Source organism: Acidimicrobiia bacterium, from assembly GCA_041394025.1.
Lineage (GTDB): Bacteria > Actinomycetota > Acidimicrobiia > IMCC26256 > JAOSJL01 > JAOSJL01.
Genome location: JAWKJA010000002.1, coordinates 1497401 through 1553957, shown reverse-complemented (window position 1 = coordinate 1553957; position 56557 = coordinate 1497401). Strand labels below are relative to the sequence as shown.

General features: G+C 69.0%; 57 protein-coding genes and 1 pseudogene (2 of these 58 cut by a window edge). 23 read left to right on the top strand and 35 right to left on the bottom strand.

The annotated features are described in order from the left end of the window. Positions 1-520: the start of an NAD(P)/FAD-dependent oxidoreductase gene (locus R3A49_07200; protein MEZ5170518.1), read on the bottom strand. It extends 1436 nt beyond the left edge of the window; the window shows 520 of its 1956 coding nt (coding positions 1-520); it begins with the start codon at positions 518-520; its stop codon lies off the left edge, out of view. 119 nt (positions 521-639) lie between these two features. Here R3A49_07200 and R3A49_07195 point away from each other — a divergent pair, with 119 nt between their 5' ends. Genes R3A49_07195 through R3A49_07185 form a run of 3 tightly spaced genes read left to right on the top strand, consistent with a single transcriptional unit; the run spans position 640 to position 3412 of the window. After that, complete coding sequence (locus R3A49_07195) at positions 640-1686, top strand: ABC transporter permease (GenBank protein ID MEZ5170517.1); 1047 nt, start codon at positions 640-642, stop codon at positions 1684-1686. Further along, positions 1683-2534, top strand: a complete 852-nt coding sequence (locus R3A49_07190) for an ABC transporter ATP-binding protein (GenBank protein ID MEZ5170516.1) — start codon at positions 1683-1685, stop codon at positions 2532-2534. The genes R3A49_07195 and R3A49_07190 overlap by 4 nt, the downstream gene beginning before the upstream one ends. Further along, positions 2534-3412 carry an ABC transporter ATP-binding protein gene (locus R3A49_07185; GenBank protein MEZ5170515.1) on the top strand — a complete coding sequence of 293 codons (879 nt, stop codon included), beginning with the start codon at positions 2534-2536 and terminating at the stop codon, positions 3410-3412. Before R3A49_07190 ends, R3A49_07185 begins: the two co-directional genes overlap by 1 nt. On the opposite strand, the gene R3A49_07180 is transcribed toward R3A49_07185, so the two are convergent. Together R3A49_07180 and R3A49_07175 are read right to left on the bottom strand one after the other, a co-directional pair. Continuing rightward, positions 3409-4425, bottom strand: a complete 1017-nt coding sequence (locus tag R3A49_07180) for a methyltransferase domain-containing protein (protein MEZ5170514.1) — start codon at positions 4423-4425, stop codon at positions 3409-3411. The genes R3A49_07185 and R3A49_07180 overlap by 4 nt on opposite strands. A 30-nt stretch (positions 4426-4455) precedes the next feature. Beyond that, positions 4456-5217 carry an SDR family NAD(P)-dependent oxidoreductase gene (locus tag R3A49_07175; GenBank protein MEZ5170513.1) on the bottom strand — a complete coding sequence of 254 codons (762 nt, stop codon included), beginning with the start codon at positions 5215-5217 and terminating at the stop codon, positions 4456-4458. A 101-nt stretch (positions 5218-5318) separates the two neighbouring features. Here R3A49_07175 and R3A49_07170 point away from each other — a divergent pair, with 101 nt between their 5' ends. Together R3A49_07170 and R3A49_07165 are read left to right on the top strand one after the other, a co-directional pair. Next, positions 5319-5705 carry a VOC family protein gene (locus R3A49_07170; GenBank protein ID MEZ5170512.1) on the top strand — a complete coding sequence of 129 codons (387 nt, stop codon included), beginning with the start codon at positions 5319-5321 and terminating at the stop codon, positions 5703-5705. A 56-nt stretch (positions 5706-5761) separates the two neighbouring features. Next, positions 5762-6184 (top strand): PPOX class F420-dependent oxidoreductase, encoded by a 423-nt coding sequence (locus R3A49_07165; GenBank protein MEZ5170511.1) that lies wholly within the window; start codon positions 5762-5764, stop codon positions 6182-6184. A 22-nt stretch (positions 6185-6206) separates the two neighbouring features. Here R3A49_07165 and R3A49_07160 read toward each other — a convergent pair whose 3' ends face one another. The 3 genes from R3A49_07160 to R3A49_07150 all read right to left on the bottom strand — a co-directional run bounded on the left by R3A49_07160 (position 6207) and on the right by R3A49_07150 (position 8819). Beyond that, entirely contained in the window at positions 6207-6704 is a 498-nt protein-coding gene (locus tag R3A49_07160; protein ID MEZ5170510.1) for a DUF2269 family protein, read from the bottom strand. A 230-nt stretch (positions 6705-6934) separates the two neighbouring features. After that, positions 6935-7330 (bottom strand): PPOX class F420-dependent oxidoreductase, encoded by a 396-nt coding sequence (locus R3A49_07155; protein ID MEZ5170509.1) that lies wholly within the window; start codon positions 7328-7330, stop codon positions 6935-6937. Positions 7331-7409: 79 nt separating this feature from the next. Further along, entirely contained in the window at positions 7410-8819 is a 1410-nt protein-coding gene (locus R3A49_07150) for an NADH-ubiquinone oxidoreductase-F iron-sulfur binding region domain-containing protein (GenBank protein MEZ5170508.1), read from the bottom strand. Positions 8820-8878: 59 nt separating this feature from the next. On the opposite strand from R3A49_07150, the gene R3A49_07145 reads away from it, so the two are divergent. Then, entirely contained in the window at positions 8879-9127 is a 249-nt protein-coding gene (locus tag R3A49_07145) for a hypothetical protein (GenBank protein MEZ5170507.1), read from the top strand. Between the two features lie 9 nt (positions 9128-9136). Next, positions 9137-10993 carry a DUF2207 domain-containing protein gene (locus R3A49_07140; protein ID MEZ5170506.1) on the top strand — a complete coding sequence of 619 codons (1857 nt, stop codon included), beginning with the start codon at positions 9137-9139 and terminating at the stop codon, positions 10991-10993. A gap of 12 nt (positions 10994-11005) precedes the next feature. Here R3A49_07140 and R3A49_07135 read toward each other — a convergent pair whose 3' ends face one another. The 5 genes from R3A49_07135 to R3A49_07115 are packed head-to-tail and all read right to left on the bottom strand — an operon-like array spanning position 11006 to position 18563. Next, a complete protein-coding gene (locus R3A49_07135) occupies positions 11006-12232 on the bottom strand; it encodes an MFS transporter (GenBank protein MEZ5170505.1) in 1227 nt (408 codons plus the stop codon). A 12-nt stretch (positions 12233-12244) separates the two neighbouring features. Beyond that, on the bottom strand, positions 12245-14056 hold the full coding sequence (locus tag R3A49_07130) for a glycoside hydrolase family 3 C-terminal domain-containing protein (GenBank protein MEZ5170504.1): 1812 nt from the start codon (positions 14054-14056) through the stop codon (positions 12245-12247). Positions 14057-14098: 42 nt separating this feature from the next. Continuing rightward, entirely contained in the window at positions 14099-15508 is a 1410-nt protein-coding gene (locus R3A49_07125) for an aminotransferase class V-fold PLP-dependent enzyme (protein MEZ5170503.1), read from the bottom strand. 42 nt (positions 15509-15550) lie between these two features. Beyond that, the gene (locus R3A49_07120) at positions 15551-17122 is read right to left on the bottom strand and encodes an FGGY-family carbohydrate kinase (protein MEZ5170502.1); all 1572 of its coding nucleotides are present in this window, start codon (positions 17120-17122) and stop codon (positions 15551-15553) included. Positions 17123-17141: 19 nt separating this feature from the next. Continuing rightward, entirely contained in the window at positions 17142-18563 is a 1422-nt protein-coding gene (locus tag R3A49_07115) for a wax ester/triacylglycerol synthase family O-acyltransferase (protein MEZ5170501.1), read from the bottom strand. Positions 18564-18863: 300 nt separating this feature from the next. On the opposite strand from R3A49_07115, the gene R3A49_07110 reads away from it, so the two are divergent. After that, positions 18864-19712 carry a 5'/3'-nucleotidase SurE gene (locus R3A49_07110; protein ID MEZ5170500.1) on the top strand — a complete coding sequence of 283 codons (849 nt, stop codon included), beginning with the start codon at positions 18864-18866 and terminating at the stop codon, positions 19710-19712. Positions 19713-19724: 12 nt separating this feature from the next. Here the strand turns inward: R3A49_07110 and R3A49_07105 are convergent, their stop codons facing one another. After that, positions 19725-20702, bottom strand: a complete 978-nt coding sequence (locus R3A49_07105; protein MEZ5170499.1) for a hypothetical protein — start codon at positions 20700-20702, stop codon at positions 19725-19727. 133 nt (positions 20703-20835) lie between these two features. Between R3A49_07105 and R3A49_07100 the strand changes: the two genes are divergently transcribed. After that, positions 20836-21510, top strand: coding sequence for a response regulator transcription factor (locus R3A49_07100; protein MEZ5170498.1), 675 nt, complete (start codon positions 20836-20838; stop codon positions 21508-21510). A 1-nt stretch (position 21511) separates the two neighbouring features. Continuing rightward, positions 21512-22876, top strand: a complete 1365-nt coding sequence (locus tag R3A49_07095; protein ID MEZ5170497.1) for a HAMP domain-containing sensor histidine kinase — start codon at positions 21512-21514, stop codon at positions 22874-22876. Here the strand turns inward: R3A49_07095 and R3A49_07090 are convergent. Then, entirely contained in the window at positions 22837-24039 is a 1203-nt protein-coding gene (locus R3A49_07090; protein MEZ5170496.1) for a cytochrome P450, read from the bottom strand. The two genes, R3A49_07095 and R3A49_07090, sit on opposite strands and share 40 nt — an antisense overlap. A 77-nt stretch (positions 24040-24116) precedes the next feature. On the opposite strand from R3A49_07090, the gene R3A49_07085 reads away from it, so the two are divergent. Next, positions 24117-26522: a lysylphosphatidylglycerol synthase transmembrane domain-containing protein gene (locus R3A49_07085; protein ID MEZ5170495.1), complete on the top strand. Its 2406-nt coding sequence runs from the start codon at positions 24117-24119 to the stop codon at positions 26520-26522. 6 nt (positions 26523-26528) lie between these two features. Here R3A49_07085 and R3A49_07080 read toward each other — a convergent pair whose 3' ends face one another. Further along, a complete protein-coding gene (locus R3A49_07080) occupies positions 26529-26927 on the bottom strand; it encodes a TraR/DksA C4-type zinc finger protein (GenBank protein MEZ5170494.1) in 399 nt (132 codons plus the stop codon). A gap of 218 nt (positions 26928-27145) precedes the next feature. Between R3A49_07080 and gdhA the strand changes: the two are divergent. Beyond that, positions 27146-28488, top strand: a pseudogene (gene gdhA / locus R3A49_07075) (NADP-specific glutamate dehydrogenase). Positions 28489-28551: 63 nt separating this feature from the next. Further along, the gene (locus R3A49_07070; protein MEZ5170493.1) at positions 28552-28809 is read left to right on the top strand and encodes a hypothetical protein; all 258 of its coding nucleotides are present in this window, start codon (positions 28552-28554) and stop codon (positions 28807-28809) included. A 48-nt stretch (positions 28810-28857) separates the two neighbouring features. Here the strand turns inward: R3A49_07070 and tal are convergent, their stop codons facing one another. Next, positions 28858-29952 (bottom strand): transaldolase, encoded by a 1095-nt coding sequence (tal, locus tag R3A49_07065; protein ID MEZ5170492.1) that lies wholly within the window; start codon positions 29950-29952, stop codon positions 28858-28860. Between the two features lie 2 nt (positions 29953-29954). Further along, positions 29955-30569 carry a DUF2231 domain-containing protein gene (locus tag R3A49_07060; protein ID MEZ5170491.1) on the bottom strand — a complete coding sequence of 205 codons (615 nt, stop codon included), beginning with the start codon at positions 30567-30569 and terminating at the stop codon, positions 29955-29957. A gap of 112 nt (positions 30570-30681) precedes the next feature. Here R3A49_07060 and R3A49_07055 point away from each other — a divergent pair, with 112 nt between their 5' ends. The 5 genes from R3A49_07055 to R3A49_07035 all read left to right on the top strand — a co-directional run bounded on the left by R3A49_07055 (position 30682) and on the right by R3A49_07035 (position 37444). After that, a complete protein-coding gene (locus R3A49_07055; protein ID MEZ5170490.1) occupies positions 30682-31053 on the top strand; it encodes a DUF488 family protein in 372 nt (123 codons plus the stop codon). A 159-nt stretch (positions 31054-31212) separates the two neighbouring features. Beyond that, positions 31213-32745: a carboxyl transferase domain-containing protein gene (locus tag R3A49_07050; protein MEZ5170489.1), complete on the top strand. Its 1533-nt coding sequence runs from the start codon at positions 31213-31215 to the stop codon at positions 32743-32745. Then, on the top strand, positions 32745-34751 hold the full coding sequence (locus tag R3A49_07045; protein ID MEZ5170488.1) for a biotin carboxylase N-terminal domain-containing protein: 2007 nt from the start codon (positions 32745-32747) through the stop codon (positions 34749-34751). The genes R3A49_07050 and R3A49_07045 overlap by 1 nt, the downstream gene beginning before the upstream one ends. 126 nt (positions 34752-34877) lie before the next feature. Next, positions 34878-36113, top strand: coding sequence for a cytochrome P450 (locus R3A49_07040; protein MEZ5170487.1), 1236 nt, complete (start codon positions 34878-34880; stop codon positions 36111-36113). 32 nt (positions 36114-36145) lie between these two features. Next, positions 36146-37444, top strand: coding sequence for an inositol-3-phosphate synthase (locus tag R3A49_07035; GenBank protein ID MEZ5170486.1), 1299 nt, complete (start codon positions 36146-36148; stop codon positions 37442-37444). Between the two features lie 35 nt (positions 37445-37479). Here R3A49_07035 and R3A49_07030 read toward each other — a convergent pair whose 3' ends face one another. The 4 genes from R3A49_07030 to R3A49_07015 form a co-directional block, all read right to left on the bottom strand. Next, entirely contained in the window at positions 37480-37758 is a 279-nt protein-coding gene (locus R3A49_07030; protein MEZ5170485.1) for a hypothetical protein, read from the bottom strand. A 41-nt stretch (positions 37759-37799) separates the two neighbouring features. Next, positions 37800-39020, bottom strand: coding sequence for a cytochrome P450 (locus R3A49_07025; protein ID MEZ5170484.1), 1221 nt, complete (start codon positions 39018-39020; stop codon positions 37800-37802). Between the two features lie 9 nt (positions 39021-39029). Continuing rightward, positions 39030-40121: a phosphotransferase family protein gene (locus R3A49_07020; protein MEZ5170483.1), complete on the bottom strand. Its 1092-nt coding sequence runs from the start codon at positions 40119-40121 to the stop codon at positions 39030-39032. An 81-nt stretch (positions 40122-40202) separates the two neighbouring features. Continuing rightward, positions 40203-40991 (bottom strand): glucose 1-dehydrogenase, encoded by a 789-nt coding sequence (locus tag R3A49_07015; GenBank protein ID MEZ5170482.1) that lies wholly within the window; start codon positions 40989-40991, stop codon positions 40203-40205. A gap of 141 nt (positions 40992-41132) precedes the next feature. On the opposite strand from R3A49_07015, the gene R3A49_07010 reads away from it, so the two are divergent. Continuing rightward, on the top strand, positions 41133-41975 hold the full coding sequence (locus tag R3A49_07010) for a DMT family transporter (GenBank protein ID MEZ5170481.1): 843 nt from the start codon (positions 41133-41135) through the stop codon (positions 41973-41975). A 114-nt stretch (positions 41976-42089) separates the two neighbouring features. Here R3A49_07010 and R3A49_07005 read toward each other — a convergent pair whose 3' ends face one another. Further along, a complete protein-coding gene (locus R3A49_07005; protein MEZ5170480.1) occupies positions 42090-43331 on the bottom strand; it encodes a CoA transferase in 1242 nt (413 codons plus the stop codon). 90 nt (positions 43332-43421) lie between these two features. On the opposite strand from R3A49_07005, the gene R3A49_07000 reads away from it, so the two are divergent. Continuing rightward, a complete protein-coding gene (locus R3A49_07000; GenBank protein ID MEZ5170479.1) occupies positions 43422-44483 on the top strand; it encodes a diacylglycerol kinase in 1062 nt (353 codons plus the stop codon). Between the two features lie 35 nt (positions 44484-44518). Here the strand turns inward: R3A49_07000 and R3A49_06995 are convergent, their stop codons facing one another. After that, the gene (locus tag R3A49_06995; GenBank protein MEZ5170478.1) at positions 44519-45058 is read right to left on the bottom strand and encodes a hypothetical protein; all 540 of its coding nucleotides are present in this window, start codon (positions 45056-45058) and stop codon (positions 44519-44521) included. A 28-nt stretch (positions 45059-45086) separates the two neighbouring features. On the opposite strand from R3A49_06995, the gene R3A49_06990 reads away from it, so the two are divergent. Continuing rightward, the gene (locus R3A49_06990; GenBank protein MEZ5170477.1) at positions 45087-45293 is read left to right on the top strand and encodes a hypothetical protein; all 207 of its coding nucleotides are present in this window, start codon (positions 45087-45089) and stop codon (positions 45291-45293) included. Here R3A49_06990 and R3A49_06985 read toward each other — a convergent pair. The 9 genes from R3A49_06985 to R3A49_06945 form a co-directional block, all read right to left on the bottom strand. Further along, entirely contained in the window at positions 45272-45421 is a 150-nt protein-coding gene (locus R3A49_06985) for a hypothetical protein (GenBank protein ID MEZ5170476.1), read from the bottom strand. The two genes, R3A49_06990 and R3A49_06985, sit on opposite strands and share 22 nt — an antisense overlap. A gap of 63 nt (positions 45422-45484) precedes the next feature. Next, positions 45485-46231: a glycosyltransferase family 2 protein gene (locus R3A49_06980; protein MEZ5170475.1), complete on the bottom strand. Its 747-nt coding sequence runs from the start codon at positions 46229-46231 to the stop codon at positions 45485-45487. Between the two features lie 32 nt (positions 46232-46263). Further along, entirely contained in the window at positions 46264-46695 is a 432-nt protein-coding gene (locus R3A49_06975; GenBank protein MEZ5170474.1) for an OB-fold domain-containing protein, read from the bottom strand. Then, on the bottom strand, positions 46695-47873 hold the full coding sequence (locus tag R3A49_06970) for a transporter (GenBank protein ID MEZ5170473.1): 1179 nt from the start codon (positions 47871-47873) through the stop codon (positions 46695-46697). The genes R3A49_06975 and R3A49_06970 overlap by 1 nt, the downstream gene beginning before the upstream one ends. A 69-nt stretch (positions 47874-47942) precedes the next feature. Beyond that, a complete protein-coding gene (locus R3A49_06965) occupies positions 47943-48710 on the bottom strand; it encodes a UDP-galactose-lipid carrier transferase (protein ID MEZ5170472.1) in 768 nt (255 codons plus the stop codon). A 31-nt stretch (positions 48711-48741) separates the two neighbouring features. Continuing rightward, the gene (locus R3A49_06960; protein ID MEZ5170471.1) at positions 48742-49524 is read right to left on the bottom strand and encodes an ATP-binding cassette domain-containing protein; all 783 of its coding nucleotides are present in this window, start codon (positions 49522-49524) and stop codon (positions 48742-48744) included. Continuing rightward, positions 49521-50369 carry an ABC transporter permease gene (locus tag R3A49_06955; GenBank protein MEZ5170470.1) on the bottom strand — a complete coding sequence of 283 codons (849 nt, stop codon included), beginning with the start codon at positions 50367-50369 and terminating at the stop codon, positions 49521-49523. Before R3A49_06955 ends, R3A49_06960 begins: the two co-directional genes overlap by 4 nt. Further along, complete coding sequence (gene modA / locus R3A49_06950) at positions 50366-51118, bottom strand: molybdate ABC transporter substrate-binding protein (GenBank protein ID MEZ5170469.1); 753 nt, start codon at positions 51116-51118, stop codon at positions 50366-50368. Before modA ends, R3A49_06955 begins: the two co-directional genes overlap by 4 nt. A gap of 29 nt (positions 51119-51147) precedes the next feature. Beyond that, a complete protein-coding gene (locus R3A49_06945) occupies positions 51148-51543 on the bottom strand; it encodes a TOBE domain-containing protein (protein ID MEZ5170468.1) in 396 nt (131 codons plus the stop codon). 198 nt (positions 51544-51741) lie between these two features. On the opposite strand from R3A49_06945, the gene R3A49_06940 reads away from it, so the two are divergent. Together R3A49_06940 and R3A49_06935 are read left to right on the top strand one after the other, a co-directional pair. Beyond that, positions 51742-52950 (top strand): acyl-CoA dehydrogenase family protein, encoded by a 1209-nt coding sequence (locus R3A49_06940; GenBank protein MEZ5170467.1) that lies wholly within the window; start codon positions 51742-51744, stop codon positions 52948-52950. A gap of 45 nt (positions 52951-52995) precedes the next feature. After that, complete coding sequence (locus tag R3A49_06935; protein MEZ5170466.1) at positions 52996-53592, top strand: TetR/AcrR family transcriptional regulator; 597 nt, start codon at positions 52996-52998, stop codon at positions 53590-53592. Here the strand turns inward: R3A49_06935 and R3A49_06930 are convergent. The 4 genes from R3A49_06930 to R3A49_06915 form a co-directional block, all read right to left on the bottom strand. Continuing rightward, a complete protein-coding gene (locus R3A49_06930; GenBank protein ID MEZ5170465.1) occupies positions 53582-54589 on the bottom strand; it encodes an aldo/keto reductase in 1008 nt (335 codons plus the stop codon). The two genes, R3A49_06935 and R3A49_06930, sit on opposite strands and share 11 nt — an antisense overlap. A 58-nt stretch (positions 54590-54647) precedes the next feature. Beyond that, complete coding sequence (locus R3A49_06925) at positions 54648-55754, bottom strand: Zn-dependent alcohol dehydrogenase (protein ID MEZ5170464.1); 1107 nt, start codon at positions 55752-55754, stop codon at positions 54648-54650. A gap of 116 nt (positions 55755-55870) precedes the next feature. Continuing rightward, the gene (locus R3A49_06920) at positions 55871-56155 is read right to left on the bottom strand and encodes a hypothetical protein (GenBank protein ID MEZ5170463.1); all 285 of its coding nucleotides are present in this window, start codon (positions 56153-56155) and stop codon (positions 55871-55873) included. Between the two features lie 41 nt (positions 56156-56196). Further along, on the bottom strand, positions 56197-56557 hold the 3' end of the coding sequence (locus R3A49_06915; GenBank protein MEZ5170462.1) for a glycosyltransferase. 713 nt of this gene lie beyond the right edge of the window; the window shows 361 of its 1074 coding nt (coding positions 714-1074); the start codon falls outside the window, past its right edge — the gene reads right to left on this strand; the stop codon is at positions 56197-56199.

Genomic DNA, 56557 nt, shown 5'->3' with positions numbered 1-56557 from the left:
CGATCACGGTGAAAGGCACGCCGGCCTGGCCGAGCCGAATCCCAGCAAGGATCCCCGACATCCCGCCTCCGATCACGACGACCGGGAAGTCCTGACGCGCCGCCGTGTCGATTGCCTCGAGGCGTCGCGGGGCTCGCGCGTCGACGCCGTCGAGCTCCAGCTCCTCGAGCATCAGGGGTACGTAGTCGGCCGGGATCTCCTCGGCGACGAGGAACTCCATCATGCGGTGGACCGTCCCGTGGTCGGGTGGCGGCACCGGTGCGCAGCCACCGTCGCGGTACTCGCGGATCACCTGGAGCGCCGCCTCGCGGACCTCGGCCTGGTCTTCCGGGCTCATGAAGCCCTGGATCTCGTTGATGAAGGAGCCCTGCGGCCGGAGGTCGCCGTCGAGGAGGCCGTAGTCGCCGCTCATGTGCATCATCGACATCATGAGTGTGGGGATGCTCACGTCCTCGAGCATCGCGGCGATCGTGGCGTCGTCGTCGGAGAACGGTTCCCCCGCGAAGCGGCTCCTGCCCATCGCACGAAACCTAGCCGGAGGGTGCTGAATCCGTCTGCAGTCATGGGCTGCGACAGGGCACGGAGCCGGAGTGACGACCGGTCCGCGACCTTCCGCGGCACTCACTCTACGGTGGCCGTGTGCTGGCGATGATCCGCAAGGAGTTCCGTGAACTGCGGCGCGACCGGCGCACGATGGGGATGCTCATCGCCTTCCCGCTGCTGCTGCTGGTTATCTTCGGCTACGCGGCGAACTTCAGCGTCTCCAGTGTGACGACCGTGGTGGTCGGACCGTCCGCCGAGCCGGTCGCGGAGGCCCTGCCGTCGTTCTTCGACGTCACGCGCGTCGACCAGAACGGCGACGAGCGGTCCGCCACGAACGACCTCGTCGACAATGAAGCCAACACCGCCGTCGTCACCTCCGACTCCGCGGCGCCGGTCGTGCTCATCGACGGCTCCTCGCTGTTCACGGCCCAGGCGACCGTGGGGGCCACCAAGCAGGCGGGCGACGACGTGACGACGGAAGTTCTGTTCAATCCCGATCTGAAGACTTCCTGGGTGATGGTCCCCGCGCTCATCGGCCTCATCATGACGTTCATCGGAACGATCGTGACGAGCCTCGGTCTGGTGCGCGAGCGCCAGGACGGAACCCTGGAACAGCTCGCCGTGATGCCGTTGCGCCCGAGCGACGTGATCCTCGGCAAGGTTGTTCCCTACTTCGCCCTGGCCTACGTCGACATGATCGCGGTGACGGTTCTCGGGGCGCTCCTGTTCGGCGTGCCGTTCGTCGGCTCTGTGATCCTGTTCGGCGTCGGTGCCGCGGTGTTCCTCTTCGTGGTCCTGGGTCTCGGCGTTCTCATCTCGACCGTTTCGCAGAACCAGGGGCAGGCCATCCAGACCGCCATGTTCGTCGTGATGCCGCAGATCCTCCTGTCGGGGATGATCTTCCCGCTCAGCTCTATGCCGTGGAGTGTGCGCTGGATCGGGTACGTGCTCCCCCTGACGTACTTCATCGACATCGCCCAGGGGATCCTGCTGCGCGGTGCCGGGCTGTCCTCGCTGTGGATCTCCTACGTCGCGCTGGCCGTCATGGCCGCGGTGGTCTTCGGTGGTGCAGTCCTGCGGTTCCGACGCGACCTCGCGCCGAAGCTCTCCGGGCACGCGGCTGTGGGCTCCACCGAGGCATGAGCTTCGGGGTCCGTGGCCTCGACATGGACTTCGGCGACGTCGCGGCGCTGCGCGGGGTCCACCTCGACGTTCCTCGTGGTTCGATCGTGGCGGTCGTCGGCGGAGACGGTGCCGGCAAGACCACGCTCCTCCGCTGTCTCGTCGGTCGACTCGCCCCGACGGCAGGTGAGGTCGTGCGTCCCGAACGCAACCGGATCGGCTACATGCCGTCCACGTCGGGAACGTGGCGTGATCTGACCGTCGACGAGAACATCGACTTCGCCGTCGAGGCCTACGCCATGGATACCGCTTCCCGGCGTCGACGTCGCGGTGAGCTCCTGGAGCGCGCCGCGCTGACAGACGCCAGCCACCGCCCTGCGGGAGACCTGTCCGGTGGAATGCGCCAGAAGCTCGGGTTCGTCCTGGCCGTTCTCCACGAACCCGACCTCCTCGTTCTCGATGAGCCGTCGACAGGTGTCGATCCGGTCAGCCGCGTGGAGCTGTGGCGCCTGATCGCCGACGCCGCGGCCTCGGGGGCAGCGGTCGCGATGGCGACCACCTACCTCGACGAGGCAGAACGCGCATCTCGGATCGTCGTTCTCGACGGCGGGCTGGTCATCGCCGACGGTACGAGGGACGAGGTGATCGCATCAACTCCCGGCTACGTCACGGCACCTTCGGTCGCGACGTGCGCGGCACGTGCGTGGCGCCGAGGCGACGAGGTCCGGGAGTGGCACTCCGACGACGAGATCCCGGCGGACGATGGCGACGGACCGGTCCTGACAACCGGCGAACTCGAGTTCGAGGACGTCGTCATCGCGCGCTTGCTCGACAAGCAGGTCGCACAGCACCGCGTCGGTGGTTCGTGATGGTTGTCCACGCGCCACTCCTCGCAGCGCATCAGGTCACCCGTCAGTTCGGACGCTTCACAGCAGTTGACAACGTGTCGGTGACGGTGGGGGAGGGCGAGATCGTCGGCCTGTTGGGAGCCAACGGGGCGGGCAAGACGACGTTGATCCGCATGATGCTCGGGCTACTCGACGTGACCGAGGGTTGGGTCACGATGTTCGGCGCCACGCCGTCGCGTGGGCTCCGTCAACGCCTGGGGTACGTCCCGCAGGATCTCGGCCTCTACCGCGACATGACCGTGATCGAGAACCTCGAGTTCCATGCTGCCGCATACGGCCAGAGCCCGGATTCCATCGAACTGCCGCCCGATCTGACCGACGCGGGCGATGAACTCGTCGGATCCATCGGGCTCGGACACCAACGTCGACTGGCGTTCGCCAGTGCTCTCGGCCTCCGTCCCGACGTCCTCGTTCTCGACGAGCCGACCTCGGGGGTCGATCCTCTGTCGCGGGCCCGGCTGTGGGACGCGATCCGGGGCGAGTCCGACCGTGGTGTCGGCGTCCTCGTCACAACGCACTACATGGAGGAGGCACACCAGTGTGACCGTCTGGTGTTGATGTCGTCGGGACGGGTTGCCGCTGCCGGCACGGTGGGGAAGATCCTGGACGGTCGTACGGTCGTCGAGGTGGTCGCCGAGTCCTGGGCGGAGGCATTCTCGCTGCTCGGTGATGCCGGTTTCGACGTGATGCTCGCCGGTCGGCGAATTCGCGTTGCGGCCGACGACGAGGGCCGGATCCGCGCGGTTCTCCGTGACGCCGGGCTCCGCGCAGAACTGGCGGTCGTCCCCGCTGTCCTCGACGAGGCCATGGTGGCTCTCAGTACGGGCGACGAGGGCTAGCGGGGCTTCTCCAGCACGTAGTTCCAGTTGAGGGTGAGGAGCTCCTCCTCCTCGGCCTGGATGTAGGAGTGGCCGTTCTCGTGCATCCGCTGGATCATGGCGTCGAGCTTCCGCGGGATCACGCGGACCTTCGCCAGGGCCTTGAACACGGCTTCGTAGCGGTCGTAGAGCGCCACCTCCTTCCTGATGTTCTCCACGGCGCTGCGTCCCTCGGACGAGATCAGCTCGAAGCCGGCACCGGTGAAGGAGTCCTCCCAGTACCGGTAGTGCCAGAATCCACCGAAGACCGTGAGCTCGCGGGTGTGCTGAACGAGCGTGCGGTGGTGTCCGTTGTCCCGGTCGTAGGCGTCGAGGGCGGCCACGTCGTTGACGACGAACCGGCCTCCGGGCTTCAGGACCCGGAACACCTCCCGCGACGTCGAATCGAGGTCGGTCACGTACGTCATGGGTTGGATCGCATAGACGGCGTCGAGTGATTCGTCCGCGAACTCGAGTGGTTCGTTGAAATCGCCGACGGCGAAGTTCTCGGCGACGAGATCGGGATTGTCCCGGGCCCTCTCGATCTGTGTGGCGTCGATGTTGATGCCGTAGAGCGTGGATCCGGTCAGCTCCACCATGTGTTCGGCGATCGATCCGTTGCCGCACCCGAGATCGAGCATTTTCGTACCGGGCCCCACGTCGAGCTGGCGGGCAACCAACTCCTCGAAGAGAACCTGGTTCTTCAGAACCGACTGCTCCGGATCGAGGCAGGGCGGCATGTACATCTTCTCGACGGACCCCAGCGTGCAGAGCAGGCTGATCACCTTGTACAGATCGGCGAGCTCGGTGCTGCTGCCCTGCTCGTAGCCGCGAAGAGGAACCCCGTTCTTGTAGTCGGAGAGCGTGTTCTCCGGTGAGTCGGTGAACAGCTCGTCGTACGTACCCATGTACGCGTCGAAGTCGGCGTCGCTGATCGTGTAGAGCGCGCCGAAGGCCCGCAGCCGGTCGAAGATGCTCGTTGTCCTGTGCGGCATCCGGTCGTCCCCCGTGACGGTGTTGACGGACTACGTGAGCTGGCCGGCGTCGATGACGAGAATCTGGGCCGTGACGAGATCGGGGCCGGTGATCAACCCGAGGATCGAGGCAGCCACGTCGTCGGGGGTGCACACGCTCTTGAGCGGTGACGACTCCCTCATGGCATCGCGGATCATGTCGTGTGTCTCCTCGCCGTGACTCTCGATCCACCAGCGCCCGGTCACGAAGCCCGGCGCGACGGCGTTGACGCGCACCTCGGGGGCCAGGACACGAGCCATCGTGACGGTCAGGTTGTTGAGCGCCGCCTTGGAGGCGCAGTAGGCGAGAGACGACCCGATGCCGGCGACACCCGCCACCGACGAGACGTTGACGACCTCCCCGCCCCCGTCCCGGCGCAGAGGGCCCGCTGCGGCCCGCATCATCTGCCAGGGACCGATCGTGTTGACGTCGTAGAGGCTGTGCCAGTCGGCAGCGTCCAGGCCGTCGAGCTCGTCGTGGGCAACGTGGACCGTCGTGCCCGCATTGTTCACGAGCACGTCGAGTCGACCGAGCGACGCAACCGCCTCGTCGACCATCCGGCGGCAGTCGATGTCGCTCGCGACGTCACCCTGAACTGAGAGTGCCTCGACGTCGTGGGAGCGGACTCGGTCCACGACGTCGTGTGCTGCGTCAGCGGACCGGTTGTAGTTGACGGCGACCGAGCAGCCCGCGGCGGCCAGCAACAGTGCCGTCGACCGCCCGATGCCCGTTCCCCCACCCGTGACGAGTGCGGCCTTCCCGGCGAGGTCCATGCCGTGGACCCTACCGATGCGTCGATGGAGGGTCACATGCGGACCTCGTTGACGCACCGTAGGCCCGCAGCGGTGGGCGTCGATACGCCAGACTGGGCGACGTGGGAGTCGAGCTCAACCACACGATCGTTCCGGCGCGCGACGGGGAGGCGTCGGCGCGCTGGTTCTCGGAGGTCTTCGGTCTCCCGGAGCCCATCCGATTCGGCCACTTCTGGCAGGTACGGACGGCCAACGGCGTCGATCTCGACTTCGACACCTACGGCGAGGGCGACGACCTCTTCACGACCCAGCACTACGCCTTTCTGGTGAGCGAGAACGAGTTCGACACGATCTTCTCCCGCGTGCAGGAACGGGGTACTCCCTACTGGGCCGATCCCGGTCGGAGCCGTCCGGGCGAGATCAACCACAACGACGGAGGTCGCGGCGTCTACTTCGCCGATCGTGATGATCATCTGCTCGAGATCATCACGCGTCCCTACGGGGGCTGAGCGCAGCGCGCTCGAGGAAACGACGACGGAAGGGACGACGGAAGGATGGTGGTGGCATGGATCTGAGCGAAGCGACGGCGTGGACGGCGCAACGTAGCCACGGGACGCTGATCACGCTCCGGGCCGACGGCCGGGCGCAGTCGTCCGACATCGTGTTCGCCGTCGACGACGGGTCGTTCCTGATCTCGGTGACCGACGACCGTGCCAAGACGGTGAACATGCGGCGTGATCCGCGTGTCGTGCTGCACGTGTCGGATCCCGACCAGTGGTCATACGTGTCCTTCGACGGCACGGCGACGCTGTCGGCGGTGACGAACGAGCCCGGGGACGCCGCGAGTGACGCCCTCCTCGACTACTACAACCGCGTGTCGCCCGAGCCGCACCCCGATCCCGACGAGTACCGGCAGGCGATGGTCGACGAGAAGCGCCTGGTCGTCACGTTCACACCGACGAGTGCCGTGGGGATCGTTCGGTCCTGATCGGTCGGGCCGAACGACGCCGTCAAGGCCTCCAGACCATCAGGAAGAGGACGAGGATCATGAGGACGTTCAACGCTGCGCCCACGGCGCCGACGACCCGCCCGCTCTGCGCCATGACCGCCAGTTGGGGCGGCGGGCCGCCGGACGGCGCGGGACCCGCCACCATCTCGCGCATCGCGTCGACGATCCTGCGGACGTTGGGCTGGAGCAGTCCGTGGCTGAGCCCCATGGCGACGACGTAGAGCAGGATGGACAGCCAGACCCACGTGTCACCGAACTCGATGACCCCGTCGCTCAACAGAACGAGCAGCACCCCCGACACGAGGACCCCGTAGATGAAGTACTCGGCGACCTTGGAAACGAGCCAGTTCGCCTCTGCCACGGCGAGGCCCTCGGGTCCCCGACGCGCCTTCGCCTGCGCTCCGTAGACGCCGTTCAGGAACACGGCTCCGAACCCCACGATCGCACAGAGGATGTGGAGGACCGCCACGAGCTTGTACGGACCGGTGTTGACACCCACGGGTTTCCTCCTCGACGTCGCGCGCGAGCAGCGTAGGCGCGAACGCGATACCGGCGCGTCGACGACGGGTCAGCCGCGCAAACGAAGCTGGTACGTGTTGCGGAGCTCGTCCTGGATGACCGTGGCGACGCCATCGATGTTCTCGACGACGAGCGTCGTGCGACGGCGCATCGCCGGAGCGTATGTGCTCGGCCGGATGTGCCAGGAACGGCGTGGCCGGCGACAGGCGCCTACCCCATGTGCGTCGTCTTCGTTGGTCGGACGCGAACCACCATCCGGTGGTCGCCCGGCTGGTGCCCGGGGTAGGTGTCCTGGTCCATGTACTTCTTGGCCATGCGGTCGATGAACTCGTTCGTGGAGTCGTCGTCGACGCCCTCCACCTCGCCGCGGATCTCGAGGTAGCGGTAGGGGTCGTCGGGATCCTGGATCGAGAGCGCGACTCTGCCGTCGCGCTCCAGGTTCTTGAACTTCTGGCGTCCCGTCGTCTGGCTGAACCGGAGTGTTTCACCGTCCCAGTCGAACCACACAGGGTTGTTCTGGGGGCCGCCGTCGGGACCGATCGTCGCCACGTGGGCGAAAGCGATCTTGTCGAGGATGTCGGAATGGGAGTCGGGGACGACGCTCATCGGCTCTCTCCTGGCACGTCAATGTGTGGACCGGACTTCGCGATCAACACCTCGCGCGTTGATGCCATTCCCGCACGGCTCATCCGCCCGTGTCGGGCTCGTAGGTCCAGTCGGGCCGCTTCCGGTGGTAGTCGGGGTCGTAGGTGGCCTGCCCACCCGCGAGATCGACCAGCTTCGGCACGACACGGCTGTCGGGGTTGGGGCACGTCCCGGTCTCGATGTGTGCGGCGAACTCCTCGGGGAAGGCCCGCAGGATGCTGCTGACGACGCGCTCCTCCTCGACGGCGAGGTAGCAGCGGTTCCCGTCGCTGACGTGGCTCAACCAGTGGTTGATGCCGGTGATGTCGTCGTCGGTCCCACGGCCGAGCTCGATGTTCTCCAGGTGCTCGGTGATCGCACCCGATCCGAGCTTGCACGGCGGGCACTGCCCGCACGACTCGATGGACAGGAACCGGGAGAAGGCGTAGGCCACACCCACCATGCACGCCGTGTCGTCGTAGACGATGAACCCTGCCGCCCCCATCCCGGTTCCGATGGCGTTCATCCCCTCGTAGCTGACCGGAGCGTCGAGCTGGTTGCCGGTGACCACGGGGTTGGCGACACCGGAGAACACGGCCTTGACGGAGCGACCGGGACATGGGCCGCTGCCCACGGCGTCGATGACGACACCCAGGGGTGTGCCCAGCTCGACCTCCCCCACGTCGGGGCCCACGACGTCGCCGACGACGGTCGTGACGACTGTGCCCGGCGACTCCTCGGTTCCGAGCGTGCGGAACCAGTCGGAGCCGCGAGCGAGGATGTGGGGGACGTTCGAGAGCGTCTCCACGTTGTTGACGAGCGTCGGGTGGGAGCCCACCGCGACCTCGTCGTCGGTCGCCATGTCGAGGTCGAGGTCGTGAGACTGCCACCCGAGCTGGGGGGCCGTGGCGAACAGGCCGTGGATGTAGGGCGGCAACCACCGTGGGAGGGGGTCGTTGCCCTCGATCACCTCCAGCATCGCCTTCTCCTCACCGAAGAGGTACTCGTCGGGGCCGGCGACGACGGTGACCGAGCACCCCTCGCAGAACCCGGCGTTCTGGAAGTCGAGAACCGCGGAGGTCACCCGGTCGATCTCGCGCTCGAAGCTCGCCTTCACTCCGACGTAGGCCTCGGCGGCGTCGACCGCGAAGGCTGCGATGATGAGCCCCTCGACGAACTGGTAGGGGTTGGCGCGAAGCAGTGCGCGATCCTTGAAGGTCCCCGGCTCGCCCTCGGCACCGTTGCACACGAGATAGCGCCGCAGTCCCGTCTGGCCCGCGATTCCCTGCCATTTCCTCCCCGTCGGGAAGCCGCCCCCTCCGCGCCCGCGCAGACCGGAGCGCGTGACCTCGGCGATCGTCTCCTCGGGGCCCATTTCACGGGCGCGGGCGAGACCCAACCCGCCGGTGTCGGTGGCGAGGTATTCGTCGAGCGAGTTCACCCGTTCCGGGGGAAGCAGAAACGCCGACATCGTCGCGGTCCTCCGTTCTCGGGTCGCCGACCGGCGGCAGCCGGTACCGTGGGACTTCTGTGAACGATGCCACACCGCCCGAACCGCGCTCGGACCAGGAATCGCGCGTCACGCCGGACCGGCGGTCGGCGCATGGCCGTGACGGCCACGATCCCGACCAGGGTGGCGACCCGGCGTGTTGGTCGCATCTCTTCGACGAGGAGGCCGCCACGGCCCCCTCCGAGGTGACCGAGTCGCCCGACACCGGCGACGACGAGGCACCCGGCCGCGAGCACGCGTCGGCCCACGACGGCCGCCACCGCTCCTAGGGTCCAACCGTGTCGTCGACGATGCCACTGGGAGCGCGGCGCTGGCTCATCGCCCTGGTGGCTGTCGGGGCCGTGTTCGTCGTCGCCGCCGGTCGCCTCAGCGGCGCCCAGAGTGGTAGCGGGGACCCGACAGCGGGCTTCGGCGAGCGCATCACCTCCTTCAACGCCGACATCACCGTGAGGGAGTCAGGGGATCTCTTCGTGCGCGAGACGATCGTCTACGACTTCGGCTTCCAGGAGCGTCACGGGATCCTCCGCTCCATCCCCGTGCGCTTTCGCTACGACGACGAGTACGACCGCGTCACACCGTTGGACGTCGTGTCGGTCACCACGCCCGGTTCCGATGCCTCCGCGCACTTCAGCCTCGAAGGCGACGGGGTACGCACGATCCGAATCGGTGACCCCGATGCCACGATCAGCGGTGTCCACACGTACCAGATCGAGTACACGGTCAGCGGAGCCCTGAACGGCTTCCGCGACCACGACGAGCTGTTCTGGAACGTCACCGGGAACGCCTGGGGTGTTCCCATCGACTCCGTCACCGCCACGGTCACCACGCCGTCACAGGTCACACAGGTCGGGTGCTTCGCCGGTTTCGAGGGCTCGCAACTCGCGTGCGACACGTCGCCGGTGTTCGGGAATGCCGCCCGGTTCGGCGATTCCGGTCTCACGTCGGGCGAGGGCCTCACCGTCGTCGTCGGATTCGAACCCGGGGCCGTCGCCACGACCGAGCCGATCCTCGAGGAGCGCTGGGCGTTCACGCGGGCGTTCTCGATCACACCCGCCACCGTGGGAATCGCCGCCGTCCTCCTGGTCGTCGTGCTCTTCCTCGTCGGGCGACTGTTGTGGACGATCGGCCGTGACCGGCGGCTACGCGGTGACGCCGTTGCGACGGCCTTCGCCACCGACGCCGACGTCGCACTGGTGGGCGACGAGCCGGTTCCCACCGGGCGCGGTGAGCCGATTCCCGTGGAGTTCACACCGCCCGACGGGCTGCGTCCGGGGCTCGTCGGCACGCTCGTCGACGAGACGGCGCACCCGCTCGACGTCACGGCCACGATCGTCGACCTCGCCGTCCGTGGCTACCTTCGCATCGAGGAGACACAGAAACGCGGCCTCTTCCGCAGCGCCGACTGGAAGCTGGTCCGGCTTCCCGACCCCGACGGTGACGACGGTCTTCTCGACTACGAGCAGAGCCTGCTGTCCGGGCTCTTCGAGGACGGCGACGAGGTGGAGCTCTCGGACCTGAAGCGCAAGTTCGCCGCACGAATGAAGAAGGTCCAGACCAAGCTCTACGAGGAGATGGTGGAGCGCGGCTGGTACCGCCGGAGGCCCGACCACACGCGGCTGCTGTGGTTCCTGGCCGGCGTCGGTCTCCTGGCTGTCGGTGTCGGCCTCACCGTCGTGGCGGCCGTGTTCACCACGTGGGGGCTCGTGCCGATTCCGATCGCGATCGGAGGCCTCGTTCTCGTGATCGGTTCCCACTGGGCGCCGGCACGGACGGCGAAGGGAACCGGCGTCCTGCGTCGGACGCTCGGCTTCCGCCGCTTCATCGAGGAGTCCGAAGCCCGCCGGGCCGAGTTCGCCGAGCGCAAGAACCTCTTCACCGAGTACCTGCCGTATGCGGTCGTGTTCGGGGCCACCGACAAGTGGGCGAACGCGTTCGAAGGTCTCGACGCCGAGGCCGTCGAGGGCTGGTACGTCGGTACGGGCGCCTTCCACGCGCCGTCCTTCTCCTCGAACCTCGAGAGCTTCTCGACGTCGGCCGCGGGCACCCTCTCGGCGTCGGCGTCGAGTGGCAGCAGCGGCTTCTCCGGCGGCGGAGGCGGCGGCGGGTTCGGCGGCGGCGGCGGCGGGTCCTGGTAGCAGCCCGGCCCGTCAGCCTGCCCCGTGACCCGTCTCGGGAAGGCGACGTGCCGCGGGCACCCCGGTTACGCCGATGCACGCCAACACGGCGAGCGCGGCGACGGGCGACACAGCGGCAAGAGCTGCGGTCACGCCACCGGCCAGCAGAAGGAGGACACCCATCACGCTGTTGGAGACCGCGACGTAGCTCGTACGGTCCCCGCGGTCCCCGAAGTCCACGACGTACGTGGAACGGCCGACGCGCGCACCGGTGTGGATGAGTGCCAGCAGGAAGTACAGGACGACCCACGTCCAGAGCGTCCGGACATCGAGCACGTAGACAGCAACGACGACCGCGACCACGAGCGACGCGGATCCGGCGGCGACCGCCATGACGAGGCGGCTCGACCGGTCGGCAATCCATCCCCACGGACGGCCACCGAGGAGCGTGGCCAGTCCGGCTGCGATGACGAACGGCCCGAGGCCCGCGATGTCGGCACCCGTCGCCTCGACCGACAGCGCCACGACGAACGGTGGTGTGAGTGCAGACCCCAGCAGAAGTGCCCGTGCGACGACGAAGTGGCGGAAGTCGCGGTCGGTCCGGAGGAGGCCCACGGCGGCCGCGGTGGACGTGGGCGTCTCGCTGTCGGCGCCCTCGGGCTCACGGACCCCGAGAATGAATGTCGTCCCGACGAGCCACGCGGCGGTGGCTCCGAGGAAGAGCCAGAGAAACACCTCGGTCGGAGCCCCCTCGACCCACCGAAGGCCGACGCCGACCGTGAGCGCCACGACACCCGAGGCCGAGTCCGACCATCCCGTGACGCGCCCGCGCCCGCCCGGAGGGATCGTCCGTCCCATGAGGTCCTTGATGCTCAGGCTGCACAGCGACCGGGCCAGGGCGAACACGACGAGGAGTGCCACGACGGCAAGCCCCGCCGCGGTCCCGGTGAGCGTGACGGCGACAGCACCCAGCGCAGCAGCGGCCACAGCCTGGCCGACGGCACCGAGGGCCCAGATGCCCGACCGGCGGCGCTGCGCCGCGACCCATGGCGAGACCGCGGCCTGGGGGAGGAGCGACCCCGACTCGCGGATCGGGACGAGAAGGCCCACGAGGCCGAGCGGGGCCCCCAGGACCTCCAACAGCCAGGGCAGCACTGTCTTCGGGTCGACGACCCGGTCGCCGGCCTTCGTGAGAGTCAGGGCGGAGACGATGCGCGACGCGGCACGTCGCGTGGTGGGATCGCGGGGTGAGGAAGCCACTCGCGCTTCCCGTCACCAGGTGAGCCCGAACCCGAAGGGGTAGGCGGCCTCGACCCCGAGGTGGTCGAGGAGCTTCTGGCCGTGGAGTGGGCCGTACTCGATCGTCGTGGCGTGGCGGTCGAAGGGGGGCAGGTGGTCCTCACTCGTCGGGATGGCGAACGGGAGCCGACCCGTGGGGGACTCGTGTCCGAGCACGATGTCGGCGAACGCGTGGCCACCCTCCATACCCGGGTACCACAGGACCAGGATCCCGGCGACGCGGTGGCGCCACCGCTCCATCAGGACGGCACTCGAGCACATCAGCGACACGACGACACGTCCGTTCGCCTCGGCGACCGCGGCGATCAACGCCTCGTCCTCTCCATGGAGCGTGAGCGTCTCACGGTCTCCACCCTGACGGATTCCCGGCCCTTCCCCGTCGGCCGACCCGGTGGGCGCGAAGGCGGAAGCGAAGGCCTCGCCGAGCTCCGGTGGCAGCGGCGGGAACTGGGAGGTCACCTCCTTCGGCATGTCGACGGCGACGTTCTCGCCCTCGTCGGCGTGTGTGTAGCCGACCACCATGACGACGGCGTCGGCATCGGACGCGACGCCGGCGGCGCGGTGTGGGTCACTACCGTCGTCGTAGGTGACCTCGACGCGGGTGTCCTCCAGGGCGGCGCGCAGCCCCTGGAGAGGCGTGACGACGTAGGGCGGGCGCACGGCGCTCGAGCCCTTGTCGCCCGTGTTCTCGGTTGCTGCCAGGTGCCCGATCACAGCCAACTTCTTCACCGCCGATGTGTCGAGCGGCAGAACGGGAGACCCGTCGACGGTCTCGTTGCGCAACACGACGATCGAGCGCGTGGCGACCTCCCGGGCCAGGGCACGGTGCTCCTCGCACGCCACGACGTCCGGTCCGTACGCGGTGTCGTCGGTCGTGGCGGCGAACCGTAGCTGCGTTCGGAGCAGGCGCCTCACCGACCGGTCGATCGTGGCCCCGGAGACCTCGCCACGGGCGACCGCACCGGGCAGGTCACGGTCGTAGAGGAACTGCACGGGCATCTCCAGGTCGAGCCCCGCGTTGATCGCCTTCACGGCGTCGCGCAGACCGAACGTGAAGTCGGACATGACGAAGCCCTCGAATTCCCACCGGTCGCGCAGGATCGTGGTGAGGAGCGTCGTGTTCTGTCCGCACCACTCGCCATTGACGGAGTTGTAGGCGGACATCACCGACGCGACGCCTTCTTTCACGATCCTCTCGAACTGCGGGAGAAAGACGGTGTCCAGGACGTCGTCGGTGGCCTGAACATCGACCCGGAAGCGTGCGTCCTCGATGCTGTTCAGCGCGTAGTGCTTCACGCACGCCATCACGTGGCGTTGCACGCCGCGGGTGAGCGCCGCTCCCATCTCGCCGACGTGGCCGGGATGTTCGCCGTAGGTCTCCTGGGCGCGGCCCCACGCGGGATGCCGGAGGAGGTTCACGCACACCCCGGCGAACAGGTTGGCGCCCTGCGCCCGTGCCTCGCGTCCGATGGCGTCACCGACGCGTTCCTCCAGCTCGGGATCGAAGGTCGCTCCGCGTGCCATGGCCACCGGGAAGCACGTCGACCGGCCGACGGTGACGCCGCGTGGCCCGTCGGTGAAGCGGATACCGTCGATACCGAGGCGGGGAACCTCACCGGCCACGTACGGCCGGATGTTGTATCCCTCTGACACCATCTCGATGAGGCCGGGCCAGAACTCCGTGTCACCCGAGAGCATCCCGATCTTCTCGTCGGGCGTCAGTGCCGACATCAGTTCGTCGACCTGTTCGTGGATCCGCTCGTCGAGTTGCTCGTCGGTCGCCACGCTCTGCTCCCTCGTCGTGGATCCCCGCGCTGTGGCTCGTCGTCAGACCTTGAACAGGATGTCGGTGTAGCGCTCGAGCAGCTCCTCGACCGTTCCGCGTGTGTCGAGGCGCTCGGCCATGCCGTAGACCGGCGCCATCGCGCCGCTGGTGTCGGGCTCACCACGTGCCTGTTCGACCGAGGCGCTCAGGTCCTCGACGAAGCGCTCGGCGACGCCGGGCTGTGTGTGCCGCAGTGTCACGCAGATGTGGACAGCCGGAGGGAGCTGGAGCCCGTTCAGGTTCCACCCGCGCTCGCTCATGTGATCCATGACGCGGTAGATGTCGAGCGACCCCGAGCGGAAGGCGATCACCCACAGTGGGTCGCCGATGACCTCCAGGTCGTCGATCCCGTCGATCCCGCGCCGGATCACCGTGGCGGCGTCGAGGATTCCCCGTGTCGCCTCGAGATACCCGTCCTGTCCCATCGCCACCATGGCCGCCCAGCACTCGGCCGACAGCGCCCCGGGCCGGCTCCCCGCGAACGTCGGCGAGTAGTAGAGGCCGCCGGACCAGTCGGCCGTCCGGAAGTACTGGTGGCGCCGGAGGTCGGGGTCGCGGTAGAGCACGACCGACGTTCCCTTGGCTGCGTAGCCGAACTTGTGGGTGTCGGCCGACATCGAGGTCACACCCGGGAGCCGGAAGTCGAACGGCGGCACGTCGGCTCCGAGCTTCTCGGCCCACGGCAGCACGAACCCGCCGAGGCACGCGTCGGTGTGGAACCCGATTCCTCGCGAGCGGGCGAGATCGGAGAGCTCCTCGATGGGGTCGATCAGCCCGTGCGGGAAGTTCGGGGCGGATCCGATCACGACGACGGTGTCGTCGGTGATCGCTGCCTCCGTGGCGGCCACGTCGGCGCGTTGGTCGGGCCCGACCGGGACGCGGGTCAGGCCGATGTCGAAGTAGCGCGCTGCCTTGTCGAAGGCGGCGTGTGCCGTCGACGGCGCCACCATGTGGGGGGTGTCGATGCCGAGCTCGGATCGTGCCCGGTCGCGGTAGGCGAGCATCGCCAGAAGGATGCTCTCGGTGCCACCCGAGGTCACGGTGCCGCACACGTCGTCGGCGCCCGGGGCCCCTCCTCCCAGCATCGAGCCGGTCATGGCCACGATCTCGGCCTCGTACTTGGTCGCGCTCGGCCAGAGGTCGGCGTGCAGCGGGTTCACCTGGGAGCTGAGAGCGTAGACCTCGTTGAGGTAGTCGATGTGGGAGTCGTCGCCGTGGTAGACGGCGCCCGACACGTGGCCGTCGTGCCACCGTTCCCGTTCCTTCCCGGCGAGCGTCCGCATCTCCTGGAGGACGTCTGCACGGTCGCGGCCGTGCTCCGGGAGCTCGTCGTATGTCGGGAAGTCGTCCCGGTAGGGCTTGAGCGACCCCTCCAGGATCTCCAGCACGACATCCAGGTCACTCGCTTCCATCGATGCTCTCCCGTCCTCGCGGTCGTCGGCCTCGCCCGGCACTCACCGGCGGTTGAGCCGCCGGTGGGTCTTCCTGTTCTGCCGGTAGAGGTTCGTGAACTCCCCGAACAGCTCACCGTAGAGGGTGTGGTGCCGCGGGTCCGGTCTGAACGTGGCGCGAATGGGAACCCGCGATGCGATGTCGTCGACCCGTCCGTACCCGAGTGCCATGGCGGCGAGCAACGCGGCGCCGCGTACGTTCGCCTGGACGGGGTTCTCGACCTGTCGGATCGTCCGTCCGAGAACGTCGGCGTGGATCTGCGCCCAGAGATCCGAGGTGGCGCCACCTCCCACGAAGTTGATCGGGTCCAGTCGCCGTTTGGTGAGCTTCTCGACGGACTCGAGGAGCCACCGCGAGTTGTAGGCCACTCCCTCGAGGACGGCCCGTACGAGATGTGCGCGCGTGGTGCGCAGCGAGAGGTTGAAGAACCCGCCGCGAACGTCGGCGTCCTCCACCGGTGTGCGCTCTCCGTGGAGCCAGGGCGTGAAGATCACCCGGTCGCTCCCGGCGGGTGCCGTGCCGGCGAGCCGGTCGAACGCTGCGTAGACGTCGTCGGGACGTCCGTCGGTGAGCCCGTCGTCGGCGAAGAAGACGTTGTCACGCAGGAACGTCAGGCACGCTCCGGCACTTTCCTGCTCGTCGGCCACGAGGTAGCGGCCCGGTATGGCCGACGGGATCGTGGTGATGCTGCGCAGCAGGTCGGTGCGCTTGAAGGGAACGTGACAGGTGAGCCATGACGAGGTGCCGATGTAGAGGTGGCCCTCGAAGTCGCCGACCGCTCCGGATCCGACGGCGGCCGAGTGGACGTCGCCGGTGCCGATCACCACCCGGATATCGCTGTCGAGTCCCAGCTCGTGTGCCACGTCGTCATTGACCGCGCCGAGGACGCTGTTCGTGGGACGGAGATTCGGGAGGCGGTTGCGGTCGAGGCCGGACCAGGCGATCAGCTCGTCGTCGTACACCACGTTGGCGAGGTCCCGGTTGTCGGTGACCCAGTGGGCCGTGATCGAGTCATACGAGGCGGCGATCTGTCCGGTGAAACGAAAGCCGAGGTAGTCGACGGGCTCGAGGAACACGTCGGCCGCCTCGAAGACCTCCGGGCGTTCGTGCTCGAGAAAGAGGATGTGAGCGGTCGGGTCCTTGCCCGCGCGGCCCGGGATCCCGCCGGTGAGCCGGATCCAGCGGGGGAGCCGCCGGACGTCGTAGCCCTGGACGGCGAGCCCACCCCCCGTGACCCGGCGGATGTAGGGGCTGCCCCGCGTGTCCATCCAGATGACGGCGTTCCCGAGCGGTCTTCCCTCCCGGTCCATGGCCACGGTGCCCGACCACTGCGAGGTGAGGCCGATCCCCACGATGCGCTCGACGGGAACGAGGTCCCGGCCGAGAAGGCTTCGGGCCCCGGTCATGATGGCGTCCCACCACTCGAGAGGGTTCTGCTCGGCGCCACCCCTGTCGAAGAGGTGCAGGCTCGTCTCGACGAACTCGCACCCGACGATCTCGCCGTCGGTGGAGACGAGTGCGACCTTCGGCCCGCCGGTCCCGAGGTCGACGGCGAGAACGTAGGCGTCGGACACAGGAGAGGCGGCGTCGCGTCTACGACGGGTCGGCTGTCCCGAGGGCCACGATCTCGTCGAAGCCCTCGTCGAAGCAATCCGCGAGCACGTCGGGATCGGGAACCGCGGCCGCGTCGCAGTTCACGCCGATGCAGCAGGTCTGACCGTGCGACATGAGGGTCACGTTGACGGCAGCTCCTTCGGTGGGCCCGAAGGCGTACCAGCGCAGGACCTCCGCTCCGCCGATGTAGCAGCGTGACGGGATGCCGGGCACGTTGCTGGCGAGGAAGTCGACATGCTCGAACATCCCGGCGAACACGAGGGTCATGGCGCGCTCGGGCAGCTTGTTGAGAAGCCCCGCGATCGTCGGCGTGATCGCGACAGCGGGCTCGTGCTGGGTGCGCGTGCTGATCTCGCCGATCTTCTCCATCCGTTCAGCGGGATCGGTCACGTCTATGGGAACGAGCATCCGCAGCGTCGTGAGTCGGTTCCCGCCCAACAACTCGTCGTCACCCCGCAGGTTCATCGGCATCGTCATCCGCAGTTCCGCCGCGGGCTGACCGTGACGCCGCTGGTAGCGGTCGAGGCCACCACAGATCGCGGCGACGAAGGCGTCGTTCAGGGAGGCGTCCGCGGCCTTGGCGGCACGCCGGAGATCATCGAGCGGTCGTTCGAGAGCGACGTAGCGCCAGCGGGTGCTGCGTTCCGTCATGACCGGCGAGCAGGTCCGCAACGCCGGGCTCAGGAGCCGCGCGGCCGAGGCCACGAGCCGCCCGGCGTCGGCTGCCGACTGCACCGGGTTCCGCAGAACGGAGGTCGCGCGCCGGATCAGGCCGGGAGCATGCATGGTCGTGTCGACGACGGCGTGGGCGGAACGGACGAGCGCGTCCTTCTCGAACTCCATGAGACCGACGTGTTCGGGAACGGGCTCTTCGGGCATCGGGTCGTCGTCGGGCGGATGGCGCTCCTGGTCGACCGTCAGGAGCGCGAGCTGCATACCGCCGACGCCGTCGACCATCGAGTGGTGGACCTTCTGGACGAGCGCGGCGCGCCCGTCCTCCAGGCCCTCGAACAGGGTGTACTCCCACAGCGGGCGGTTCCGATCGAGACCCGACATGGCCGTCGCCTGGGCGAAGTCGAGCACGGCCCGGAAACCGCCGGGGGGTGGGGTCGCCACGCGCCGGAGGTGGTAGACGAGATCGAAGTCGGGATCGGTCTCGTATCGCGGTGGGCCGAGGATCCGTGGCGGCTCCACGACGCGCTGGCGGAGTCGGGGGAGCCGGCGCGTCAGTCGCTCTGCACGGTCGACGATGCGGTCCCAGTCGGGGCTCCGGTCGAGCAGCATGATCGCCGTGACCGTGCTCCGGAGTTTGGGATCGCGCTCCATGTTCCAGAGGAGCGCATCCGTGTCGGTCATCCGATCGGAGAACCCCAGCTCCTCGGTGGTCGGCCGATGCGCCATGCCGTCTCCTTCGGCACTCCACGGTGCACGCCCGACTGTAGGGTGTCGCCGGCGTCGGGGCCAGAGTCCTTCGACCCGACATCATCGAAGCGTCGCTCCGTCAGCGGCTGGTCATCGAGTGACCGGCACAGGAGGCCGCGTCGGGCGTGCCGAGCGGGTCCACGTGGCGCGCGTGGTAATTGACGTGGGGAAGGCCGAACACGGCCGCTTCGTCGCCCCCGGAGGGCGTTGAACGCGAAGGGGGACGCGACGGGTCTAGTGTCCGCCCTGGACATGACGGTGCCGACGCGGAGGTCGCGGGTGAGCTCAGTTTCGAAGGTTCGGTGGATCGTTCTCCCGGTTGTCATCGTGGTGGCTCTTGCTGCCGGAGGGTGCAGCTCGGACTCCGATGACACGTCCACAGACGGGGGAACGCCCTCGGAGTCGGGAGAGGGGACATCGTCGACGGACGCCAGCGACACCATCGAGATCCTCGTGACGAACGACGACGGTGTCGGTGCCCCGGGTATCGATGCGCTCGTGGAGGGTCTGACCGGTCTCGACGGTGTGAACGTCACGGTCGTGGCCCCTGCCGAGAACCAGAGCGGCACCTCCGACATGACCACGGTCGGCGAGGTGGCGCACAGCGAGACCACGACGACGAGCGGCTACGAAGCCGTCGCCGTGGAGGGCTTTCCGGCCGACAGCGTGAACGTGGCGCTCGGTGAGCTCGGGATCGTGCCCGACGTCGTGATCTCGGGTATCAACGCCGGCCAGAACATCGGGCCGATCTCCGACATCTCGGGAACGGTCGGTGCCGCCAGGACGGCGGCGCGAGCGGGCTATCCGGCGCTGGCAACCAGCCAGGGGGAGGTCGAGGACGATGCCGTGGAGCCCGACTTCGACACGGGCGTCGAGTTCGTCCTCGACTGGTTCGAGGAGCACCGTGATCTCATTGCCGAGGGTGAGTTGGCTGCCGAGGTCGAGAGCCTCAACATCCCGACGTGTGTCACGGGCTCCGTGCGCGGGCTCGCCGAGGTGCCGCTGGCGACCGACATCGAGAAGGAGCAGCTCAACGCCATGGACTGCGAGTCGACCCTCGAGGATCCCGAGAATGACGTGATCGCCTTCACGAACGGGTTCGTCACCCTGGCGTCGGTCCCGCACTGACACGGATCCCGTTCACGGGAGGTTGGAGCGGATCTGACGCCGTAGGGCCGTCATGGCGGGGTCGTCCCACAGGAACCGGATCTTCTCGTCGGCGGTCGTCGCACCCGAGGGGTGATCGCGCAGCACGAACTCGGCGAACGTCTCGGCGAGGTCCTCCCCGGGGTTCGTGACGGCGTAGTCGGTGACGAAGTCGGCGGCGTGCTCGGCGTGGAACCTCTCCTGGGCGTCGAGGTACTCGTCGTCGTCCTCGATGGCCTCGGTCCGCTCGATGGCCTCGAGCATCTCGGGAGGCCAGAACCTCTCCACGAAGCGGGCGAATGTGCTCGACGGGAGCGCACACCCCTCACCGGTGAAGTACGTGTCGCACGAAGCCTCCGTGTCGGCGCCTGGCGGCACCTGGCCGGCCTGGAGGGTCAGCAGGTGGCCGAACTCGTGGATCACGGTTGCATCGAGGTCCTCCCCGAGACCCTCTCCGATCCCGAGGACCCACCGCGTGGGATCCGACTCGTCGGGGTACACGTGTGCGCCCTGGTAGTCCGAGCCCATGAGCTCGAACGTGCCCACCATCTCGCGCTGATCCGCCGGGATGAGCTCGGCGAAGCGACCCCACAGGGCACTGGCGCGCTCGTTCACCTCCTCTGCTTCGCCGTTCGCCATGAGGTCGTCACCTCGCACGCGGAACGTGGCGACAGGTCGCGGCTCCCCCTCCCCGAAGCCCCCGTCGTCGAACTCGCCCTCGTCGAGCTCGTCGACCGTGAGCGAGCCGAGGTCGACTTCCGCGCCGCCCTCTCGGTTCCAGTCGGAAGCAGCGTCGTGGTGCGGGTCAGCGACCACCAGACCGCCGGCGAAGCCCGCCAGAGCGATGGCAGCGGCTACTCCCGCGGCGGCCAGCTTCCTTCCCGTTCCGGTCCTGCGTCCGGGCTCCCGTCGCGGAGGTGGGGCCGGTGCCTCCGGTGGCGGTGTTGTGTCGGCGTCGGTTGGATCGGTCATCTCATGGTCCTCTCCGTGATCGTGTGACGACGGCGACTGTGACGGATCGCGTCTGAGAGACCGCCAAGAGATCCTGTGAGTTCCCTGAGAGCCGGTGGTTCGCGCGCACCGGGAGCGCTGCGATCATGGGTGTGTGAGAGTTCTGCTCGTCGAGGACGAGGACCTGATCGCCCGCGCCACGCGGGAGGCTCTCGAGGCCGACGGGTACGCCGTCGACCACGCGCAGCGAGGTGACGAGGGCCTGTGGATGGGTCTCGAGAACGACTACGACGTGATCATCCTCGACGTGATGCTCCCCGGGAAGAACGGCTTCCTGATCTGCCGCGAGCTCCGGGCCGGGGGGATCACCACGCCGATCATGGTGCTCACCGCCAAGGACGGAGAGTTCGACCAGGCCGAGGGTCTCGACACGGGCGCCGACGACTACGTGACGAAGCCGTTCTCACTCACTGTTCTCCGTGCACGCGTCCGCGCGCTCGTGCGTCGTGGCCCGACGCCGAGAATGCCGGTTCTCTCCGCCGGTGATCTCGTGCTCGACGCCGCCGAACGGACATGCCGTCGTGGTGGCGCCACCATCGACCTCACGCCGCGCGAGTTCGATCTGCTGCGGTACCTGCTGCACCGCGTCGGCGAGCCCGTGTCGAAGCAGGAGCTCCTCGACCACGTCTGGGCCGACGGGAACCTCCACGTCAACGTCGTGCAGGTCTACGTGGGATATCTCCGGCGCAAGATCGACGATCCGTTCGACCGCCACGCCCTGGAGACCGTGCGGGGCTTCGGCTACCGCTTGAGGGCCGACGGTGGGTGACATGTCCCTGCGCCGGCGGCTGGCGCTCGCATCGGGGCTCACCGTGGCACTGCTCACAGCCGTGGCCGCGCTCGTCCTCGTCACGAGCCAGTGGAACCTCGAAAAGGGGCGCATCACCGACGCCGCGGAGTTGGCGAGCATCGACCAGGCGGACGGTGTGAGCGCTGTCGACGGCGAGACGGCCCTTCTCCCGCGGGGCTCGGCCGACCTCGTGATCGCGGTCGATGGCGGTGACGTCGTCGCGTCGTCGGGTCGTGCCCCCGACGACGTCGTCGCCCGTGCTCTCGAGAGCGCCGGTGCCGTCGACGAGGTGGACGACGACACGGTCTCGCTCGAGGAGTTCGACTCCGACGGGGCGACCTGGGCGACGGCGGCGATGAGCTGCCTCGACCCCGACGCCTGTACGGCGATGGTCGTCGGAGTCCGCGCGCCGACCTGGTTCGGGGCCCTGGCCGACAGGCTGGTCCTCGTGGTCGTCGCCGTGGCCGGCCTCGCGGCACTGGCCGCGCTCGGGGCGGCCTGGTTGGCGTCGCGGGCGCTCCGTCCGGTGGAGGCGATGCGGGCCGAGGTGGCGGCAACCACCGCCACCGACCTGAGCCGCCGCGTTCCCGTCCGGCGAACGGGCGACGAGCTGGAGCGTCTCGCCACGACGCTCAACGACACCCTCACCCGCCTCGAGGCCGCCGTGTCGGCGAACGAGCGCTTCGTCGCCGATGCCGCCCACGAGCTCCGGAGCCCGCTCGCCGGGATCCGCGCCGCGGTCGAGCTGCGAGCCGCCGCCGACGACCTGCTGGCCGACGCCGTCGACGAGATCGACCGCGCGTCCCGGCTGGTCGACGACCTCCTGCTCCTGGCCCGCGGCGGCGGGCTCGCGACACACCGCGAGATGACGGATCTCAGTGCGCTGGTCCGCGACGACGTCGACGCTGCCGACACGCGTCACACCGACCTGAAGATCTCCGAGTCGACCGAACCGGTGCGTGCCGACGTCCAACGTACGACCATGAGCCGCGTGATCCGCAACCTCCTCGACAACGCCGCCGTCCACGGCGCCGGGCGGGTGGAGGTGGCCGTGACGGCGAACGGGTCGTGGGCGCAGGTCGTCATCGACGACAACGGCGATGGTGTGCCCATACAGGACCGGCAGCGGGTCTTCGAGCGATTCGTCCGGCTCGACGAGTCGAGGGCGAGAGCAAGCGGCGGCACCGGAATCGGGTTGGCGATCGTGAAGGAGGGCGTGGAGGCGCACGGCGGCACGGTCACGGTGCAGGACTCGCCTCTGGGTGGTGCCCGCTTCGTCGTGGCGCTGCCGCTGACTCGGGATCCTCAGGCGAACCCGGCAACCGAGAACGGGAGCGATTCGTAGCGTCGCACGAACTCGCCGGGGGCAAACCGCCCGGCGTGTGCGTCAACGGTGAAGTCCGGACACCGCTCGAGCAGCTCTTCCAGCGCCACACGTGCAGCCAGGCGCGCCGCCGGCGCCCCGAGGCAGTGGTGCGGTCCGTAGGAGAACGCCACGTGCTTCGCGATCTCACGTCCTGCGCGGAAGAGCTCGGCGTCGGGACCGAACTCACGGTCGTCGCGGTTCGCTGCGCCGTAGAGGAGCATCACCTTCCGACCTTCGGGGACGTCGACATTGTGGAGCGACACGGGTCTCGTCGTGGTGCGCGCCAGGTTCTGCACCGGGGACGTGAGCCGGAGGAGCTCCTCGATCGCTCCGGGGAGCAGCGCAGGGTCGTCGAGCAGAATCCTCCGCTGGTCGGGCTGGTCGGTGAGCAGCTCGGCGGCGCCTCCGAGAAGTCCTGTTGTCGTGTCGTTCCCGCCGGTGACCATCGTGAAGGCGAACCCGAGAATCCGCATGATCTCGGTGTCGTCGTCGAGGCCGGCATGGACGAGATCCGACACGGTGTCGTCGCCCGGTTCCACACGGCGCCGCTCGATGAGCGAGCCGAAGTAGCCGAACAGCTCCGTGCAGGCGTCGGCGGCGTCGAGCGCGTTCCCGCGGGCATTCGCAGCCACGATCTTCTCCGTCCATCCGTCGAAGAGGTGGCGGTCGTCGGGAGGAACACCGAGGAAGTGCGCCACGACGAGGCTGGGGAGTGGCTTGAAGAGCTCGGCGATGATGTCGGCCTCCCCGGCCTCCCGTACCCGTTCGACCGTCTCCACGACGAACGATCGGATCTCGGGCTCGAGATCCGCAACGACGCGCGGCCGGAACGCTCGGGTGACGAGTCGCCGGAACTCGGTGTGCTCGGGCGGGTCGAGCATCACGATCGGGGGCGCGGCCAAGCCGAGCGCCTCGGGGTCGTCACCCGGTCTGTGGGTGAGGCCGTGCGCCGACGAGAAGGTCTCCGTGTCGCGTGCCGCATCGAAGACATCCTGGAAGCGCGACAGTACCCAGAAGTCACCGCCGTCGGCCGTCGAGTGGTGTACGGGGTCGTCGTCGCGCAGAGCCCGGTAGTCCTCGAACGGGTTCCGCCACAGTTCGCCCCCGCGTGGAATCCATGCGGGAGCCGTTGTCGTGGTCACAGCGGTGGAGTGTTCGCCGGAGCTGTTTCCTTGTCAAGGGAAAACCACGCAGACGTCGACGGTCCGGCCCGGTATCCGTGCCAGACTCTGCGGCCATGGGCTCCGCCGTCGCCCCCACGGTGTCCGAAGCTTCTCGGGAACGGTGGGTCCGTCATCCCGCCGACCTGGCGCGCTTCGCGTTCACCGCGTTCATCGCGTTCGTCGTGGCACTGCTCACCGTGCTCGACCCCAAGGCGGCACGCAACATCTCCAACTCGGTCATCGATCTCGTCAACTATCTCCCCGGCCCCGTTGCATCAGGGATCATCGGGCTCACGCAGTTCCTGGCTCTCGCGGTTCCCCTCGCCGTCGTCGTGTCACTCGCACTCGCACGCCGGTGGAGGGTCATCGGTGTTCTCATGCTGGCCGCCGTGCTGGCGGCCGTGACCATGGCGATGCTCAACGGTGTCCTCGAGGACTCGGTCCCGGCCGAGGCGGTGAGGAACAAGAACGTCGACTCCTGGTTCTTCGGCGCTGCGTTTCCCTCCAGCGCCTACCTCGGTGCCGTCGTCGCAGGGATCGTCGCCGGAGCGCCCTGGATGCCCCGGTCGTGGCGACCCCTCGCCTGGGCCGGCGTCGCAGCGCTGTGTGTCAGCCGGCTCGTCACGGCCGTCGAGGTCCCGGTCCACCTCGTCGAGGTGCTGGTGCTGGGGGCTGCCGCGGGATCAGCGGCGCTGCTCATCACCGGCGCACCGCGCCGCCGGGTCGATTCACGACGCGTCATGGGCGCGCTGGCCGACGGGGGCATCGTCGTGTCCGAGCTCGTCCGCCTCGACCCCGATTCCACCGTTCCGACGTTCCGGGCGAACGGCGAGGACGGTGACCTCTACGTGAAGGCACTCGGGCGCGAGCAGCGCGACGCCGATCTGCTGTTCCGCGTGTGGCGCGTGCTGACACGCAAGGGTCTGGGTGACGCCGTGCCCGCCGCATCCGTCCGGGGCTTCGCGGAGCAGGAGGCACTCGCGCTCTCCCTGGCGGGTGCGGCCGGTGTGGCGTGCCCCCGACCCCGTGGTCTCAGTGCGACCGCCGACGACGTCGTGGTTCTGGCGACCGACTGGGCGGACGACCCGTCACTGACGAGCGTGAACGGTGGGTCGGGGATCACCGACGAGATGCTTCGGGCCGCTTGGCGCCAGGTGGCGACGCTGCGGCGGCACCGTCTCGCACACCGGGCCCTCTCGGCCGACAATGTCCGTACCGGCGCCTCGGGCGCCACGCTCACATCGTTCGACCGGGCGCAGATCGCAGCCGAAGACCACGGTCTCGCCGTCGACGTGGCGGAGCTCCTCTGTTCGACGGCCGTGCTCGTCGGCCCCGACCGGGCGGTCGCCGCAGCCCGCGCGGAGCTCCCACGTGAAGCGCTGGCGGACGCTCTTCCTCTGCTCCAACCCGCTGTCCTGACCTCGGCGACACGCAAGGCCGTCAAGGGACGCGACGACCTCATGGAGGAGCTGCGCGCTGCCACCCAGAGCGCAGCCGAGGTCGAGGAGTTCGAGCTCGCCAAGGTCAGCCGTGTCTCTCTGCGCGGCATCGTGTCGCTCGTCGGCTCCGCGGTGCTCGGCTACTACCTCTTGTCGCTGGTCTCCAACTGGTCGGAGACCTGGGACACACTCCAGCAGACCGACTGGTCCTACATCCCGTGGCTCCTGGTCCTCATGGTGGCTACCTACCTCGGTGGGGCGCTGAGTCTCATGGGAGCGGTCCGAACGGACCTCCCGTTCGTCACGACGAGCCAGGTGATGTTCGCCCAGTCGTTCCTCAACCGGTTCACGCCCGCCAACGCGGGGGGCATGGCACTGCGGGCCCGCTACCTGCAGCTCCAGGGGGAGGACCTGACCGTCGCTGCCGGGAGTGTGGGCCTCACGTCTGCCGTGAGTGGTGTTCTCCAGGCGGTCTACCTGCTCGTGTTCGTGTTCTGGGCCGGGACGACCGACGAGCTCTCGAACGTGAGCGCCCCCGGGTGGGGAATCGTTCTGCTCGTCGTGGTCGCCGTCGCGGCGATCATCGGCTTCGTCACGCTCAGCGGACGGGCGCAACGCGTCGTGCTCCCGTGGGTGAAGAGGTCGTTCGGAAAGATCTTCGAATCGCTGCGCGACCTGGCGAAGCAGCCCCGGAAGATGGTGCAGCTCTGGGGAGGGTCCGCTGCCGCCAAGCTGGCGACGGTGTCGGCCTTCTACGTCAGCGTCGTGGCGCTGGGTGAGGGCATGTCCTTCGCCGAGGCCGGGTCGATCTACATGGTCGGCGCCACCATCGGTGCCGCCGTCCCGACTCCGGGCGGCGTGGGTGGGATCGAAGCCGCGCTCACAGCTCTCCTCGTGAGCGCGGGCGTCGACAATCCGACGGCGGTGTCGATCGTGCTGCTCTTCCGGCTCATCACCTTCTGGCTGCCCACGATCCCGGGTTGGTTCTTCCTCCAGTACGTGCAGCGCAGGAAGATCGTCTGAGACGCCTCAGCTCGGGGGCGCGGCCTCCTGGCACGTCACGCAGAACCGGGCCGCGGGCATCGCCCTCAGGCGTTCGAGGGGAATCGGCTGCTCACAGGAGGTGCAGTTGCCGTAGGTGCCGTCGTCCATCCGGCCGAGGGCGGCGACGACCTCGGCGAGCGCATGGTCGGCGTTGTGCTCGAGCACTGCGTTCACCCGACGCTCGATCTCGTTGGCGGTGTGCTCGGTCTCACCCTGGCCGTGTGTGGCACTCGACGCGTTCTCGTCGTCCTTGTGGACGTGGGCGCGCACGAGCAGCTCGTCACGTTCGTCCTCGAGGGCGCGTCGCAGCTCGGCGAGCTCGTCGGGACTCGGCGGTTGCGCCGTGGGGCGATCCGATCGGGAGGTCTCCGATGAAGCGGGCATGTGGCCAGGATAGCGCCACACCGACCCCGTTTCGGCAGAGAAAACTCCGTCTCCGCCTGCCTCGTTCCCACCCTCCGTCGGGACACCCGAACGCGCCCTGACTAGCCTGGAACCGCGCCGGTTCACAGGATCCGGACACAGCGCCGGAATCGAGGACGGGAGGCACCAGTGTCCGATGTGCCCGGCCGCCGGGCGGCCCCGATCGACCGTTGCCGCCGATGATCGACGAGAAGCTCGAAGGCGTCTTCACCGACGTCGTGCGTCGCAACCCCAATCAGCCGGAGTTCCAACAGGCGGTCCGTGACGTCCTGGAGTCGATCGGCCCGGTGATCACGAAGCAGCCGGAGCTGGCCGACGCCAAGATCATCCAGCGCATCTGCGAACCGGAGCGCAGATCATCTTCCGGGTCCCCTGGCAGGACGATCACGGTGAGATCCACATAGAGCGCGGGTACCGGGTCGAGTTCAACAGCGCCCTCGGCCCGTTCAAGGGTGGCCTTCGCTTCCATCCCTCGGTCAACACCGGGATCGTGAAGTTCCTCGGCTTCGAGCAGGTCTTCAAGAACGCCCTCACCGGTCTTCCCATCGGCGGGGGCAAGGGCGGGTCCGACTTCGACCCGAAGCACCGGTCCGACAACGAGGTCATGCGGTTCTGTCAGAGCTTCATGACAGAGCTCTACCGCCACATCGGGGAGTACACCGATGTTCCTGCCGGCGACGTCGGTGTCGGTCGGCGCGAGATCGGCTACCTGTTCGGTCAGTACAAGCGCATCACGAACCGCTACGAATCCGGCGTCCTCACCGGCAAGGGAACCGAATGGGGTGGAGCACTCGTTCGTACCGAGGCGACCGGCTATGGCACGGTCTTCTTCCTCGACGAGATGTTGCACGAGCACGGCGAGACACTCGAAGGAAAGCGCTGCACGGTCTCGGGGTCGGGCAACGTCGCGATCTACGCGATCGAGAAGGTCAACGAGTTGGGTGGTCGTGTCATCTCGTGTTCCGACAGCGACGGCGTGGTCCACGACGCGAAGGGCATCGACGTCGAGCTGCTCCGTGAGGTGAAGGAGGTGGAGAGGCTACGGGTGCGTGACTACGCGGAGCGGCGTGGTTCCGACGCGCGGTTCCTGGCCGATGCCACACCCTGGAGCCTCCCGTGCGACGTGGCCATCCCGTGCGCCACACAGAACGAGATCACCGGTGCCGACGCCGCCACCCTTGTCAGGAACGGCTGTCGTGCGGTGGTCGAGGGCGCCAACATGCCGACCGCGTCGGCCGCCGTGCAGATCCTTCTCGAGGCGGGGATCCTGTTCGGCCCGGGAAAGGCGGCGAACGCGGGGGGCGTGGCCACCTCGGCGCTCGAGATGCAACAGAACGCGAGCCGCGACGCCTGGTCGTTCGACGTGACCGAGCGGAGACTCGGCGAGATCATGGCGGGTATTCACCAGACGTGCGTGGAGACGGCCGACGAGTTCGGCGTACCCCGCAACTACATCGTGGGAGCCAATGTCGCGGGCTTTCGACGGGTGGCGCGGGCAATGGCGGCTCTCGGCGTCGTGTAGGTCGACCTCGCGCGATCGGGCCGCGTAGGCGGTTCCGGCGCCCGGTTCTGTAGTTTGCCCGGGATGACCGGCACACCCGAGTACACCATCCCGGACCCCGAGCCCAAGGAGATCGACGAGAAGCTCTCGATCGAGCTCCGGCACCTCGCCGACAACGCAGTGCTCAAGGGCAAGCCCTCCGGCGACGAGAAGTGCGAGAACTGCCTCTACTACCTGGAGAACACGGCGGAGATCTCGTACTGCTGGCACCCGAAGCTGCGGATCCTCGTCGGCGCGCAGTGGTGGTGCCAGTGGTGGGAGGAGATCCCCGACGACGGGTGAGCCCGGGCCCGGCCCCCGGTCGGCGACGACCCACCGGCCGTGACCCGGTCAGCTCCGGACACGCACCTTTCGGTCGAGCGTCTCCAGGACGTGGCGGAACGACTGGTGGAAGCCGTCGACACCCTCCGCCTCGAGCGTCGTGCCGACGTCGTCGATGACCACACCCACGTCGGACAGGCTCTCCATGGTGGCGGCGGCCCCGTCGAGGTCACGGTCGATCGTGCGCTCGACGGCACCGTGGTCCTCGAAGGCCTCGATGGTGGCCTCGGGAAGGGTGTTGACCGTGTCGGGACCGATCAGCTCGTCGACGTACATCGTGTCGGGGTACGCGTCGTTCTTCGTCGACGTGGAGGCCCACAGGGGGCGTTGCCGGTGGGCACCGCGGGCAGCCAGTTGCTCCCAGCGGTCACCCGAGAACTCGGCGTCGAAGAGCTGGTAGGCGAGCCTCGCCTGCGCGATCGCGACCCGGCCGCGGAGCCCGAGTGCCTCGGGAGTGCCGATCGCCTCCAACCGACGGTCGACCTCGGTGTCGACACGGCTGACGAAGAAGGACGCGACGCTGTGCACGCCGCCGAGCTCACCCCCGTTGTCGGCGAACTCCTCCAGCCCCGACAGGTACGCGGCGATGACCTCCCGGTACCTCGTGAGGGAGAAGATCAGCGTGACGTTGATGTTCCGGCCCTCGGCGGTCATCGCACGGACGGCGGGTACACCTTCGGGCGTGGCGGGGATCTTCACGAAGAGGTTGGGCTCGTCGATCCGCTCGTGGAGGGAGCGTGCTGCCTCGATGGTGGCATCGGTGTCGTGGGCGAGCTCGGGGGCGACCTCGATCGAGACGAAACCATCGCCGCCGCCGGCAGCGTCGAAGGTCGGCCGGAGCACCGCGAGTGCGCCGCGGACGTCGTGCACGGCCATCTCCCAGTACGCGCTGGTGACGTTCTCACCGCTCCTGATGAGCGAACCGAACTGCTCGTCGTAGGCGTCTCCACCTTCGATGGCCCGTGCGAGGATCGTCGGATTGGCGGTCACCCCCCGGATGCCCGCGTCGACGAACCGGCGTAGCGTCCCGTTTTCGATGTAGTCGCGGGTCAGGTTGTCGAGCCACGGGCTCTGCGCCTGCTCCTCGTGGAGGCGGTGGAGCATCGTCACACCGGGACCTCCTCCTCGACGGGAGAGTCGGGGCGGTCCTCGACGTCCTTCTCGCCCGGGAAGACGTCGGTCTCGGAGCGGTGCCAGACAGGATGGTCGCCGGCGGTCTCGACGTTGAAGCCGTACTCGTAGACGAGACTCCCGCCGAAGGTGGACCCGATCGACACGAGAAGGGCGACCACGCCCGACAGCACGACGATCCCGACCGGCGCCACCGCCGCGGTGTTGTACACGTTCAGCCGCCAGACGATGTCGACCAGAGCGAGGAGGGTGACGACCACCATGATCGCGGCGTGCGTGTTGATGGTTCGCCGGGCCTGCGTCCCCGCCTCGGACGAGGTGTGCCGGTCCCAGAAGCCGGTGAGGGCGGCGAGTACCGACACCAGAGCGCCGGCGATGAAGACGAAGGTCCCGGCGTGCCACAGCTCGCGCGTCCACGTGTGCCCTGTCCCACCGATGGCGGACACCAGGTCGAAGGCGGCGGCCAGGATGTAGGCCGCGATGGGCACGTCGGTGAGCGGCGGGTGGAGGGGCTTGCCGGACCACCCCCGCAGACCCTTGAAGGTGCGCCCCTGCATCGTGAGCGTGGGTCGGACCGAGAACTTCCGCATGGCGCCTCCGCTTCTACCGGGGTCACCGCGAAACAACGCGGGCGCACGGGATTTTATTTCCAACCGATACTGGATAATTTGTTCCTCGACGAGCAGCGGAGAGGGGAAGGCCATGAGTTCCAGGGTCTGGACACGGCGGGCCTACGACCCACCCGGTCGCGTCGACGGTCGGCGCGTTCTCGTCGACCGGCTGTGGCCCCGGGGGGTCTCGCGCGACGACCTGGAGATCGGCACGTGGCTCCGCGACGTGGCGCCGAGCGACGACCTCCGGCGGTGGTACGGCCACGACACCGACAAGTGGGAGGAGTTCCGCCGCCGGTACCGTGACGAGTTGGCCGACGAGCCGGCGTCGGGGGCGCTCGATGAGCTGAAGGCGCTCGTCGACAGCGGCCGCGTGACGCTGGTGTTCGGGGCCAAGGACGCCGACCACTGCAACGCGACGGTCCTGGCCGAGATCCTCGCCGAGCACGTGGAACGGAACTGAGCTCTCCGGTCGCGTAGCCGCCACCGACCCGCGGCGACCGATTGCCCGAGCTGCCGGAGGTGGCGCGGTAGCGTGCCCGCTGTGCCGACACCGTCCCGCCCGGTTCTCCGCAGTCATCTCGACACGGGCTCTGACGACTACCGCTCCAACCGCGACGCGATGGTCGGACTGTGGGACGACGTGGCGTCCGAGCTGGCCGCCGTCCCGACCGTCGGGGGAGAGCGCTACGTCGACCGGCACCACAAGCGGGGCAAATTGCTCGTGCGGGAGCGCATCGAGGCGTTCGTCGATCCCGACACCCCGTTCCTCGAGCTCAGTCCCCTGGCGGCGTGGGGAACCGGCGACCCGGTGGGCGCGGGGACCGTCAGCGGGATCGGAATCGTCGAGGGCACCGAGGTGATGATCAGCGGGACAGATCTCACCGTGCGCGGGGGATCGGCCAACCCGAACACGCTGGCCAAGGGTGCCCGCCTCTACGAGATCGTCCGGCGCAACCGGCTGCCACTCGTGATGCTCAACGAGTCGGCGGGAGCCGACCTGCCCCGGCAGGCCGACATCTTCGTGCCGGGGGGTGCCCAGTTCAAGAACCTCACGCAGCTCTCACGTCTGGGGATTCCCACGATCACCCTCGGGTTCGGCCCCGCCACCGCCGGCGGTGCGTACGTGCCCGGGATGAGCGACTACGTCGTGATGGTCAAGGAACGGGCCACGGCCTACCTCGGCGGGCCGCCACTCGTGAAGATGGCGATCGACGAGGACGTCGACGAGGAGACGCTCGGAGGCGCCGAGATGCACTCGCGCACCAGCGGGTTGTCGGACTACCTCGCCGTCGACGAGATGGACGCGCTGCGCATCGGGCGCGACATCGTGGCGCACCTCAACTGGCAGAAGCTCGGCCCCGGCCCGACCGAGCCCGACGACCCACCGCTCCACGACCCGGGCGAGCTGATCGGGTGCGCGTCGGCCGACGTGCGGGTCCCCTTCGAGGTCCGGGAGATCCTCGCCCGCACACTCGACGGCAGCCGCTTCGAGGAGTTCAAGCCGCTCTACGGCGACAAGCTCGTGTGCGGCTGGGCGTCGATCCACGGCTTCCCCGTCGGCGTCCTCGCCAACAACGGGATTCTCTTCTCCGAGGAGTCGGAGAAGGGCGCCCAGTTCATCCAGCTCTGCAACAGGACCGACACGCCGCTGGTCTTCTTCCAGAACATCACCGGCTTCATGGTCGGGTCCAAGGCCGAGCAGGGGGGCATCATCAAGAACGGCGCCAAGCTGATCAACGCCGTGTCGAACTCCGACGTCCCGCATCTCGTGATGATGGTGGGGGCGAGCTACGGGGCCGGGAACTACGGGATGTCGGGCCGAGCCTACGACCCCCGGTTCGTGTTCACGTGGCCGAACCACCGGATCGCCGTGATGGGTCCCCGACAGCTCGCCGGCGTGATGGACATCATCGCCCGGCGCTCCGCCGAACGCCGCGGAACCGACGTGGACGAGGAGGAGCTCTCGGCGCTCACGTCGGCCCTGGAGGAGCAGGTCGAGGGTGAGTCCACGGCGCTCTACGCCACGGGGCGACTCTGGGACGACGGCATCATCCATCCCAACGACACGCGCACGGTGCTCGGCATGGCGCTGTCGACGGTCCACAGCAACGAGGTGCGCGGGAGCACCGAGTTCGGGGTCTGGCGCCACTGATGCTCCGACGCCTCCTCATCGCCAACCGGGGCGAGATCACGGTGCGGATCGCCCGCAGCGCGCACCGTCTCGGGCTCGACACCGTGGGGGTCTACTCCGAGCCCGACCGCGACGCCCTGCACGTCGACACCGTCGACCGCGCCGTGGCTCTCGGCGGCGCCACACCTGCGGAGTCGTACCTGCGTATCGACGCCGTCCTCGACGCGGCGCTGTCGACCGGCTGCGACGCGGTACACCCCGGCTACGGGTTCTTGGCGGAGAACGCTGATTTCGCGCGGGCGGTCGTCGACGCCGGGCTGGTGTGGGTCGGACCGACCGCGGCTCAGATCGAGCTCCTCGGCGACAAGGTCGCCGCCAAGGAGGCGGCCGTCGACGCAGGCGTTCCGACGACCGAGGTGCTGGCGGCCGCTCCGGGGTCGGTGCCGGGCGACGTCCCGATCCCGGCGCTGGTGAAAGCCGCCGCCGGGGGTGGCGGTCGCGGGATGCGGATCGTCCGCGACGCCGATGATCTCAACTCGGCCGTGGAGGCCGCGGCGCGGGAGGCGAAGTCGGCCTTCGGCGACGGCACCGTGTTCATCGAGCCGTTCGTCGAGCACGGCCGCCACATCGAGGTGCAGATCCTCGGCGACACGCACGGAAACGTCGTCCATCTGGGCGAGCGCGAGTGCTCGATCCAGCGGCGCAACCAGAAGATCGTCGAGGAGGCGCCCTCGGCGGGGATCGACCAGGTCACCCGGGTCGCTCTGTGCGACGGCGCACTCGCGCTCGCCCGCCACGTCGGCTACGAGAACGCCGGCACCGTCGAGTTCCTCGTGGGCGACGACGGGACGATCACGTTCCTCGAGGTCAACACCCGCCTCCAGGTGGAGCACCCGGTCACCGAGGCCGTCACCGGCCTCGACCTGGTCGAGCTCCAGCTCCGGGTGGCGGCCGGGGAGCCACTTCCCATCGCCCAGGACGACGTGTCGGTGTCGGGCCACGCCATCGAGGCACGACTCGTCGCCGAGGAACCCGCGGCGGGTTGGCTTCCCTCCACCGGCACGATCGAGCGCTTCGAGATCGCAGACATGGTGCGCACCGACCCGGGCGTTCGCAGCGGCTCGGTCGTGTCGCCCGACTACGACTCGCTCCTCGCCAAGGTGATCGCGTACGCCCCCGGCCGCGAGGAGGCGGCCCAGACCCTCGCCCGTGCACTGCGCACCGCACGGATCTCGGGCGTGCGCACGAACCGCGACGCCCTGGTGGCCGTCCTGGGCGACGGCGACTTCCTCGCTGCCGAGACCCCGACGAGCTTCCTCGACGATCATCCCGCTCTCGTCGATGCCACCGGCCCGACCGGTGACGACCGCCTGGTGCTCGCGGTTGCAGGTTCGCTGGCCTTCGAGCGGCGCAACCGCGACGCCGATCGGCTGTGGGGGTTCGCCCCGTCGGGTTGGCGAAACCTCCGGACGCGCGGGCAACGCCGGGTTCTCGTCGACGACACCCTCCGGGAGGAACTGCGACTTGAGTACGTCCGGACGCCCGGCGACGGGCTCACGTTCCTCGTCGGCGACTGGCCCGAGCCCGACGAGGAGGGTGCTCTGCCCGACGACGAGCGCCGCGCCGTGAATGTCCGTGAGCTACGAAGCGACGGCGACGTGGTCGTCGTGGAACTCGACGGCGTGCGCACGTCGGTCTCCGTCACGCTCTCGGGCGCCCGGTTCGACGCCGTGTCGGAGGCGGGCTCTGCGGCGTGGGCACTCGAACCGCTGTTCACCGGCCAGGACGCCGACATGGCGGGCGGCGGTCCGCACGCCCCGCTCCCCGGCACCGTGATCTCGGTCGACGTGGCAGTCGGCGACAGCGTCGAGGAGGGCCAGACCCTCCTGGTCCTCGAGGCCATGAAGATGGAGCACCGCATCACCGCCCACGGCCCGGCGGTGGTCACCGACGTCCGTGTGGCAGCCGGCGACAAGGTCGATGCGGGAGACCTCCTCGTCCACCTCGAGGCCGACACCGATTCCTGAGGGAAGTGGACCCGAACCGAACGTGACCCCCTGCGATGGGCCGCGCCCGACGGCACCGGTATCGTGTCCGGTGTGACCGACCACATCGGCGAGCTCACCGCGTCGACCGACGCCGCGATGGCGGCGATGCGTGCCGGCGGGTTCGAGCACCGCGGCGACCATCCGGTGCGCGACGACATCGACCTCATGGACGGCGGCTTCTACGCTACGGAGCCCCACGAAGCGTGGACGTGGATGCGCCGGAACGCGCCCGTCTACCACGACCCGCACACCGACGTGTGGGCTCTGAGCCGCTACGACGACATCGTGGCGTCGGAGAAGAACCCCGAGGTCTTCTCGAACGCCGCCAACATCCGGCCGCGCATGGAGGCCACCCCCATGATGATCTCCATGGACGACCCCGAGCATGCGCTTCGACGCAAGCTCGTGAGCCGTGGATTCACACCTCCCCGCGTACGTGCGCAGGAGGCCCGCCTGCGCCAGATCTGCGACGACCTGCTCGACGGTGTGTGCGAGCGTGGGGAGTGCGATTTCGTGTGGGACGTGGCCGCGCACCTTCCGCTCATCGTGATCGCCGACATGCTGGGGTTCCCCGAGAGCGACCGGCCGCAGCTCCTCGAGTGGTCCGACCAGATGCTGAAGGGCACGACGTCCACCGACCCCGAGGCGCTGCTCGAGGCCGCCGGCGCCATGGAGGGCTTCTGGGGGCACCAGACGGCCGCTATCGAGGAACGACGTGGATGCCCGGCCGACGACCTCATCTCGGTCCTCGTGCACGCGGAGGTCGACGGCGACTCCCTCGACGACGACTCGCTCGTGTGGGAGTCACTCCTCATCCTCATCGGCGGTGACGAGACCACGCGGCACGTCATCAGCGGGGGCCTGGCGGAGCTGTGCCACCACCCCGACCAGCGCGACGAGCTCGCTGCCGATCCGTCGTTCATGAAGTCGGCCGTGGACGAGATGCTGCGGTGGGTGTCGCCGGTCAAGAACATGAACCGCCGAGTCACGCGGGATGTCGAGCTGCGAGGTCAGCGACTCAGAGCCGGCGATGACGTCCTCATGCTGTACCCGTCGGCCAACCGCGACGAGGAGGTGTTCGACGACCCGCACACCTTCGACATCCACCGGAGCCCGAACCTGCACCTGGCTTTCGGTTTCGGGCCGCACTTCTGCATGGGGAGCGCCCTGGCCCGCCTGGAGCTCCGCGTCCTGTTCGAGCAGCTGCTGGCCCGGATACCCGATGTCGAGTTGGCAGTTCCCTACACGGACCTCCCGCGCCGGGCGTCCAGCTTCATCAGCGGTTTCGAGTCGCTGCCGGTCAGGTTCACCCCGACCGCTCCGGTCGGGGCCCCGGCCTGAGCCACCGACCCGTCCGTGTGGCAGGGTGAGGCATGACCTCCACACAGATCACACCTGCCTCAGGCCGCCTGGGCGTGCTCACGCCCGGGCTCGGCGCCGTGGCGTCCACCTTCATCGCCGGCGTTCTCTCAATCCGCAACGGGCTGTCCGCGCCGGTCGGCTCCCTGTCCCAGATGGCCCACATCCGCCTCGGCGGGCGTGACGAGGGCCGCAATCCGCTGATCCGTGACTTCGTTCCGCTGGCTGACCTCGATGACCTCGTCTTCGGCGCGTGGGACCCCATCTCACCCAACGCTCTCGAGGCGGCCCGCACGGCGGGTGTGCTGAGCGACGAGGATCTCGGCCCGATCTCGGCCGAGCTCGAAGGGATCGTCGCCATGGACGCCGTCTTCGACAGCGAGTGGGTGAAACGGCTCGACGGCCGGCGTGTGAAGGCGGTGAGAGGGAAGCTGGCACAGGCCGAGGCACTCATCGACGACATCGAGCGGTTCCGCGCCGACAACGACTGCGACCGACTGGTGATGGTGTGGTGTGGCTCCACCGAGGCCTACCAGGAGATCAGCGACGTTCACCAGAGCATCGAGGCGTTCGAGCAGGGGCTGCGCCGTGACGACGTCGACATCGCTCCCAGCCAGATCTACCTCTACGCGGCGCTGATGTCCGGCGTGCCGTTCGCCAACGGCGCACCCAACCTCTCGTGCGACGTCCCGGCCCTGGTGGAGTTGGCGAAGAGGCGGGGCATCCCGATCGCCGGCAAGGACTTCAAGACCGGCCAGACCTGGATGAAGACGACCCTCACGCCGGGCCTCAAGGCGCGGATGCTCGGCATCGACGGGTGGTACTCCACGAACATCCTCGGCAACCGCGACGGCGAAGTGCTCGACGACCCCGAGAACTTCAAGACCAAGGAGGTCTCGAAGCTCGGGGTGCTCGACACGATCCTCCAGCCCGACGTGTACCCGGAGCTCTACGGAGACATCGACCACGTCGTGAGGATCAACTACTACCCGCCACGCGGCGACAACAAGGAGGGCTGGGACAACATCGACATCTCAGGCTGGCTCGGCTACCCGATGCAGATCAAGATCAACTTCCTCTGCCGCGACTCGATCCTGGCGGCACCGATCGTGCTCGACCTCGCACTGTTCCTCGATCTGTCCGCACGTGCCGGTGAATCGGGTGTGCAGGAGTGGTTGAGCTTCTACTTCAAGTCGCCCGACACGGCGACCGACCTTCCTCCGGAGCACGATTTGTTCATCCAACAGACGAAGCTGAAGAACACGCTGCGCGAGTGGATGGGCGAGGAGCCCGTCACCCACTCCGAGGTCTGACGACTCCGGGCCGGCAGCCGACGCGAGGCCTGCTGTCAGTCGTAGCGGCGCTGGTCTCTCTGGCGAGCGCCACCCAACCAGTTGGCGATGTCGAGCACGAAGCCCATGCCCACGAGGAACCAGCCGAAGCCGCTCACACCGACGATGGGCTGGTAGGCGATGGCGTAGAGCAGCGTGGTGAACGGCAGGAAGACGAACCCGGCCAGGGCGATCCAGAAGCTGTCGAACGCCAGCGCCATGCGATTGCTGAACAGCCAGACGAGGAAGATCGCGAATCGGGGTGCGAAGGCACCCACCAGGACGACAAGGCACACGGCTCGTTCCTTCCGGTCGGTCGGCCTCTCCCGGGCGTCGCTCAGACGGAGACGGGCACCCGGTGGAATCCCCGCACGTTACTGGTGTGGACGCGCTCGAGGCCGGGCGTGTCGATCTGCCACTCGGGGAATCGTGACAGCACCTCCTCGAGGGCCACGCGCGCCTCGAGCCGGGCGAGCGACGCTCCCAGGCAGAAGTGGATCCCGTAGCCGAACGTGACGTGGCGCGAGAACACACGCGAGATGTCGAACGTGTCGGGGTCGTCGTACTCGCGCTCGTCGCGGCCGGCGCTCCCCGTGAGCAGGAGCATCCGGGAGCCGGCGGGAACGGTCGCGCCGTGCAGCTCCACGTCGCGGGTCGTCCAGCGACCCTGAACGGGTGACGGGGCCTCGAAGCGCAGCAGCTCCTCGACGGCGTTGGGGATCCCCGTCGGGTCGGCGGCGAGCCGTGCCCGCTGGTCGGCGTACTCGGCCAGGATCACGGCGGCGTTGCCGAGGAGGCGTGCGACGGTCTCGTTGCCGGCGGCAAACAGGAGCACGGTGAAGTCGTGGATCTCGCGGCGCGTGAGCCGGCGCCCGGTGCCGTCGGGATGCTTCAGCTCGGCGGCGAGGAGAACGGACACGAGATCGTCGCCGGGACTCTCTCTCCGCTCGTCGATCAGGTCGAGGATGTAGGCGCCGAGTTCCGCCATGGCGTCCAGCGTGGACTCACCGGGAACCTCGCCGTCGGGTCCGCGGTAGAGCATCGTGTCGGTCAGGTGGCGCAGCCGGTCCTGGTCGTTCTCGGGAACGCCGAGCAGAGAGGAGATCACCGCGGTCGGCAGACGGGCCCCGAAGTCCTGGACGAAGTCGAAGGTCGTGGCCGAACGGCCCGCGGACCCCTCGACGACGCTGTCGAGGAGGCCCGACGCGATGGTACGGGCACGCCCCTCCAGCGCGCTGATTCGTTTCGGTGTGAACGCTCCCGACACGAGGTGCCGGAGCTCGTCGTGCTCGGGTGGGTCCGTGAAGATCATGGAGGCGTCGGTCTGCTCCTCCTCGGTCATGAGATCGAGCACCGTGCCGTGCGCCGACGAGTACGTGCGCCAGTCGAGCGAGGCCTCGAGGACGTCGGCGAAGCGGCTGAGCGCCCAGAAGTCGTGCTCGTCGTTCCTGTACAGCGGAGCCTCGTCGCGCATTCGCCTCCACACCGGGTGCGGGTCCGCGTCGATCCCGTAGTCGAACGGGTCGTAGACGAGGGGTGTGCGCGCGGGTGCCGTCACGGAGTCCTCTCAGAGCCCGGTGATCTTCCGGAGGAGCGGCAGCGGGTGGATCGTGTCCTCGGGGTTGTCGGGCGGCTCGGTCTGGCCCGAGGCGACCGTTCGGGCGTCGGTTCGGGTGATGATGGCCGAGAACCGGTATCCGGCGAACGCCTCGTACCACTCGAGATCGTACAGACGCGCACCCGCTACGTGTTCGTAGTGGTCGATCGTGGCGTCGCGGTCGGGGACGTGGACCCCCGGCTCGATGCCGAGCTGGTCGGCCACCTCCACGAAGAAGCGGTGCAGGAACAGTGACCACCCCACATCGGTCTCGCGGGGGCCCAGGGCGGCCATCTCCCAGTCGAAGACGGCCACCGGGGTGAAGTCGCGGAACATGATGTTGCCGAGTCGTGCATCGCCCCAGTTCATGACCGACGGGCCGGGATCCGGTGGCCTGTTCTCCACGAGCCAGTCGAGCGCGGCGGTGATGGTCGGATACCTCCCGACGTCACATGCCCACGCCAGGAAGTCGCGCTCGCGGTTCAGGTAGCGGCCGAGGTCGTCGTCGCCGTCCCCACCGCGGTCGAGAAACGTCAGGTCGTGGTCCCGGGGATTGAGGGTGTGGACTCCGGCGAGCACGTCGATGGACGACAGCCAGAGCCGCTCCTGGTCCTCCGTGTCGGCGTCGTACACCCAGCCCTCGAACGTGTAGGGGGGCAGGTCGGGAGGAACCTGCCCGTCGACGCGGTCCATCACGAAGAAGGGAGCGCCGAGCACGGCGCCGTCCGGCTCGAACCAGCGGGGCCGTGGGACGGGAACCGACGTGTGCTCCTGCACGGTCTCGAGGCAGCGGAACTGGAGCTCCATGTCGTAGTGGGGGAAGACGGGAACGGGGTCGTCGGGCTCCATGCGCGCGACGAGTCGTTCCGGCGGTCGCCCGTCTGCCCATGCCGCCTCGAACAGGACGGTTTCGCTCGACATCCCGCTGGAGCCCGACATCGGCTCGACCGTGACGGTGGGTGGGCTCGTCGATTCGCGCTCGGCGAGCCACGCCGAGAGACGTGGTTCGACGTCGTCGGCGCTGCGGCCCCGGGGACTCGCGGTGGGGAGTGACTCAGGCACGTTTGCTCCGGGCGGCGGTCAATGTGACGTCATTGTGCCCCGGGACGGGCACCCGCCGCCTCCGGGCCCGGGCGGGTCGGCTCAGAGGTCGGCCGGAGGAAACTCGAACTGCTGTGTCTCGACGCCTCCGTCGACCTGCATGATCTTCCCGGTGACCCACTGCGAAGCGGGGCTCGCCAGGTAGACGAGCATGGCGGCGACGTCGTCGACCTCACCGATGCGCCCCATCGGCGTTGTGTCGACGAGCTGCCGTTCGATGGCTTCGTCGGTCTTGACGTATTCGAGAGCGGAAGTGGCCACCGCCCCCACCTCGATCGCGTTGACCCGTACCTTCGGGGCCAGCTCGGCACCGAGGCTTCTCGTCATGAAGGACAGCGCGGCCTTGGCGGTGCCGTAGGCGACGAAGCCCCGCAGGATGATGCTTGCCGTGCGCGACGAGATGTTCACGACGGCGCCTCCGTCGGACTCCGCCATCTTCGGCGCGGCGAGACGTGTGAGCAGGAACGCCGTCGTGACGTTGAAGTGGAACGCCTCTTCGAAGTCGGAGTCGCTCGTGTTCAGGAACTCCTGGGGCGGCCATCCACCCGCGTTGTTCACGAGAACGTCGATGCGGCCGAACTCCTCCATCGTGGCGTCGATGAGGCCTTCCAGGTCGGCGCGTTGGTTCACGTCGGTCGGAACGGCCAGACCCCGCCGCCCCCGGTCGACGATCTGGGCCACCGTGTCGTCGATTTGATCCTGCGAGCGTGCCGCGCACACCACGTCGGCGCCGATCTCGGCGAGCGCGGTTGCCGAGCGCTCACCGATTCCGCGCCCGGCTCCGGTGACAACAGCCACCTTTCCGTTGAGGTCGAAGCGGTCGAGAATCATCGTGGCCTCCTGGACATGAGCCAGGAATCTATCGATCCGTCACCGACAGGAGTGCACCGGACCGGCTGACGCCGAAAGACGGGCGCAGTTCTCGCGACGAAGAGAAGGGGCGACGACCCCGGCGGTCATAGCCTGTGCGGCTTGGCCTTCCTGCTCGGACTCCTCACCGCCGGCGCCTTCGGTAGCTCGGACTTCCTCGGTGGCTTCGTCACGCGTCGCAACGCGGTCACGGCTGTGCTCGTCACGACGCTCGCCACGGGGTTCCTGGTGTCGCCCCTCCTGCTCGTGCTGTTCCCCGAGCCGTTCCCGGGGACGAGGGTCGTGCTCCTGTCGGCAGGTGTCGGGATCATCGGGACCGCCGGGCTCGGGCTGCTCTTCACCGGTCTGTCGATCGGGCGGATGAGCGTCGTGGCCCCGATCAGTGCCGTGGGCAGCTCCGTGATTCCGGTTCTGTGGGGGATCCTGACGGGTGAGAGGCCGTCGGTGGTCGCCGTGGTGGGCATCGTGGCAGCCCTCGTGGCCATCGTGCTCGTTGCGCGCGGGCCCGAGGCCCAGCCGTTCGAGGGAGGGTCGCGGGTCCGGGAGCTGCTCGTCGCCGCGGGTGCCGGAATCGGATTCGGGGTGGCCTTCATCTTCTTCTCCGAGACGGGTGACCACGCGGGCTTCTGGCCGGTGTTCCTCTCGCGGTGCTTCAGTCTCCCGATTCTCCTCGTGATCGTCGTCGTCGCCCGCCTCCCGAAGCGCCTTACGAGCCGGGACTACCCGTTGTCGATCGGCGGCGCTCTCCTCGAGCTCAGTGCCAACGCCTTTCAGCTCCTGGCGTTCCGCCGAGGCCTGATCAGCCTCGTGGCTCCCGTGTCGGGTCTGTATCCTGCCGTCACCGTGCTCCTGGCGCGCGTCGTGCTCAGCGAGCGCATGGGGCGCAGTCAGGTCGCGGGCCTCGCCATCGCTCTCACAGGCCTCGTCCTCATCGCCGTCGGGTGAGGCGGGGAGCCTGCGTCCCGAATCGTTCGTGTCGTGGGCTGTCGTCGGAGTCGAGGATCAGCGGCGCAGGTATCCTGCGCCGCCCGAGCGACGACTCGGGAAACGCGCTGGGCCCTACTCCGTTGGGCCCAGCGCGCCGGTAGAGCGCAGGTTGTCGATCCGGTCGCTGTCGTAGCCGAGGACCTCGGTGAGCACCGCCTCGGTGTGCTCGCCCACATCAGGCGCGCGCGTCGGCACCGGGTGTTCACCGTCGACGATCTTCACCGGGAACGGCAGCTGCTCGGCGTCGAGGCGCTCCCGCGGGATCCACGGGAAGCGGTCCTGGAACTGGGGGTCGTCGGCGATCGTCTGCGGCGTGTTGACCGGCGCGATCGGCACGTTGTGCTCGAGACCGAAGTCGATCCAGCCGCGACTCGACCGTTCGGCGAAGATCTCCTTCAGCTGCGCCTGCAGCTCGCGGTTCCCCGGGGCGTGGTCGGCGTACTTGGACCCCGGGTACCTCTCGAAGAGCTCCTCGCGTCCCACACCCTCGCAGAAGTTCTTCCAGAAGGCCTGCTCCGACGCCATGAAGAGCACGTAGCCGTCGGACGAGTCGTAGATCTGGTAGCGCACACCGGAGCGCATCCCGGCGGTTCCGGGCGCGCGACGTTCGTAGTTGTCGGCGGCGTTCCCCGTGACCTCCGACTCGGGCCGCTCGTAGGCACGCCAGGTCTCGGAGCGGTACCAGTCCATGTAGGCGGCCGCGTCCGACTGCGCCACCTCCATCTGGGTCCCGTCCCCCGTCGCGCGGGCGTGCACGATGCCGGCGAGGATGCCGAGCGCCCCGAAGAGGGGGCCGGCGTGCATCCCCATCGACGGGTGCTCCGGGATGACCGTGAACCCCTCCTCGTCGGTCTCGGGGTTCACGAGGCCCGCCCAGGTGTCGTAGGCGATGCCGTGGCTCGGCAGGTCGCGGTAGGGGCCGGTGGCGCCGTAGCCCGACACGGTGCAGAACACAATGGCCTGGTTCACAGCCTTCAGCTGCTCGTAGCCCAGCCCACGACGTTCCAGCGCGCCGGGGCGCATCGCCTCCACGACGGCGTCGGCCCCGCGCACGAGGTCGAGGTAGACCTCCACGGCCTCGGGTCTCTTGAGGTCGAGCACGAGGCTCTTCTTCCCGCGGCTCACGTGGAGGTGGAGCAGCGAGTTCCCCTGCACGATGGGCCATGTCATCTGACGGATGTAGTCGCCCGCCGGCGGCTCGACCTTGATGATGTCGGCCCCCATGTCGGCGAGATGTGTCGTGATGGCGCCGGGGCCGAGAAGCGAGCTCTCGATCACGCGGACGCCGTCGAGCAGGCGGGTTGTGGCAGGCATGTGGACCTCGGGGGTTCGTGGATCGTCACAGGCTGGCCCGCGGCGCAGGGCCGGTGCACCTCGGAGGGGGAGAACCTAGGCTGTCTCGCCATGAAGCACAGGGTCATCCAGTGGGCAACCGGGAACGTGGGTGCAGCCGCCCTGCCGGCCATCATCCGGCACCCCGATCTCGAGCTCGTGGGTGTCATCGTCCACAGCGCCGACAAGGTCGGGCGCGACGCCGGCGACCTCTGCGGGCTCCCGGCCACCGGCGTGGTCGCCACCGACGACGTCGATACGGCGTTGGCCCTCGACGCCGACGTCGTGAGCTACATGGCCACCGGCGACCTCCGCCCCGACGACGCGGTCGCCGACATGTGCAGAGCCCTCGAGTCCGGCAAGAACGTCGTGTCCACGTCGGTCGTCTCGCTCGTCTACCCACCGTCCTACGATCCGCGGCTGCGCGCGCTCCTGGAGGATGCATGCCAGAAGGGTGGGACCTCTGCGTTCACCAACGGCATCGACCCGGGCTTCGCCAACGAGCTCCTGCCCATTCTCCTCACGGGCTTCACCGAGCGCGTCGACGCGGTGCGGGTACAGGAGATCCTCAACTACGACACCTACGACCAGGGTGAGGTCCTCTTCGAGACCATGGGTTTCGGGAAGCCGCTCGACGCCGAGCCGCTGCTGCTCCTCCCCGGCTCGCTCACTCTCGGGTGGGGTGGCGTCGTGCACATGATCGCCGCCGCCCTCGACGTCGATCTCGACGAGATCCGTGAGGTCCACGAGCGTCTCCCCGCCACGGAGACCTTCACCATCGCGTCAGGTGTGGTGGAGGAGGGCACGACCGCCGCGTTGCACTTCCAGGTCATCGGGGTGGTCGACGGCCGCGACGCCATCATCGTGGAGCACTGGACACGGCTCCGTGACGACCAGGCTCCCGACTGGCCGCAGCCACCTCGTGGCGGCGGCTACGTGATCACCGTCGACGGGTCGCCGTCGCTCCGGTGCGAGCTCACGCTCGAGGGCGAGGACGGCGACCACAACACGGGCGGGGTTCTCGCAACCGCCATGCGGGTGCTCAACGCCATCCCCGCCGTGGTCGAGGCCGACCCGGGGCTGCTCTCGTCCCTCGACCTCCCGCTTATCCCCGGTCGCCACCTGATGCGCTGAGCGTCGTGTCTCGGCCGGGTCCGGGCCGGGTGTCCCTAGAACGGCGGCGTCGGGAACTCGAAGGCGTCCGCGCTGTCGATGACCTCGAGACCGCCTGTGGGCCCCGGGGCGAGCAGGACCCAGATGGCGATCTCCGAGGCCGGCGGGCCGAGGCCGTAGACCACGCTGTCGCCACCCTCCTCCCAGAACGTCGAGCAGAGGATCACGTCCTCCGACGGCGATGCCGCAGCGCAGTCACCGACGTAGATGAAGTCCTGGTCGATGGCCCACGTGGCGATGGCCCCCTCGGCGGTCCCGTCGCCCGGCTCCGGGATGTCGGGACCGACGGGTGGGTCGGTCGGCTCGGGGGCCGGCTCGGTCGTGCTCGTGGTGGTGCTGGGCGACGACGTCGTGGTGGTCTCCTCCTCGGTCGTCGTGGTGTCGTCGGCGACCTCACCGCCGTCGTCCTTCGTGAGAAGAAGCGTCAGCAGCACGGCGATCGTGACGGCCATGACCACACCGACGGCGCCCAGCACCCACGGGGCCCACGGGGGGAGCCCGCCGCCGTCACCGTCGTCGTCGCCGTCGGGAGCCACCGCGCCCGGTCCACCGGGAGGTGGTGGGATGTCACCGCCTCCGGCCGGCGGCATCGGCGTCGTGGGCGGCGGGGTCGAACCGGCCGGCTCGGTCGGCGGCGGGTCCGAGTACGGACCCGGTGGTGGCGCGGTCTGGTCCGCGGGACGGTCAGGGCGTGTCGGGTCGGTCATGGGGAGGGAGGCGCTCGTCGACGGTCGGTTCGCTGCGGGGCGTCAGTCGTCGGAGCTGTCGTAGAGGCTCTCGAGGGTCTCGATCTCGCGTCGACGGCGGCGCGCCCGTCGACGGTCTGCGATGTATCCGACGAATTGCCAGCAGCCCACGACGGCCAACGCCGCGAAGGCCAGGGCGAGCAATACGAGCACGGGCTCCGCTCCCGGTGTCCGGTTCCTGGTACGTGACCATGTCACCCGCGTGGGACGTGTCTGTCAAGGGCGCCCGCGGTACCCGCCGGTGCCGGTTCCGCCCGCGTGGCGAGGTCCACCGAGCCGGTGGCGGAGCCGGGCGAGGCCCACGAGCGTCCGCGGGACACGCGTGAGCACAGGCGTCCGTGAAGGCCGACGTTCCTCGACGGTGACCCCGAGTGCCGACACCCCCAGGCCCGAGCGCTCGGTGCGGATCACGAGCTCGGTGTCGAACAGGTCGGCCCCTGAAGCGCAGGCACGGGCGAGTGGCTCCACGGCCTGTCGGCGCAGCGCCTTCATGCCGTGGGTGTCGGTCGTCTCGAGCCCGAAGCCGACGCGGAGGATCGCAGAGAAGCCCGCCGTGACGGCCCGACGCGTCCACGGCCGGCGGTCGTCGGCGTCGGGCGATCGCTTCGATGCGACCACGACCGCCAGATCCGGCTCGGTGTCGAGGCGCGTCAGGGCATCGTCGAGGAAGGTGAGGGAGAAGTAGTCGACGTCGAACGTGACGACGAGAGGGCTCTTGGCCTCGAGCAGGCCGTGGCGCAGGGCGGCCCCGTAGTCGGCGGCCGGCAGCGACGTGGTGCCCACCTCCGGGACGCTCTGCGCCAGGGCACGCGCGATGTCGGGGGTCCCGTCGGACGAGCCGTTCTCGACGATGAGGACGGTGAAGCTCCGGTGTCGCTTCCGCAGCCCTTCGACGATCTCGTTCACGGAGTCCTCGAGGTAGTCGGCCTCGTCGTGGGCCGGCATGACGACGGTGAGATCCACGGGCTCATCACCGGGCGGGTGGAGGGCGCCGGTCACGAGCCAGGCCCGAACTCGAGCAGGGCCACCCTGTCGTCGACCGGTACGAGATGGATGCGAACGGGCAGGTCGAGTGCGAGGTCGTCGTTGCCGATGCCGGACGTGTTTCCGACGAGCCGGACTCCCTCCTCGGTCTCGACTACGACGACCGCGTAGGGGATCCTGTCGGCGAAGAACGGGTCGACGGCCCGGTGTGTGATGGTCCACGTGTAGACGCGGCCCCGCTGCGACGACGGCTCCCAGGTCCATGCGTCAGACCCGCATTCGGGGCACCGGTAGCGCGGCGGGTGGCGCCATGCCGCACAGTCGGAGCAGCGCTGGATGTGGAGCCGCCCGGTGGCGCAGTGCCCGTAGAATTCCGCGTTGAGGCCGACCGCCTCGGGGAGCGTCCGCTCCACTCCGCGCTCGGGCGGGGGCGTGTCGGGCATCAGGGCGCGCCCAACACGACGAGGCTGCCGTCGCCGAAGTCGCCCCAGCCGGTGACGAGCCCCACCTCGGCGTCGTCGACCTGGGCCTCACCTGCCTGGCCCCTCAGTTGCCGCGTCATCTCCACGACGTGGTTGAACCCCCACATGTGGCCCTGGGAGAGGTGGCCGCCGTGTGTGTTGGTGGGAAGCGCCCCGCCGGGCGCGAGCGTGCCCCCACGGACGAACGCTCCGGCCTCGCCCGCACCGCACACCCCGAGCGCCTCGAGCTGGAGCAGCACCGTGTACGTGAAAGCGTCGTACACCCCCAGGACGTCGAGATCGCCGATGGCGACGCCCGCCATGGCGAGCGCGCGGGGCGCAGCGTCGGTGAGCCCGATGTGGAAGAGGTCGTCGCGGTTGGTGAGGTCGTCGGCGGGGGCCGGGTGCCCCTCGGCCGCCCCGAGGATCACGACCGGCGGCTGTGCCAGGTCGTGGGCGCGTTCGGTGCTCGTGACCACGACAGCCGCGGCACAGTCGGTTTCGAGACAGCAGTCGTATCTTCGGAACGGCTCACTGACCCACGGGGCCGCCAGGTACTCGTCCATCGTGAGACGTCGGCCCCGCATGAGTGCCCTGTCGTTGTTCTGCGCGTGCGCGCGGAAGGCCAGCGCAACCTCTCCTGCATCGGTGGGACGGATGTCGTAGGTGTGGATGTAGCGGGTGGCGATCCAGCCGTAGTACTGCGCCGCCGACGCCGCTCCGTAGGGGACGTAGAAGTCGACAACGGTGTCGAGAACCGCGTTCGGGTCGAGCCCGCGTCGGGGCCGCGGCACGTCGTCGCGTGGCCGGAACGCCGAGTAGCCGTTCCAGCCGGCCACGACCAGCACGGCGTCGGCCACGCCCGATGACACGGCCATGGCCGCGTGCTGCAACGACGCGGTCGGGCTGGCGCCGCCCATGTGCACGGTGGAGGAGAAGCGGACGTCGCCCAGCCCGAGGTTGGCGGCGAGCTCCTCGACGGTCGTGTAGCCCGGGGGAGGGATGACCCCGTCGATGTCGCTGCGGGAGAGCCCGGCGTCGTCGAGGGCCCCGGCGGCGGCCTCCAGCATGAGCTCCACGGGCAGGCGGGGTGAGCCCCGCATGTAGTCGGTCTCGGCGATCCCGGCGACGGCGGCGCGACCCGCGTAGCGAGTAGGCACTGTCAGCTCGTCGGGAGACACAGCGCCGGAGCGTAGTTGCCGGGTGCGACGGCCCCGGCGCCGGGCTCCTCAGTCCGGTTCCACACTCGGCACCGCGACGCCGCGCGCACCGAGAGCCTCCTCGATGGAGGTGACAACCGTCTCGATCACCTCGACCCGTGCCCACCGCTTGGACTCGGCGGGAACGACGAACCACGGCGCTGTCGGCACGTCGGTGCGCTCGAGCATGTCCTCGACCGCGGTTTCGTACTCGGCGCGCTTTCGCCGGTTCCGCCAGTCCTCCTCGGTGAGCTTCCAGCGCTTGAGCGGATCGGCCTGGCGTCGCTCGAAGCGTCGCGCCTGCTCCTCGTGGGAGATGTGGAGCCAGAACTTCAGCAGCACGGTGCCGTCGTGGGCGAGCATCTCCTCGAAGTCCACGATCTCGCCGTAGGAGCGGTCCCACTCCTCCCGGGTAGCAAAACCCTCGACCCGCTCCACGAGCACGCGCCCGTACCACGACCGGTCGAGGACCGCCATGCCGCCCCATCCCGGCAGCGCCGGCCAGAAGCGGCGGAGCCAGTTGTGGCGGAGCTCGTCGGCCGTGGGGGCCGAGAACGACACGACGCGCACGTGGCGCGGATCGAGACGTGCCACGAGCCGGCGGATCGCACCACCCTTGCCCGAGGCGTCCCAGCCCTCGACGAGGATGCACACCGGGGGACCGAGGCCCTGCGACCCGAGGAGCCCGGCCAGCGTGAGGCGAAGCTGCAGAAGACGTTGTTGCGCGGCCTCGAGCCTCTCGGCCTCGGCGGCACGCTTCAGGCGAAGCGTGAGGTCGACGTCGTCGAGGCGCCCCATGCGGCGGGACATTACCCGTCGGAGTCGAGGGTCAGCGGGGCAGGTATCCTGCCCCGCCCGAGCGACGACTCGGGGAGTTGTCTGTCCTCAGGGCCGCGGCGTACTCGGAGGCAGGTCGTGCGGTGATGGCGTCGGGCTCGTCGTCCTGGACGATCCGCCCGTTCTCGAGGACGATCACGCGGCGTGCGAGGGTGAGTGCCTCGGTCGGCTCGTGTGTCACGACGAGACGTGCCGGAGGACCCTCGGCGCCGTCGGGCCCGTCGCTGCCGGTGACGATCAGGTGCATCCAGCGGCGGGTGGGATCGTCGAGGTTCGCGAAGGGCTCGTCGAGGAGCAGGATCGACGGTTCGGGCGCGAGGGCACGGGCCAGCGCCACCCGCTGCGCCTCCCCCGCGGAGAGCGTCGGTGTCGAGCGAGCCGCCAGGTGGTCGGCCCCCATGCGCTCGAGCCATTCGAGCGCGCGCCGCCGGGCCGGGCCCGCTCGGGTGCCGCCCGCCCGGAGGCCGAACGCGACGTTGGCGATGACGTCGCCGCGGGGGAACAGGCGATGGTCCTGGAAGACGAACCCCGCCGCCCTCTTCTCGGGGGGTTTCCACCGGCCGAGTCCCGGGTCGTCGACACACACCCCGTCGAGTGTGACCGAGCCCGCGGTGAGAGGGGTGAGGCCCGCCACCACGCGCAGCAACGTTGTCTTGCCGGAGCCGTTCGGGCCGACGATCGCGACGAGCTCGCCCGCACCGACCGAGAGATCGACGTCGAGCGAAAACGCCGGGTACTCCACCCGGCCGCGGACCGACAGTTCCCCGCGGCTCACCGGGCCAGCCATCGCCCGCGTAGCCCGATGAGGACGGCCGCCGACACCGCCAGCATGAGAACGGCCAGTGACACGGCGCCGTCGAGTGAGGTCTGGAGTTCGTTGAAGAGGGCGAGGGGCAGGGTCCGCGTCTCGCCGGGCAGGCTCCCGGCGAACGTGATCGTGGCGCCGAACTCGCCGAGCGCCCGTGCCCACGCCAGCGCCGACCCCGCAGCGATCGCCGGGGCGACGGCGGGGAGCGTGACACGTCGCAGCACCGTCCAGGGACCGGCCCCGAGGGTCGCGGCGGCCTCCTCGGCCCGGCGGTCCATGCCCCGCAGTGCCGCGCTCACCGTCACCACGACGAACGGCAGCGCCACGAACGTCTGCACCACGACGACCCCGGCTGTCGTGAAGGGAAGCCGAAGACCCAACGCGTCGTCGAGGAGGGTGCCGACGACGCTGTTCCGGCCGAAGGCGAGCAGGAGAGCGACCCCCACGACGACGGGCGGGAGCACCATCGGCAGGAGCACCAGTGCCTGGAGAACCCTGCGGCCGGCGAACGCTCCCCGCGTGAGGAGGATCGCCAGCGGGACGCCGAGCAGTGTGGCCGACGCGGCGGCTGCGGCCGACGTGACGAGGGAGAGCCGGAGTGCGTCCAGGGAGGTGCGAGAGGTGAGGTCGTCGACGAGGCCCGACCACGGTGCCCGTACGAGCAGAGCGACCACGGGCAGGGCGATGAACAGCAGCGCGAGAAGGGCCAGCGGGACCACCCCGACCGGTGGGCGACCGGGCCCGGTACGCCGGTCGCGGGGCCCTCGGCGCGCGCGCGGTGGCGGGTCGGCGGTCACCGGCGCCGAGGTCACGGGAGCCCGAACCCCTGTGCTCTCAGGATGGCGCGGCCCTCGGGCCCGAGCACGAGATCGGCGAACTCGTCGGCCCCGTCGGGCGCGTCCTCCAGCACCGCGATCAGGTACTCGGCAGTGACGTTGTCGGCGCGAGGGATCGCGACGGTCTCGAGCGCGTCATCGGTCGCCGCGACATCGGTGACGTACACGATTCCTGCATCCGCTTCTCCGAGACTGACCTTCGTGACCACACCCCGGACGTTGCCCTCGAGGGTGGCGGGGTCGACCACGACGCCCGCCCGGTCGAGGACGTCGGCGGCGTAGGCCCCCGCCGGAACCGCTGGATCTGCCAGCGCCACCCGGAGATCGCCGCGTGCGAGATCAGCCAGCCCGGTGATCCCGGTGGGGTTGCCGCGCTCCACGACGATGGTGAGCTCGTTGAGGGCGAACACCTCCGGACCGCGACGCGCTCCCACGGACTCGACGACGTCGTCCATCGTGCGCCGGTCTGCGCTCGCGAACACGTCGGCCGGTGCGCCCTGGGCGATCTGGGTGGCGAGGCGCGCGGATCCGTCGAAGTCGAGAGCGACATCGGCGTCGTTCGACCGGTCGTAGACGCGGGAGATCTGCTCGAAGCCCTCGGTGAGGGAGGAGGCGGCGAAGACGGTGACGTCGCCGGGCGACGACCCGCCGCACCCGACGCCGCTCGACAGCACGAGCACCGCCGACATGACGATTCCGATCGTCGCACGTTCAGCGCGCCGCATTCGGGTGTGCCGGCGATGGCGGTGGACCATCAGCCGGGAACCTCGACGATCACGGTGGTGGCCTTCACGACCGCGACCGCGAGGGCGCCCGGCTCGAGCTCCAGCTCGTCGGCCGCCTCGCGGGTCATCAGTGAGACGATCCTGTGGGGCCCCGCCTGGATCTCCACCTGTGCCATCACCCCGTCGCGCACGACACGCGTGACGAGGCCGGTGAAGCGGTTCCGGGCCGACGCGCCGACGATGCGCCCGGGTTCGGGGGAGTCCGCCGTCTCCACGGCCAGTTCGGCGAGCGCGGCCCCGTCGACCACCCGGTGGCCGCCGGGGGTCCGCCGCGACGGGAGCCGCCCCTCGTCGGCGTGTCGGCGCACCGTGTCGGCGCTGACCCCCAGGAGCTCTGCTGCCTGTCCGATCCGAAACTCGCTCATACAAGAAAACTAGATCGACAATCTGGCGTATCGCAAAGTGCAGCGCAGGGTGCCGCGGCAGCCCCCCACAGGGGCTATCCTGTGGTTACCGAGTAGTAACAACGCACCGGGGTTTCCGGTCGACCACCCGAACGGCGGCGACCAGGAGCCCGGGCACCGAAGCGCCGGTCCGATCACCGGCCGTGCAGGGAGGCAGCCATGTCGGAGTTCTCGCTCGATCTCAACGAGGACCAGCTCCAGATCCAGAAGTGGGTCCACGACTTCGCCGAGGACGTCGTGCGGCCCGCCGCCCCCGAGTACGACGAGAGCGAGGAGACACCCTGGCCCGTCATCGAGGAGGCGGCCAAGATCGGCCTCTACTCCTATGAGGCCGTCGCCCAGTTCTTCGGCGACCCCACGGGGCTCACCTTCCCGATCGTCAGTGAGGAGCTGTGCTGGGGCGACGCCGGCATCGCCCTCGCGATCTTCGGCACCACGCTCGGCGTGTCCGGGATCGTCGGCAACGGGACACCCGAACAGATCAACGAGTGGGTCCCGCAGTGCTTCGGCACCCCCGAGGACATCAAGCTCGCGGCCTTCGCCGTCACCGAGCCCGGAGCAGGGTCCGACGTGTCGAGCCTCCGCACGACCGCAAAGAAGGACGGCGACGACTGGGTCCTCAACGGCGAGAAGACGTTCATCACCAACGGGGGCATCGCCGATGTCCACGTCATCGTGGCGAGTGTCGACCCCGAGCTGGGCTCGCGCGGCCATGCCTCGTTCGTGATCGGCCCCGACACGCCCGGGCTCGAGGCGGGCAAGAAGGAAAAGAAGATGGGTATCCGCGCCTCCCACACGGGTGGGGTGCTGCTCGACGACGTCCGCGTCCCGAGCGAGAACCTCCTCGGCGGCGAGGAGAAGCTCGAGAGCCGCCTGGCCCGTGCCCGGGAGGGCAAGAGCAACAAGACACAGGCTGCCATGAGCACCTTCGAGGCCAGCCGCCCCCTCGTCGGGGCGCAGGCGCTCGGTATCGCCCGCGCGGCCTACGAGTACTCCCTCGACTACGCCAAGGAACGGGAGCAGTTCGGCCGGGCGATCATCGAGAACCAGGCCATCGCCTTCAAGTTGGCCGACATGAAGATGGAGATCGACGCCGCCCGGCTCCTCGTGTGGCGGGCGTGCTGGATGGCCGCCAACGGCAAGCCCTTCGAGAACGGAGAGGGCTCGATGTCGAAGCTCAAGGCCGGTGAGGTCGCCGTGTGGGCCACCGAGCAGGCGATCCAGATCCTCGGCGGCTACGGCTACATCCGGGAGTTCCCGGTGGAGCAGTGGCACCGCGACTCGAAGATCTACACCCTCTTCGAGGGGACCTCGGAGATCCAGCGCCTCGTCGTGGCACGGGCGATCTCGGGCGTTCACATCAAGTAGCGGGCGCCACGCGCCGGTACGGCGCGCCACCGCTAGCCTTGGCACATGAGACTGGCCGCGCCCGACCGGCGCCACCAGCTGGTCGGCGTCGCCCGCGACGTCTTCGCCGCCAAGGGCTTCCACGCCACGTCGATGGACGACGTGGCCGTGGCTGCGGGCGTCACCAAGCCGGTGCTCTACCAGCACTTCACGTCGAAGCGCGCGCTGTACATCGAGTTGCTCGAGACGGTGGGCGAGGAACTCCTGGCGGCCATCGCTGCGGCGGCCGGTGGGGTCTCGGGAGGGCGTCGGCGCGTGGAGGCGGGCTTCGGGGCCTACTTCGGATACGTGATGAGCAACCGGATGTCGTTCCGCCTGCTCTTCGGCGCGAGCGTCCGAAACGACGAGGACTTCGCCCGTGTCGTGGAGCGTGTGATCGAGCAGATCGCCGAGGCCATCTCCGGGTTCATCGAGATCGACGCGACCTCCGAGCACCGGCGCGTGCTCGCACACGCCCTCGTGGGGGTCTCGGAGGCGACAGCGCGCCGCGCGCTCAACGACCCCGACGCCGAGCACAGCCCCGAACGGCTCGCAACGTGGCTGTCCGAGATGGCGTGGTTCGGCCTGCGCGGTGTCCGCTCGGACGACCTGCCTAGCGGCTGACCTTCATCGGCATCTCGAAGCGGTCCTCGTGGTCGAAGTTACGGGACCAGAGCTCGTCGAGCCGTGTCTTCTCATCGGCTGAGAGCGGGCGATCGGAGGCCGACGCGTACTCGCGTATCTCGTCGGCGTCGGTGACCGTGGGGAGCACCGTCGCGAACGCCGGGTTGGCCAGGATCCCCGCCACAGCTGCCTGGCCGATGGTGCGGTCCGTCTCGGGCGCCCACAGAAAGGACAGGGTCTCGGCCTTCTCGAAGTTGTCGAGCATGTTGTCGCGGTTGCGGTGCGCCCGGTGGTCGCCCTTGGGGAACCGCGTGTCGGGTGTGACCCTGCCCGACAGCGTGTCGGAGGCGTGGGGGACGCGCGAGATGATGCTGCACCGGCCGTCGGCCACGGCCGGTTCGGCCGCGAAGGTGAGGCCGGGCTCCTGTTCGAGGACGTTGAAAACGGTCTGGATCGTGGCGATCGGCCGTTCCCGGAGCGCATAGAGGCCGTCGTCGACCCACCCGATGGCGGGACCGAGAGCAACCCCGATCTCGCGGATCTTGCCCTCGGCGCGGACGTCGGCGAGCGTGGCGAAGAGGTCGTCGCTCTCGATGGCGTCGAGACGTGCGTTGTGGAGTTGGTACAGGTCGACGCGGTCGGTTCCCAGGCGGCGCAGCGAGCCCTCGAGCTGCTCGCGCACACTCTCCGGGCGCCAGTCCTGGGGGCGCTCGCGTTGCCCACCCGGCCGCTCGGCGGCGATGTCGTAGCCGCACTTGGTCGTGAGGACGATGTCGTCACGGTCGGACGACAGCACGTCGGCCAGGAGCGTCTCGCCGACGCCGGCCTCACCGTAGACCGGCGCGGTGTCGAGGAAGTTGATGCCCGCATCGAGCGCGGCGTGCAGGAGACCCTGCTTGTCGTCGACGACGCCCCACCAGTCGCTTGCCATCGTCCAGGTTCCGAAGCCGACCTCCGACACCTCGAGGTCTGTGTCTCCGAGCCTGCGGTAGCGCATAGCGTTGCCTCCTCCCGCGGACGGCCGGTGGATCGTCGCTGCCCGTCGTGCCGGCGGCTCAGTCGAAGATGATGACCGAGCGGGCGACCTCGCCGTTCTCCATCGCCGTGAATGCCTCGTTGACGCCGTCGAGGTCGATCTCGGCGGAGATCAGCTCGTCGAGCTTGAGTTTCCCGTCCTTGTAGAGGTCGGCGAGCATCGGGACGTCGCGATGCGTCGTGGAGGATCCGTACCAGCAGCCACGGAGCTGCTTCTCGGCCACGAGGAACTCCATCGCGGCGTTGAACTCGACCGTGGACTCCATGTTGGGGACACCGACGAGGACCGCCTGCCCACCGCGCCGGGTCATCGCGACCGTCTGCTCGATGGTGGCGGGGAGCCCGATGACCTCGAAGGCCACGTCAGCGCCACGACCGTCGGTGAGCTCCATCACCTGCTCGGTGGCGTCACCGTGGCGGGGGTTGATGATGTGGGTGGCACCGAACTCCTCGGCCATCGCGAGCTTGGTGTCGAGCATGTCGATCCCGATGACGCGGTCGGCGCCGGCGTGGACCGCGCCCTGGATCGTGTTGAGGCCGACGCCACCGCAGCCGAGAACGGCCACGGAGTCGCCGGGCTTGATGTCGGCAGTGTTGACGGCGGCACCGAAGCCCGTGAGCACTCCACAGCCGATGAGCGCAGCCGACGCCAGCGGCAGCTCCTTGTTGATCTTCACGGCACCGATGGCGGGGATGACCGTCTCCTCGGAGAAGAGACCCGCTGAAGCCATCTGGAGCAGCGGCTCGCCATCACGGCTGAACCGGGGTGTCCCGTCGAGCTGGCCGCCGGTCACGAGCGCGGTGAGCCCGACCTCGCACAACTCGGGCTGGCCGTGGGCGCAGTAGAAGCACTGTCCGCACTGGGGAACCCACGACACGACGACGTGGTCGCCCACGTCGAAACCCGTGACGCCCTCACCGATCTGCTCGACGACTCCGGCGCCCTCGTGGCCGAGCACGGCGGGGATGGGCTGGAGCAGCGTGCCGTTCTGGACCGAGAGGTCGGAGTGGCAGACACCGGCGGCGGCCGTACGTATACGCAGCTCCCCGGCCCGGGGATCGTCCAGGTCCACGTCCTGGACCGTGATGGGGCTCCCGATCTCATCGCAGACAGCGGCCTTCGGCATGGTGCGGCTCCTCGTGTCGTGGGTGGGGTGTCGTGGTGTGCGCCGTGGAGACTCCGGCTGCAATCTACCGGGAGGGCAGAGTCGTTCGGTAGCCGGGCAGGCTCCGCGGCCGCCCGTCAGTGGCCGTCGGGCAGGCCCCTGTCGGCCCGTTCCGCCGCCTTGAGCCCGTAGCCCATCACGATAGGCACCGGCAGCACGACGATGGCCGTGAGCAGCGACACGATGACCGTCGTGACGGCCCATCCCGGAAAGTCCAGAGCGAAGGCGATCACGAACACCACGATCGACACCACGAGCGCCAGGTAGCCGACGCGTTGGCCGATCGACACCCACCGGGCGAGCTGTGCCCGACGGGCGAGGATCGGGTCGCTCTCCGGTGTGGCGCGATCGCCGTCGTTCACCATTCCGTTCTCACCGCTTCTGCCTCGCCCTGCTGCTGCTCTCACCACTCCGTCCATCCTGCCCCGCGGAAGGCGTCGGTGATCCGATCGGGGAGCGTGGTGAGGCTGTAGGCGGCGATCGCCGCCTCGCGGTTCCGCTCCAGGAAGAAAGGTTCGGGGTCGGCGAGCCATGCCGCGACGCCCTCGGGATTCCCCACTGTGAACATCTGCAGGCCCGCGTCGTAGTGCTCCCGGTGCAGGCCGACCGATCCGACGACCAGGGGACGGCGGGCCAGAGCGGCTTCGACGATCGGGTTCCCGAAGCCCTCGACGGTGGAGGGGAAGACGACGGCGTCCGCCGCTGCATAGGCGTCGGCGACGGATCTCGCCCGTCCCGTCAAGCATTCCAGCGGCGAGGCGTTG

Coding starts and splice junctions, on each gene's coding strand:
- R3A49_07190 (MEZ5170516.1), top strand. CDS start 1,683: ATGAGCTTCGGGGTCCGTGGCCTCGACATGGACTTCGGCGACGTCGCG.
- R3A49_07185 (MEZ5170515.1), top strand. CDS start 2,534: ATGGTTGTCCACGCGCCACTCCTCGCAGCGCATCAGGTCACCCGTCAG.
- R3A49_07180 (MEZ5170514.1), bottom strand. CDS start 4,425: ATGCCGCACAGGACAACGAGCATCTTCGACCGGCTGCGGGCCTTCGGC.
- R3A49_07175 (MEZ5170513.1), bottom strand. CDS start 5,217: ATGGACCTCGCCGGGAAGGCCGCACTCGTCACGGGTGGGGGAACGGGC.
- R3A49_07165 (MEZ5170511.1), top strand. CDS start 5,762: ATGGATCTGAGCGAAGCGACGGCGTGGACGGCGCAACGTAGCCACGGG.
- R3A49_07155 (MEZ5170509.1), bottom strand. CDS start 7,330: ATGAGCGTCGTCCCCGACTCCCATTCCGACATCCTCGACAAGATCGCT.
- R3A49_07150 (MEZ5170508.1), bottom strand. CDS start 8,819: ATGTCGGCGTTTCTGCTTCCCCCGGAACGGGTGAACTCGCTCGACGAA.
- R3A49_07125 (MEZ5170503.1), bottom strand. CDS start 15,508: ATGGAAGCGAGTGACCTGGATGTCGTGCTGGAGATCCTGGAGGGGTCG.
- R3A49_07115 (MEZ5170501.1), bottom strand. CDS start 18,563: ATGGCGCATCGGCCGACCACCGAGGAGCTGGGGTTCTCCGATCGGATG.
- R3A49_07105 (MEZ5170499.1), bottom strand. CDS start 20,702: ATGACCGATCCAACCGACGCCGACACAACACCGCCACCGGAGGCACCG.
- R3A49_07095 (MEZ5170497.1), top strand. CDS start 21,512: ATGTCCCTGCGCCGGCGGCTGGCGCTCGCATCGGGGCTCACCGTGGCA.
- R3A49_07080 (MEZ5170494.1), bottom strand. CDS start 26,927: ATGCCCGCTTCATCGGAGACCTCCCGATCGGATCGCCCCACGGCGCAA.
- R3A49_07070 (MEZ5170493.1), top strand. CDS start 28,552: ATGACCGGCACACCCGAGTACACCATCCCGGACCCCGAGCCCAAGGAG.
- tal (MEZ5170492.1), bottom strand. CDS start 29,952: ATGCTCCACCGCCTCCACGAGGAGCAGGCGCAGAGCCCGTGGCTCGAC.
- R3A49_07060 (MEZ5170491.1), bottom strand. CDS start 30,569: ATGCGGAAGTTCTCGGTCCGACCCACGCTCACGATGCAGGGGCGCACC.
- R3A49_07055 (MEZ5170490.1), top strand. CDS start 30,682: ATGAGTTCCAGGGTCTGGACACGGCGGGCCTACGACCCACCCGGTCGC.
- R3A49_07050 (MEZ5170489.1), top strand. CDS start 31,213: ATGGTCGGACTGTGGGACGACGTGGCGTCCGAGCTGGCCGCCGTCCCG.
- R3A49_07045 (MEZ5170488.1), top strand. CDS start 32,745: ATGCTCCGACGCCTCCTCATCGCCAACCGGGGCGAGATCACGGTGCGG.
- R3A49_07040 (MEZ5170487.1), top strand. CDS start 34,878: ATGCGTGCCGGCGGGTTCGAGCACCGCGGCGACCATCCGGTGCGCGAC.
- R3A49_07035 (MEZ5170486.1), top strand. CDS start 36,146: ATGACCTCCACACAGATCACACCTGCCTCAGGCCGCCTGGGCGTGCTC.
- R3A49_07015 (MEZ5170482.1), bottom strand. CDS start 40,991: ATGATTCTCGACCGCTTCGACCTCAACGGAAAGGTGGCTGTTGTCACC.
- R3A49_07005 (MEZ5170480.1), bottom strand. CDS start 43,331: ATGCCTGCCACAACCCGCCTGCTCGACGGCGTCCGCGTGATCGAGAGC.
- R3A49_07000 (MEZ5170479.1), top strand. CDS start 43,422: ATGAAGCACAGGGTCATCCAGTGGGCAACCGGGAACGTGGGTGCAGCC.
- R3A49_06990 (MEZ5170477.1), top strand. CDS start 45,087: ATGTCACCGCCTCCGGCCGGCGGCATCGGCGTCGTGGGCGGCGGGGTC.
- R3A49_06975 (MEZ5170474.1), bottom strand. CDS start 46,695: ATGCCCGACACGCCCCCGCCCGAGCGCGGAGTGGAGCGGACGCTCCCC.
- R3A49_06965 (MEZ5170472.1), bottom strand. CDS start 48,710: ATGGGGCGCCTCGACGACGTCGACCTCACGCTTCGCCTGAAGCGTGCC.
- modA (MEZ5170469.1), bottom strand. CDS start 51,118: ATGCGGCGCGCTGAACGTGCGACGATCGGAATCGTCATGTCGGCGGTG.
- R3A49_06945 (MEZ5170468.1), bottom strand. CDS start 51,543: ATGAGCGAGTTTCGGATCGGACAGGCAGCAGAGCTCCTGGGGGTCAGC.
- R3A49_06940 (MEZ5170467.1), top strand. CDS start 51,742: ATGTCGGAGTTCTCGCTCGATCTCAACGAGGACCAGCTCCAGATCCAG.
- R3A49_06935 (MEZ5170466.1), top strand. CDS start 52,996: ATGAGACTGGCCGCGCCCGACCGGCGCCACCAGCTGGTCGGCGTCGCC.
- R3A49_06930 (MEZ5170465.1), bottom strand. CDS start 54,589: ATGCGCTACCGCAGGCTCGGAGACACAGACCTCGAGGTGTCGGAGGTC.
- R3A49_06925 (MEZ5170464.1), bottom strand. CDS start 55,754: ATGCCGAAGGCCGCTGTCTGCGATGAGATCGGGAGCCCCATCACGGTC.